This is a genomic window from Caballeronia sp. INML1, from assembly GCF_023631085.1.
Taxonomy (GTDB): domain Bacteria; phylum Pseudomonadota; class Gammaproteobacteria; order Burkholderiales; family Burkholderiaceae; genus Caballeronia; species Caballeronia turbans.
Genome location: NZ_JALQDT010000022.1, coordinates 56587 through 113228, shown reverse-complemented (window position 1 = coordinate 113228; position 56642 = coordinate 56587). Strand labels below are relative to the sequence as shown.

General features: G+C 64.1%; 51 protein-coding genes (2 of these 51 only partly in view). 29 read left to right on the top strand and 22 right to left on the bottom strand.

Annotated elements, in window-relative coordinates; all coding sequences use genetic code 11:
* The 4 genes from NCR38_RS08925 to NCR38_RS08910 all read left to right on the top strand — a co-directional run.
* Nucleotides 1-608, top strand: the 3' portion of a protein-coding gene (locus NCR38_RS08925; protein WP_061119718.1) for a MurR/RpiR family transcriptional regulator. Its footprint begins 271 nt before the window's first position; the window shows 608 of its 879 coding nt (coding positions 272-879); its start codon lies beyond the left edge, outside the window; its stop codon occupies nucleotides 606-608.
* Nucleotides 598-1602, top strand: a complete 1005-nt coding sequence (iolG, locus tag NCR38_RS08920; RefSeq protein ID WP_250476841.1) for an inositol 2-dehydrogenase — start codon at nucleotides 598-600, stop codon at nucleotides 1600-1602. Before NCR38_RS08925 ends, iolG begins: the two co-directional genes overlap by 11 nt.
* Nucleotides 1599-2615 carry a Gfo/Idh/MocA family oxidoreductase gene (locus tag NCR38_RS08915; protein ID WP_250476840.1) on the top strand — a complete coding sequence of 339 codons (1017 nt, stop codon included), beginning with the start codon at nucleotides 1599-1601 and terminating at the stop codon, nucleotides 2613-2615. Before iolG ends, NCR38_RS08915 begins: the two co-directional genes overlap by 4 nt.
* A 64-nt stretch (nucleotides 2616-2679) precedes the next feature.
* The gene (locus NCR38_RS08910) at nucleotides 2680-2907 is read left to right on the top strand and encodes a sulfurtransferase TusA family protein (protein ID WP_035509205.1); all 228 of its coding nucleotides are present in this window, start codon (nucleotides 2680-2682) and stop codon (nucleotides 2905-2907) included.
* Nucleotides 2908-2988: 81 nt separating this feature from the next.
* Here NCR38_RS08910 and galU read toward each other — a convergent pair whose 3' ends face one another.
* Nucleotides 2989-3870, bottom strand: coding sequence for a UTP--glucose-1-phosphate uridylyltransferase GalU (galU, locus tag NCR38_RS08905; RefSeq protein WP_061119715.1), 882 nt, complete (start codon nucleotides 3868-3870; stop codon nucleotides 2989-2991).
* 78 nt (nucleotides 3871-3948) lie between these two features.
* Nucleotides 3949-6816: a valine--tRNA ligase gene (locus NCR38_RS08900; protein ID WP_250476839.1), complete on the bottom strand. Its 2868-nt coding sequence runs from the start codon at nucleotides 6814-6816 to the stop codon at nucleotides 3949-3951.
* A 196-nt stretch (nucleotides 6817-7012) separates the two neighbouring features.
* Here NCR38_RS08900 and NCR38_RS08895 point away from each other — a divergent pair, with 196 nt between their 5' ends.
* The 5 genes from NCR38_RS08895 to NCR38_RS08875 all read left to right on the top strand — a co-directional run bounded on the left by NCR38_RS08895 (nucleotide 7013) and on the right by NCR38_RS08875 (nucleotide 13047).
* Nucleotides 7013-9379: a UvrD-helicase domain-containing protein gene (locus NCR38_RS08895; protein ID WP_250476838.1), complete on the top strand. Its 2367-nt coding sequence runs from the start codon at nucleotides 7013-7015 to the stop codon at nucleotides 9377-9379.
* Nucleotides 9380-9381: 2 nt separating this feature from the next.
* The gene (locus NCR38_RS08890; protein WP_086961307.1) at nucleotides 9382-10134 is read left to right on the top strand and encodes a 5'-methylthioadenosine/adenosylhomocysteine nucleosidase; all 753 of its coding nucleotides are present in this window, start codon (nucleotides 9382-9384) and stop codon (nucleotides 10132-10134) included.
* A gap of 132 nt (nucleotides 10135-10266) precedes the next feature.
* Complete coding sequence (locus NCR38_RS08885) at nucleotides 10267-10533, top strand: hypothetical protein (protein ID WP_061119711.1); 267 nt, start codon at nucleotides 10267-10269, stop codon at nucleotides 10531-10533.
* On the top strand, nucleotides 10530-11009 hold the full coding sequence (locus NCR38_RS08880; protein ID WP_061119710.1) for a hypothetical protein: 480 nt from the start codon (nucleotides 10530-10532) through the stop codon (nucleotides 11007-11009). Before NCR38_RS08885 ends, NCR38_RS08880 begins: the two co-directional genes overlap by 4 nt.
* A gap of 145 nt (nucleotides 11010-11154) precedes the next feature.
* Entirely contained in the window at nucleotides 11155-13047 is a 1893-nt protein-coding gene (locus tag NCR38_RS08875) for a propionate--CoA ligase (RefSeq protein WP_061119709.1), read from the top strand.
* A gap of 76 nt (nucleotides 13048-13123) precedes the next feature.
* Here the strand turns inward: NCR38_RS08875 and NCR38_RS08870 are convergent, their stop codons facing one another.
* A complete protein-coding gene (locus tag NCR38_RS08870) occupies nucleotides 13124-14380 on the bottom strand; it encodes an MFS transporter (protein ID WP_061119708.1) in 1257 nt (418 codons plus the stop codon).
* A gap of 340 nt (nucleotides 14381-14720) precedes the next feature.
* On the opposite strand from NCR38_RS08870, the gene NCR38_RS08865 reads away from it, so the two are divergent.
* Together NCR38_RS08865 and NCR38_RS08860 are read left to right on the top strand one after the other, a co-directional pair.
* Nucleotides 14721-16385, top strand: coding sequence for a methyl-accepting chemotaxis protein (locus NCR38_RS08865; protein ID WP_061119707.1), 1665 nt, complete (start codon nucleotides 14721-14723; stop codon nucleotides 16383-16385).
* 156 nt (nucleotides 16386-16541) lie between these two features.
* Nucleotides 16542-16985: a hypothetical protein gene (locus NCR38_RS08860; protein ID WP_061119706.1), complete on the top strand. Its 444-nt coding sequence runs from the start codon at nucleotides 16542-16544 to the stop codon at nucleotides 16983-16985.
* Between the two features lie 35 nt (nucleotides 16986-17020).
* Here the strand turns inward: NCR38_RS08860 and NCR38_RS08855 are convergent, their stop codons facing one another.
* Both NCR38_RS08855 and NCR38_RS08850 read right to left on the bottom strand, forming a co-directional pair.
* On the bottom strand, nucleotides 17021-18493 hold the full coding sequence (locus tag NCR38_RS08855) for an HDOD domain-containing protein (protein WP_061119705.1): 1473 nt from the start codon (nucleotides 18491-18493) through the stop codon (nucleotides 17021-17023).
* A 141-nt stretch (nucleotides 18494-18634) separates the two neighbouring features.
* Complete coding sequence (locus NCR38_RS08850; RefSeq protein WP_250476837.1) at nucleotides 18635-20524, bottom strand: bifunctional diguanylate cyclase/phosphodiesterase; 1890 nt, start codon at nucleotides 20522-20524, stop codon at nucleotides 18635-18637.
* Nucleotides 20525-20985: 461 nt separating this feature from the next.
* On the opposite strand from NCR38_RS08850, the gene NCR38_RS08845 reads away from it, so the two are divergent.
* The 3 genes from NCR38_RS08845 to NCR38_RS08835 all read left to right on the top strand — a co-directional run bounded on the left by NCR38_RS08845 (nucleotide 20986) and on the right by NCR38_RS08835 (nucleotide 23412).
* Nucleotides 20986-22284, top strand: a complete 1299-nt coding sequence (locus NCR38_RS08845; RefSeq protein WP_061119703.1) for an EAL and HDOD domain-containing protein — start codon at nucleotides 20986-20988, stop codon at nucleotides 22282-22284.
* A gap of 66 nt (nucleotides 22285-22350) precedes the next feature.
* On the top strand, nucleotides 22351-22890 hold the full coding sequence (locus NCR38_RS08840) for a peroxiredoxin (protein WP_409219275.1): 540 nt from the start codon (nucleotides 22351-22353) through the stop codon (nucleotides 22888-22890).
* A 39-nt stretch (nucleotides 22891-22929) separates the two neighbouring features.
* Nucleotides 22930-23412 (top strand): hypothetical protein, encoded by a 483-nt coding sequence (locus NCR38_RS08835; protein WP_250476835.1) that lies wholly within the window; start codon nucleotides 22930-22932, stop codon nucleotides 23410-23412.
* 60 nt (nucleotides 23413-23472) lie between these two features.
* Here the strand turns inward: NCR38_RS08835 and cydB are convergent, their stop codons facing one another.
* The gene (gene cydB / locus NCR38_RS08830) at nucleotides 23473-24477 is read right to left on the bottom strand and encodes a cytochrome d ubiquinol oxidase subunit II (protein ID WP_250476834.1); all 1005 of its coding nucleotides are present in this window, start codon (nucleotides 24475-24477) and stop codon (nucleotides 23473-23475) included.
* Nucleotides 24478-24497: 20 nt separating this feature from the next.
* Nucleotides 24498-25955, bottom strand: coding sequence for a cytochrome ubiquinol oxidase subunit I (locus NCR38_RS08825; RefSeq protein ID WP_061119699.1), 1458 nt, complete (start codon nucleotides 25953-25955; stop codon nucleotides 24498-24500).
* Between the two features lie 242 nt (nucleotides 25956-26197).
* Here NCR38_RS08825 and sugE point away from each other — a divergent pair, with 242 nt between their 5' ends.
* The 6 genes from sugE (at nucleotide 26198) to NCR38_RS08795 (ending at nucleotide 31864) form a co-directional block, all read left to right on the top strand.
* A complete protein-coding gene (sugE, locus tag NCR38_RS08820; RefSeq protein ID WP_250476833.1) occupies nucleotides 26198-26518 on the top strand; it encodes a quaternary ammonium compound efflux SMR transporter SugE in 321 nt (106 codons plus the stop codon).
* A gap of 281 nt (nucleotides 26519-26799) precedes the next feature.
* On the top strand, nucleotides 26800-27426 hold the full coding sequence (locus NCR38_RS08815; RefSeq protein ID WP_061119697.1) for a DUF4126 domain-containing protein: 627 nt from the start codon (nucleotides 26800-26802) through the stop codon (nucleotides 27424-27426).
* A gap of 71 nt (nucleotides 27427-27497) precedes the next feature.
* Entirely contained in the window at nucleotides 27498-30014 is a 2517-nt protein-coding gene (locus NCR38_RS08810; RefSeq protein ID WP_409219274.1) for an ABC transporter permease, read from the top strand.
* 17 nt (nucleotides 30015-30031) lie between these two features.
* Entirely contained in the window at nucleotides 30032-30445 is a 414-nt protein-coding gene (locus tag NCR38_RS08805; RefSeq protein ID WP_061119695.1) for a group II truncated hemoglobin, read from the top strand.
* A 106-nt stretch (nucleotides 30446-30551) separates the two neighbouring features.
* Nucleotides 30552-31283, top strand: a complete 732-nt coding sequence (locus NCR38_RS08800; RefSeq protein ID WP_250476832.1) for an alanyl-tRNA editing protein — start codon at nucleotides 30552-30554, stop codon at nucleotides 31281-31283.
* 2 nt (nucleotides 31284-31285) lie between these two features.
* A complete protein-coding gene (locus NCR38_RS08795; protein WP_250476831.1) occupies nucleotides 31286-31864 on the top strand; it encodes a DUF924 family protein in 579 nt (192 codons plus the stop codon).
* A gap of 74 nt (nucleotides 31865-31938) precedes the next feature.
* Here the strand turns inward: NCR38_RS08795 and NCR38_RS08790 are convergent, their stop codons facing one another.
* The 10 genes from NCR38_RS08790 to NCR38_RS08745 form a co-directional block, all read right to left on the bottom strand.
* Entirely contained in the window at nucleotides 31939-32685 is a 747-nt protein-coding gene (locus tag NCR38_RS08790; protein WP_061119692.1) for an SDR family oxidoreductase, read from the bottom strand.
* Between the two features lie 10 nt (nucleotides 32686-32695).
* Nucleotides 32696-33280, bottom strand: a complete 585-nt coding sequence (locus NCR38_RS08785; RefSeq protein ID WP_061119691.1) for a TIGR00730 family Rossman fold protein — start codon at nucleotides 33278-33280, stop codon at nucleotides 32696-32698.
* Nucleotides 33281-34006, bottom strand: a complete 726-nt coding sequence (locus NCR38_RS08780) for a TetR/AcrR family transcriptional regulator (RefSeq protein ID WP_061119690.1) — start codon at nucleotides 34004-34006, stop codon at nucleotides 33281-33283. It lies immediately after the preceding gene.
* A 144-nt stretch (nucleotides 34007-34150) separates the two neighbouring features.
* Nucleotides 34151-34705, bottom strand: coding sequence for a diacylglycerol kinase (locus tag NCR38_RS08775; RefSeq protein ID WP_250476830.1), 555 nt, complete (start codon nucleotides 34703-34705; stop codon nucleotides 34151-34153).
* Entirely contained in the window at nucleotides 34702-35733 is a 1032-nt protein-coding gene (locus NCR38_RS08770; protein ID WP_250476847.1) for a glycosyltransferase family 1 protein, read from the bottom strand. Before NCR38_RS08770 ends, NCR38_RS08775 begins: the two co-directional genes overlap by 4 nt.
* Nucleotides 35734-35781: 48 nt before the next feature.
* Nucleotides 35782-36762 carry a UDP-2,3-diacylglucosamine diphosphatase gene (locus tag NCR38_RS08765; RefSeq protein WP_250476846.1) on the bottom strand — a complete coding sequence of 327 codons (981 nt, stop codon included), beginning with the start codon at nucleotides 36760-36762 and terminating at the stop codon, nucleotides 35782-35784.
* Nucleotides 36763-36841: 79 nt separating this feature from the next.
* Nucleotides 36842-37363, bottom strand: coding sequence for an RDD family protein (locus NCR38_RS08760; RefSeq protein ID WP_409219273.1), 522 nt, complete (start codon nucleotides 37361-37363; stop codon nucleotides 36842-36844).
* On the bottom strand, nucleotides 37360-38130 hold the full coding sequence (locus NCR38_RS08755; RefSeq protein WP_061119688.1) for a DUF3106 domain-containing protein: 771 nt from the start codon (nucleotides 38128-38130) through the stop codon (nucleotides 37360-37362). The genes NCR38_RS08760 and NCR38_RS08755 overlap by 4 nt, the downstream gene beginning before the upstream one ends.
* 28 nt (nucleotides 38131-38158) lie before the next feature.
* A complete protein-coding gene (locus NCR38_RS08750; protein ID WP_250476829.1) occupies nucleotides 38159-38611 on the bottom strand; it encodes a DUF3619 family protein in 453 nt (150 codons plus the stop codon).
* Nucleotides 38608-39171: an RNA polymerase sigma factor gene (locus tag NCR38_RS08745; RefSeq protein ID WP_061119686.1), complete on the bottom strand. Its 564-nt coding sequence runs from the start codon at nucleotides 39169-39171 to the stop codon at nucleotides 38608-38610. The genes NCR38_RS08750 and NCR38_RS08745 overlap by 4 nt, the downstream gene beginning before the upstream one ends.
* Before the next feature lie 409 nt (nucleotides 39172-39580).
* Between NCR38_RS08745 and NCR38_RS08740 the strand changes: the two genes are divergently transcribed.
* The 6 genes from NCR38_RS08740 (at nucleotide 39581) to pssA (ending at nucleotide 47470) form a co-directional block, all read left to right on the top strand.
* Nucleotides 39581-41344: an acetolactate synthase 3 catalytic subunit gene (locus NCR38_RS08740; RefSeq protein ID WP_061119685.1), complete on the top strand. Its 1764-nt coding sequence runs from the start codon at nucleotides 39581-39583 to the stop codon at nucleotides 41342-41344.
* Nucleotides 41345-41454: 110 nt separating this feature from the next.
* Entirely contained in the window at nucleotides 41455-41946 is a 492-nt protein-coding gene (gene ilvN / locus NCR38_RS08735) for an acetolactate synthase small subunit (protein WP_008341906.1), read from the top strand.
* 71 nt (nucleotides 41947-42017) lie between these two features.
* On the top strand, nucleotides 42018-43034 hold the full coding sequence (gene ilvC / locus NCR38_RS08730) for a ketol-acid reductoisomerase (protein ID WP_061119684.1): 1017 nt from the start codon (nucleotides 42018-42020) through the stop codon (nucleotides 43032-43034).
* 1093 nt (nucleotides 43035-44127) lie between these two features.
* The gene (gene ltrA, locus NCR38_RS08725) at nucleotides 44128-45828 is read left to right on the top strand and encodes a group II intron reverse transcriptase/maturase (RefSeq protein WP_061119683.1); all 1701 of its coding nucleotides are present in this window, start codon (nucleotides 44128-44130) and stop codon (nucleotides 45826-45828) included.
* A gap of 117 nt (nucleotides 45829-45945) precedes the next feature.
* Entirely contained in the window at nucleotides 45946-46590 is a 645-nt protein-coding gene (locus tag NCR38_RS08720) for a phosphatidylserine decarboxylase (RefSeq protein ID WP_250476828.1), read from the top strand.
* A gap of 13 nt (nucleotides 46591-46603) precedes the next feature.
* Complete coding sequence (gene pssA, locus NCR38_RS08715; protein ID WP_061119681.1) at nucleotides 46604-47470, top strand: CDP-diacylglycerol--serine O-phosphatidyltransferase; 867 nt, start codon at nucleotides 46604-46606, stop codon at nucleotides 47468-47470.
* 77 nt (nucleotides 47471-47547) lie between these two features.
* On the opposite strand, the gene NCR38_RS08710 is transcribed toward pssA, so the two are convergent.
* The 5 genes from NCR38_RS08710 to NCR38_RS08690 all read right to left on the bottom strand — a co-directional run bounded on the left by NCR38_RS08710 (nucleotide 47548) and on the right by NCR38_RS08690 (nucleotide 54194).
* Nucleotides 47548-48288, bottom strand: a complete 741-nt coding sequence (locus tag NCR38_RS08710) for a glycine zipper 2TM domain-containing protein (RefSeq protein ID WP_250476827.1) — start codon at nucleotides 48286-48288, stop codon at nucleotides 47548-47550.
* A gap of 296 nt (nucleotides 48289-48584) precedes the next feature.
* The gene (gene lysS, locus NCR38_RS08705) at nucleotides 48585-50111 is read right to left on the bottom strand and encodes a lysine--tRNA ligase (protein ID WP_061119679.1); all 1527 of its coding nucleotides are present in this window, start codon (nucleotides 50109-50111) and stop codon (nucleotides 48585-48587) included.
* Nucleotides 50112-50196: 85 nt separating this feature from the next.
* Nucleotides 50197-51301 (bottom strand): peptide chain release factor 2 gene (prfB, locus tag NCR38_RS08700; protein ID WP_250476826.1). Its coding sequence is split into 2 segments (ribosomal slippage): nucleotides 50197-51219 and nucleotides 51221-51301, totalling 1104 coding nucleotides; the frame shifts between segments, so codons are not numbered across the junction.
* Nucleotides 51302-51385: 84 nt separating this feature from the next.
* Nucleotides 51386-53086 carry a single-stranded-DNA-specific exonuclease RecJ gene (recJ, locus tag NCR38_RS08695; RefSeq protein ID WP_250476825.1) on the bottom strand — a complete coding sequence of 567 codons (1701 nt, stop codon included), beginning with the start codon at nucleotides 53084-53086 and terminating at the stop codon, nucleotides 51386-51388.
* Nucleotides 53087-53099: 13 nt separating this feature from the next.
* On the bottom strand, nucleotides 53100-54194 hold the full coding sequence (locus tag NCR38_RS08690; protein ID WP_250476824.1) for a regulator: 1095 nt from the start codon (nucleotides 54192-54194) through the stop codon (nucleotides 53100-53102).
* Nucleotides 54195-54459: 265 nt separating this feature from the next.
* Here NCR38_RS08690 and NCR38_RS08685 point away from each other — a divergent pair, with 265 nt between their 5' ends.
* The 3 genes in view from NCR38_RS08685 to NCR38_RS08675 are tightly spaced (at most 23 nt apart) and all read left to right on the top strand, a layout consistent with a single transcriptional unit that may run on beyond the window.
* Nucleotides 54460-55713, top strand: a complete 1254-nt coding sequence (locus NCR38_RS08685; RefSeq protein ID WP_061119673.1) for a lipoprotein-releasing ABC transporter permease subunit — start codon at nucleotides 54460-54462, stop codon at nucleotides 55711-55713.
* Nucleotides 55706-56419, top strand: coding sequence for a lipoprotein-releasing ABC transporter ATP-binding protein LolD (gene lolD / locus NCR38_RS08680; RefSeq protein WP_061119672.1), 714 nt, complete (start codon nucleotides 55706-55708; stop codon nucleotides 56417-56419). Before NCR38_RS08685 ends, lolD begins: the two co-directional genes overlap by 8 nt.
* A gap of 23 nt (nucleotides 56420-56442) precedes the next feature.
* A protein-coding gene (locus tag NCR38_RS08675) for a TatD family hydrolase (protein WP_061119671.1) crosses the window boundary here: on the top strand, nucleotides 56443-56642 show its 5' portion. The gene runs 589 nt beyond the window's last position; the window shows 200 of its 789 coding nt (coding positions 1-200); its start codon is at nucleotides 56443-56445; the stop codon falls past the right edge of the window.

The following is a 56642-nucleotide window of genomic DNA, read 5'->3' as shown; positions in this document are numbered from 1 at the left end:
CGCAGCAGAGCTATCAGCAGCGCATCCGCAAGCTTATCGACGAGAAGGCGGGCGAGGCGTCGGGCCTGTCGGTGGCGCGCGAGTTCATCGCGGCGAGCCGCACGGGTCTCGACGAGCTCGAAGCCGGCCTCGACGACGCGCAGTTCGAAGCCGCCGTCGACATGCTTTCGCAGGCCGAGAACATCTATGTGATCGGCGTGCGCCGGTCGTTCGCGGTGGCAAGCTACATCGTCTATGCATTGCAGCACACGAAGAAGCGCGTGCATCTGATTTCGGGCTTCGGCGGCATGTTCCGCGAGCAGGTCCGCAGCGTGAAGAAGGGGGATGTGGTGGTCGCGATCAGCTTCGCGCCCTACGGCAAGGAAACGCAGTACTGCGTGCGCGCCGCGCAGCATCACGGTGCGAAGACCCTCGTCATCACCGATAGCCAGCTTTCGCCGCTCGCGCGTCACGCGAGCGCGAGCCTGTTCGTGAAGGAAGGCAGCGCGTTCGCGTTCCGTTCGCTCACGAGCACCATTTGCCTGTGCCAGGCGTTGTTCATCGCGCTCGCGTACCGGCTGGAGTTGAACGTCGAGGAATCCAAGGAGACAGGTGGCTATGACGATTGATGTGGCGGTGTTCGGGGCAGGGCGCATCGGCAAGATCCACGCGGCCAATCTCGCGCGGCAGCCGGGCGTGCGTTTGAAATACGTCGTCGATGTGAATCGTGACGCGGCGTGCGCGTTGGCGGCTTTATATGGAGCGCAGGTCGCCGACGTCGACGGCGCGATGGGCGATGCCTCCGTCGCTGCGACCGTCGTATGTTCGAGCACGGACACGCATGCGGATCTGATTCTCGCCTCCGCGGCGCAGAAGAAGCATGTGTTCTGCGAGAAGCCCGTCGATCTCACGATCGAGCGCGCGCGTGCGTGCGCCGATGCTGTCGCGCAAGCGGGCGTCGTCTGCATGATCGGCTTTCAGCGCCGCTTCGATCCCACGTTCTCGGCGCTGAAGACGCGCATCGATGCGGGCGAGATCGGCGAGCCGGAGATGCTGATCGTCACGAGCCGCGATCCGGGCGCGCCGCCGGTCGAGTACATCAAGCATTCGGGCGGCATCTTCAAGGACATGCTGATCCACGACTTCGATATCTGCCGCTGGATTCTCGACGACGAAGCCGACACGCTGCACGCGACGGGCAGTTGCCTGAGCGATCCGGCCATCGCCGATGCGGGCGATATCGATTCGACGGCAGTGACGATTCGCACGAAGCGCGGGCGTCTGTGCCAGATCAACACGGCGCGGCGCGCGGCGTATGGCTACGATCAGCGCTTCGAGTTGCTCGGCAGCGCCGGCATGCTGCAAGCGGGCAACGTGCGGCCGACGGAAGTCACCGCCTATACGACAGCGGCGGTCTCGAGCGACAAGCCCGAAGCGTTCTTTCTGGAGCGCTATCGCGCGGCCTACGCGGCGGAAATCGCGCATTTCTTCGATGCGGTCGAGTCGGGCAAGCCGGTGCGTACGACGGTCGCGGACGGATTGAAGGCGCTGGAACTGGCCGAAGCCGCGACGTTGTCGTGGCGCGAGAAGCGCATCGTCACGCTTGGGGAGAACGTCGCATGAATCCGTTGCGCGTCGGTATCGTCGGACTGGGGCGGCTCGGGCGCCGGCATGCGGAAAATCTCGCGTGGCACGTGCCGGGCGCGAGACTCGTCGCGGCGTGCAGCCCGGTGAAGGAAGAGCGTGCGTGGGCGGCGGCGTCGTTGCCCGAGTTGTCGCTCCATGCGGACTACGACGAACTGCTCGCGGACGATTCCATCGACGCGGTGTGGCTCGTCACGCCCACGTCGCTGCATGCGCGGCAGATCATCGCCGCATTGCGCGCGGGCAAGCACGTGTTCTGCGAGAAGCCGCTGTCGCTCGATCTCGCCGAATGCGACGCCGTGCTGGAAGAACATGCGCGTCATGCGCATCTGCATGTGATGATCGGCTTCGTGCGGCGCTTCGATGCGAGCTATCGCGATGCGTTCGACGGCATCGCGAAAGGGGCGATCGGCCGGCCCTTCATGGTGCGCTCGCAGACCTGCGACAAGAACGATCCGGACGGCTTCTTCGTGCGATTCGCGCCGACATCGGGCGGGCTCTTTCTCGATTGCAGCGTGCATGACATCGATCTCGCGCGCTGGCTGCTCGGCAATCCGCGCGCCCGGCGCGTATATGCGAGCGGCACCATTGCGATTCACGACGGCTTGCGCGAGTGCGGCGACATCGACAACGGCGTGGGCACCATCGAGTTCGAGGACGGGCGGATTGCGGTGTTGTACGCATCGCGCACGATGGCGCATGGGCACGACACGCAGACGGAGGTGATCGGCACGGCGGGCGCGCTGTCGGTGGGGCGCAATCCGCGCGTGAACCGCGTCGAGATCGCCGATGCAAACGGTATGCGCAATGCCTGCACGCCGACGTTCTTCGAGCGCTTCGAGGATGCGTTTTTGCGCGAGGCACAGGCGTTCGTGGCGTTGCTCGCGGACGGGAGACCGACCGGGCTCACACTGGAAGATGCGCGGGAAGCGACGCGTATCGGCATCGCGATGCGGCAGGCTTATGAAAGCGGGCGGGCGGTGGAGTTGTGACTGCTGCGCTAGAATCGAACCTTCACCGAGCGCTCACCCACAGGCAAAGAAAGGTTCAATCGCGATGGAAGTTCACAAGGAAGTCGACGCGCGCGGGCTCAACTGTCCGTTGCCGATTCTGCGGGCCAAGAAGGCGCTCGCCGACATGACGAGCGGTCAGATTCTGAAAGTGCTCGCAACCGACCCGGGATCGCAGCGCGATTTCGCGGCGTTCGCCAAGCAGACCGGCAACGAGATCGTCGAGTCGACGTCGCAGGACAAGACGTTTATTTTTCTGATGCGTCGTCGCTGAAAGAGACAAACAGGCGTCCAAAGACAAAATGCCCGTCACGCAGGTGACGGGCATTTTTGTTCAACCGGATCGGCCAGTGCTTCAGCCTTCGAGAATCGGCGCGCGGTTGCGCAGGTATTCCTCGAAATCGGCCTTCACTTCCGGATGACGCAGGGCGAACTCCACCGTGGCCTTCAGATAGCCCAGCTTGCTGCCGCAATCGAAACGGGTGCCGTGGTACTTGTACGCGAGCACTTGCTCGTCCGACAGCAGCGATTGGATCGCGTCCGTCAGTTGCAGCTCGCCGCCCGCGCCCGGCTTCAGCGCGCGGATGTGATCGAAGATGCGCGGCTTGAGCACGTAACGGCCGACCACGCCCAGGTTCGACGGCGCCACGGCCGGTTCCGGCTTCTCGACGATGCCCGCGAGCTTGAAGATATTGTCTTCCCACTCCTTGCCGTCGATGACCCCGTAAGACTTCGATTCCTCAGGCGGGATTTCTTCGACGCCGATCACCGAGCTGTGATAGTGGTCGAACACTTCGATCATCTGCGTCATGACGGGCGGCTTGCCGTACAGCAAGTCGTCCGCGAGGATCACGGCGAACGGGTTGTCGCCGACGAGCTTCTCGGCGCACAGCACCGCGTGGCCGAGACCGAGTGCTTCGGCCTGACGAACATAAAAGCAGTCCACGTGGCTCGGCTTGATGCTGCGCACGAGCTCGAGCAGCTTGTCCTTGCCGCGCGCCTCGAGTTCCGCTTCGATCTCATAGGACTTGTCGAAATGGTCTTCGATGGCACGCTTGCTGCGACCCGTCACGAAGATCATTTCTGTAATGCCGGCCGCCATCGCTTCCTCGACCGCGTACTGAATCAGCGGCTTGTCCACGACAGGCAGCATTTCCTTCGGGCTTGCCTTGGTCGCCGGTAGGAACCGCGTGCCCAGACCCGCGACGGGAAAAACCGCTTTGGTAACTTTTAGCATGTGATGACCCTGATCCTCTTAATCATTGAAACGTCGAGACAACCGGAACGGATCGATAAATGATTCGAACCCCCAATTTCAGGCGGGCAGACGCAATAATTGGGCCTGAAGTTTCTCGATGGTGGTTCCGTATTCTGCCAGCCTTTTGCGCTCCTGTTCAACGACGGCCGCCGGTGCTTTTGCAACAAAGCTTTCATTCCCCAGCTTCGCGTTACATTTAGCGATCTCGGCATTCAGCCGGTCCACTTCCTTCGTCAGACGCTCACGCTCCGCGGCGACATCGATCTCGACTTTCAGCACGAGCTTGCTCGTGCCGACGATCGCGACCGGCGCGCCATGAGCCTCTTTGTCGAGGGCGGCTTCGTCGTCGATGATCTTCACTTCGGAAAGACGCGCGAGGGCGGCGATATACGGCGCGAACGTGGTGAGGCGCGCCGCGTCGCCGTGCGCGAGCAACGGCACCTTCACCGCGGGCGACAGATTCATTTCGCCACGCAGATTACGACATGCATCGATGACACTCTTCAGTTCGGCGGCCCACTGTTCCGCGGATTCGTCGATCTTTTTCTGCTCGGCGCGCGGGTAGGGCTGCGTCATGATCGAAACGTCGCCTTCCTTCGCGCCCGGCGGGAACGCGTCGGTCAGTGGAGCGACCTTCTGCCACAGCGCCTCGGTGATGAACGGAATGATCGGATGCGCGAGGCGCAGCACCGTTTCCAGCACGCGCAACAGCGTGCGGCGCGTCGCGGTCTGCTGTTCCGGCGTGCCGTTCTGGATTTGCACCTTCGCGAGTTCGAGATACCAGTCGCAGTATTCATCCCACACGAACTTGTAAATCGCGTTCGCTACGTTGTCGAATCGATAGTCCGCGAAGCCCTTCTCGACTTCCGCCTCCACGCGCTGAAGCAGCGACACGATCCAGAAGTCGGCCTGCGAGAAATCGGTGTAGCCGCCCGGACCGCAATCGCCCGGCTTGCACGCGCCCGGATTCGCGAAGCCGCAATCGTGGCCTTCGCAATTCATCAACACGAAACGCGTGGCGTTCCACAGCTTGTTGCAGAAGTTGCGATAGCCCTCGCAGCGCGCGAGGTCGAAGTTCACGTTGCGGCCGAGCGTGGCCATCGACGCCATCGTGAAGCGCAGCGCATCCGTGCCGAACGACGGAATGCCTTCGGGGAATTCCTTGCGCGTCTTCTTCTCGATCTGCGCGGCGGCCTTCGGGTTCATGAGGCCCGTCGTGCGCTTCGCGACGAGCGATTCGAGATCGATGCCGTCCACGATGTCGATCGGGTCGAGCGTGTTGCCCTTGCTCTTCGACATCTTCTGACCTTCGGCGTCACGCACGAGGCCGTGCACATAGACGGTGTCGAACGGCACCTTTCCGGTGAAATGCGTCGTCATCATCACCATTCTGGCGACCCAGAAGAAGATGATGTCGAAACCGGTCACGAGCACGGAAGAGGGCAGGAATGCCTCGAGCTCCTTCGTCTTGTTCGGCCAGCCGAGCGACGAGAACGGCACGAGCGCGGAGGAGAACCACGTGTCGAGCACGTCTTCATCGCGCTTGAGCGGGCCTTTGTAGCCTTGCGCGTCGGCATCGGCGCGGGCCTCTTCCTCGGTCTTCGCGACGAAGATCTCGCCGTTCTCGCCGTACCACGCGGGAATCTGATGGCCCCACCACAACTGACGCGAGATGCACCAGTCCTGAATGTTCTCGAGCCACTGATAGTACGTCGTGGTCCAGTTCTCCGGCACGAACTTGATCCTGCCGCTTCTCACGACATCGAGCGACGTCTCCGTGATCGACTTGCCAGGATTGAACGTGCCTTCGGGCGCGGGCTTGGTCATCGCGACGAACCATTGGTCCGTGAGCATCGGCTCGATCACGACCTGCGTGCGATCGCCGCGCGGCACCATCAGCTTGTGCGGCTTGACGGATTCGAGCAGGCCGAGCGCTTCGAGATCCTTCACGACCTCCTTGCGCGCATCGAAGCGGTCCATGCCGCGATACTTCTCGGGCGCGTTGTCGTTGATCTTCGCGTCGAGCGTGAGGATCTCGATCTGCGGCAGCTTGTGGCGCTGGCCGACGGCGTAGTCGTTGAAATCGTGGGCGGGCGTGACCTTCACGACGCCGGTGCCGAATTCGCGATCGACGTATTCATCGGCGATGACGGGGATTTCGCGATCGCAAAGCGGCAGCACGACCGTCTTGCCGATCAGATGCTGATAGCGCTCGTCATCCGGATGCACCATCACGGCGACGTCGCCGAGCATGGTTTCGGGGCGCGTCGTCGCAACCGTCAGATGGCCGGAGCCGTCCGGCAGCGGATAGCGGATATGCCACAGGCTGCCGTTCTCTTCCTCGCTCACCACTTCGAGATCCGACACGGCCGTGCCGAGCACCGGGTCCCAGTTCACGAGACGCTTGCCCCGGTAGATGAGGCCTTGCTTGTAGAGCGTGACGAATACGTCGCGCACGGCGGCCGACATCTTGTCGTCCATCGTGAAGTACTCGCGCGACCAGTCGATCGACGCGCCGAGGCGGCGCACCTGATTCGTGATCGTCGAGCCGGACTGCTGCTTCCATGCCCAGACGCGCTTCAGGAATTCCTCGCGGCCGAGGTCGTGGCGCGAGACGCCCTGCGCGTCGAGCTGGCGCTCGACGACGATCTGCGTCGCGATGCCCGCGTGGTCCGTGCCCGGCACCCACAGCGTGTTCTCGCCGAGCATGCGGTGATAGCGCGTGAGACCGTCCATGATGGTCTGGTTGAACGCATGCCCCATGTGCAGCGTCCCGGTGACGTTCGGAGGCGGCAACTGGATGGAGAAATTCTTCGCGCCTTCTTTGAACGTGGGCGCGCAAAGGCCGCGTTTTTCCCATTCCGGGCCCCATTGGGACTCGATCTTTTGAGGCTCGAAGCTCTTCGCAAGCGTGCTGTCGCTCATTTGTGGAATCTGCCGAAAAATGCGTGAAAAAATGCGGGGGAATCCCCAATTATAAGGTTCCGCGCGGTCCGTCGGACGAATTCGGGCCGTGGGCGGGCGCGCTGCGGCAGCCGGCGACTCCATCAGCGCGGTCTTATAATGACCGGCCCGTCGCCAGAATTATTTCTGGCCCGCTCTCCTGCCGCTGCACTTTCCCATGCCCGACCTGCTCGCGAATCTGAACCCCGAACAACTTGCCGCCGTGACGCTGCCGAACGAGCCCGCGCTCATTCTCGCGGGCGCCGGCAGCGGCAAGACGCGCGTGCTCATCACACGCATCGCATGGCTGATCCAGCAGGGCTATGCGTCGCCGCCGACGGTGCTGGCCGTCACCTTCACGAACAAGGCCGCGCGCGAAATGATGGCGCGTCTCTCCGCGCTTCTGCCGATCGACACGCGCGGGATGTGGATCGGCACCTTTCACGGCCTGTGCAACCGCATGCTGCGCGCGCATTACCGCGACGCCGGCCTGCCGCAGGCCTTCCAGATCCTCGATACGGCCGACCAGCTTTCGGCCATCAAGCGTCTGATGAAGGGCCTGAACGTCGACGACGAAAAGTATCCGGCGAAGAACCTCCAGTACTTCATCAACAACGCGAAGGAGCAGGGCTTGCGTCCGAAAGACGTCGATGCCACCGACGCGTTCAACCGCAAGTTCGTCGAGCTCTACGAAGCTTACGATCAGCAATGCCAGCGCGAGGGCGTCGTCGACTTTCCGGAGCTGCTGCTGCGCTGTCATGAGCTGCTCGCGCACAATCCGCCGCTGCGCGCGCACTATCAGGCGCGCTTTCGCAACATTCTCGTCGACGAGTTTCAGGACACGAACAAGCTGCAATATGCGTGGCTGAAACAGCTCGCGGGCGAGCACAACGCGATCTTCGCGGTCGGCGACGACGACCAGTCGATCTACGCATTCCGCGGCGCGAACGTCGGCAACATGCACGACTTCGAGCGCGAGTTTCGCGTGCGCAATCTCATCAAGCTGGAGCAGAACTACCGCTCGCACGGCCACATTCTCGATACGGCGAACTATCTCATCGCGAACAACGCGCGGCGGCTCGGCAAGAATCTGCGCACCGACGCGGGCCACGGCGAGCCGGTGCGCGTCTACGAGGCCGCCACGGATTCGCAGGAAGCGGGCTGGATCGTCGAGGAGATCAAGGCGCTCATCAATACGGGCGTGTCGCGCGGCGAGGTCGCGGTGCTTTATCGCAGCAACGCGCAGTCGCGGACCATCGAGCATACGCTCGTGAACGCGGGCATTCCGTATCGCGTGTATGGCGGCCTGCGCTTTTTCGAGCGTCAGGAAGTGAAGCATGCGCTCGCGTATCTGCGTCTGATCGACAACCCGAACGACGACACCGCGTTCGCGCGCGTCGTCAATTTCCCGACGCGCGGCATCGGTGCGCGTTCCATCGAGCAACTGGCCGACGCGGCGCGTCTCTACAACTGTTCGATGGCCGCCGCCGTGCCGTATGTCACCGGCAAGGCGGGCTCGAGCCTCGGCGCGTTCGCGACGCTCATCGCAAAGATGCGCGCCGAGACGCAGCAGATGAGCCTGCCGGAAACGGTCGAATACGTCGTGCGCGCGAGCGGTCTCGCCGCATTCTATGAAACCGAGCGTGAAGGGCAGGATCGTCTCGAGAACTTGCAGGAACTCGTGAACGCCGCGGCTGCGTTCGTCAGCGAGGAAGGGTACGGCCTCGACACGCCCGCGCGCTCGATTCCGCTGCGCCCGGGCGCGACATCGGCGCCGGAGATCGCGGCGGTGAGCGAGGACGGCGAGATCGAAGTGCTCGATGCGCCCGGCATCGCCGATCCCGCGCAGAATCCCGACACGATGACGCCGCTCGCCGGTTTTCTGTCGCACGCGTCGCTCGAAGCCGGCGACAACCAGGCGCAGGCCGGCCAAGACGCCGTGCAACTCATGACGGTGCACGCGGCGAAGGGCCTCGAGTTCACGGCGGTGTTCATCACCGGGCTGGAAGAAGGTTTGTTCCCGCACGAGAACAGCGCGCAGGAATCGGACGGGCTGGAGGAGGAGCGGCGTCTCATGTACGTGGCGATCACGCGGGCGAAGGAGCGGCTTTATCTGTCGTTCGCGCAGAGCCGCATGCTGCACGGTCAGACGCGCTACAACATCCGCTCGCGTTTCTTCGATGAACTGCCGGAAGGCTCGCTCAAGTGGCTCACGCCGAAGATCGAGGCGGGCGCGCGCTGGGGCGGACGCGCCGACAACGCCGGCTGGGGCCGCGACTGGTTCGCGCGTCCCGGCCAGGAACGCGGGGGTTCGACCTACGGCGGCAGCCAGGCGAGCGCCACGCTGCCCGCGTTCGCGAACGAGCAGCGAGCGGCCGAGTCCGGCTTCAAGGTCGGCCAGGCCGTGTTTCACACGAAGTTCGGCGAAGGCACCGTGACGGCGCTCGAAGGCTCCGGCGGCGACGCGCGCGCGCAAGTGCGCTTCAAGCGCCACGGCGAAAAATGGCTCGCGCTCTCGGTCGCGAAGCTCCAGGCCGTGGAATGAGCATGAAGCGGCTCGGGATCATGGCGGCGCTGCCGCAGGAACTAGGTGATCTGATCGCGCAGATGCAGGCGGCGGGCGAGGTTCGCACGGTCACGCTCGGGCGGCGCGAGTACTACGTCGGCGAGGCGCATGGCCGGGCCGTCGTGGTCACACTGGCGCGCATCGGCAAGGTCGCCGCGGCGGCGACCGCGAGCGCGCTGATCCACGTCTTCGAAGCCGATGCCATCGTCTTCACCGGCGTCGCGGGCGGCGTGCGGGCGGATGTGCAGGTAGGCGACGTCGTCGTCGCGGATGCGTTGATGCAGCACGATCTCGATGCATCGCCGCTCTTTGCGCGCTACGAAGTGCCGCTGCTCGACCGCGCCGGGTTCGACGCCGATCGCCCGCTTTCCGACGTACTCGCCGCGGCCGCCGGCGCGTTCATCGCCGAGGAGGGCGGCGCGCTGTCGGAACGCTTCGCCGTCGCCGCGCCGCGCGTGCATCGCGGGCTCGTTGTGAGCGGCGATCGCTTCATCGCGAGCCACGACGCGCTCTTCGCATTGCGCGCTGCCTTGCCGGACGCGCTCGCGGTCGAAATGGAAGGCGCGGCCATCGCGCAGGTCTGCTACGAGCACGACGTGCCGTGCGCGGTCGTGCGCACGATTTCCGATACGGCCGACGCTGCCGCGCCCGCATCCTTCGCCGAATTCCTGACGTCGATCGCCGCGACTTACTCGTCGGGCATCTTGTCGCGGTTCTTGCGCGCCGCCGCCTGATTCATCGCCAACGCTCGCATTCCGGTAGTCCTGGTTTTCATCGAAAATTCCCGCTTGTAGTTGAGAATGATTCTCAATACAATGAGTCGCTCGACGTGAGGCAGTCATCGAGCAAACGGGAGGTCCGACGACATGACCAACGATTTCACCGCCAGCGGCATCACGGGTAAAGAGCGTCCGCCGCGCGAGATGGACGAGCGTTGCGCGATTTCGACGAACGCCGCCAAGGTTCTCGAAACCACGCGCCGCGCATGGAGCGAAGCGGCCACTCAGGCGCCGAAGGAAGCGACGCGTCGTCCGCCGCGCGTCACGCAGCCCAGGAAACGCGTGACGCCGCGGCGTTCGCGCTGGCCGTCGCTCGTCGCCGCGCTGAACTACTGGAGCCCGAAACCGCTGTGAACGCCGCCGATTCCACTTCGACACCCGTCACGCTGCCCTCGCTCGCACTCGACGAGCGCCTTTTCGATGCGAGCCGATTCCCGCTCGTGCGCCTGCGCCCTCGCGCCGTGAAACCGGGTTACGCTTTCGCATGGAGTGCGCAGATGCGACGCCTCCTGGCGCTCGCGACGCCCTTCGTGCTGGTGGCCGAGCACGACGAGAACGAAACCGCCGACGACGCGCGTCTGCGCGCCGCCTGGATGCGCACGCATCGCGCGATGCTCGCCGCATATTGCCGCGGCCTGATCGTGATCGAGCCGCGCATCGCGGCGCGCGCAACGACGCGCGAAACGCTGCGCACGCTGACCGAGGGCAGCGGCGTGCGCATGGTCGTCGTGTCGAGCATCCGGGTCGCGGGCGAGCTTGCGCCGGTGCTGCTCAAGCATGCGGCCGCCGGGCCCGCGCCCGTTCCCGCCACGCGCAGCCGGGCGATCTGACGAGCGGACCGATCAGGGCGCGCCCTGTCTAGCAAGCGTTCGATGGCTGCTCTATCCTGTGTCGACCGGAGCCGGCGCTTCAGCGCCTGTTCCGGTCCCATGCACCGCATTCAAGCCAGCCAACGCCGCTTTGCAGAGGACGCGCATGCCGACTTACCAGGAAGCGTATCGACGGTCGATCGAGGAGCCCGAAGCGTTTTGGGCCGAACAGGCCCGACGCATTCATTGGCAGACGCCATTCGATCAGGTGCTCGACCGCAGCAAGCCGCCGTTCGCGCGCTGGTTCGTCGGCGGCAAGACGAATCTGTGCCATAACGCGGTGGACCGGCATCTGGCCTCGCGCGCGCAACAGGACGCGCTCGTCTATGTCTCGACGGAAACGGGCATCGAGCGCCGCTACACCTACGCCGAGCTGCATGCGGAAGTGAACCGGATGGCCGCCGTCATGCGTTCGCTGCATGTGGCGAAGGGCGACCGCGTGCTCATCTATCTGCCGATGATCCCCGAAGCGCTCTTCGCGATGCTCGCGTGCGCGCGTATCGGCGCAATTCATTCGGTCGTGTTCGGCGGCTTCGCGGCGCCGAATCTCGCGGCACGCATCGATGACGCCGAGCCTGCGCTCATCGTCACCGCCGATGCCGGCGCGCGCGCGGGCAAGGTGATCGACTACACGCCGCTCGTCGACGAAGCCCTGTCTCGCGCCGAATACAAGGTGCCGCAGGTGCTCCTGATCGACCGTCAGCTCGCGCCCGAGCGTCTGCAGGCGAGCTATCTCGTCTCGTACGAGCCGCTGCGCGAGCAATTCTTCGATGCCCACGTCCCCTGCGAATGGCTCGAATCCAACGAGCCTTCGTACGTGCTTTACACGTCCGGCACGACGGGCAGGCCGAAGGGCGTGCAGCGCGATGTCGGCGGTTACGCGGTGGCGCTCGCCGCATCGATGGAGCACATTTTTCAGGGCGCGCCGGGCGACACGATGTTCACCGCATCGGATGTCGGCTGGGTCGTCGGGCACAGCTACATCATCTATGCGCCGCTGATCGCCGGACTGACGACGGTGATGTACGAAGGCACGCCGATCCGTCCCGACGGCGGCGTCTGGTGGCGGCTCGTCGAGCAGTACAAAATCAACCTGATGTTCACCGCGCCGACTGCGATTCGCGTGCTCAAGAAGCAGGACCCGGCGCTGATGGAGAAATACGATCTGTCGAGTCTGCGCACGCTGTTTCTCGCGGGCGAGCCGCTCGACGAGCCGACCGCGCAGTGGATCCAGAGCGCGTTGAAGAAGCCCGTCATCGACAACTACTGGCAGACGGAAACCGGTTGGCCGATGATCGCGATTCCGCGCGGCATCGAGGAATTGCCGACGAAGCTCGGCTCGCCGGGCGTGCCGTCGATGGGCTTCGACCTCAAGCTGCGCAACGAAGCAACGGGCGATACATGCGCGCCGGGCGAGAAGGGCGTCGTCACGCTGTCGTATCCGTTGCCGCCGGGCTGCATGCAGACCGTGTGGCGCGATGACAAGCGTTTCGTCGATACGTACTGGAAGAGCGTGCCGGATCAGATGGTCTACTCGACCTTCGACTGGGGCGTGCAGGATGAAGACGGCTACGTGTCGATTCTCGGGCGCACCGACGACGTGATTAATGTCGCGGGGCATCGACTCGGGACGCGCGAGATCGAGGAGGCGCTGTCGGCGCATCCGGCCGTGGCCGAAGTCGCGGTCGTCGGAATTGCGGATTCGGTGAAGGGCCAGGCCGCGGCGGCGTTCGTCGTGCTGCGCGATGCGGATCGCATCAATGCGCCGGGCGCGCGCGAGGGCATGGAGGCGGAGCTCTGTCACGCGGTGGATTCGCAGCTCGGGGCGATCGCGCGTCCGGCCAGAGTCCATTTCGTGACGATGCTGCCCAAGACGCGCTCGGGGAAGCTGCTGCGAAGAGCGATCGCGGCGCTCGCCGAAGGGCGCGATCCGGGCGAGTTGCCGACCATCGAAGATCCGGGCGCGTTGATGCAGGTGAGAGAAGCGCTGGGAAACTGAGTGCCTGAAGCGCGAAGGGCGCGCGATCCGCTGAAGGACCGGCGCGCCCGCCGCGATGCATCACGCCATGTTGCGATCAGCCCTTCGCATGCGCCTCATGCGTCTTCGGCAGCAACACCGTCAGCACGCCGAGCAACGGCAGGAACGCGCAAACCTTGTACACGTAGTCGATGCTGGTGGTATCGGCGAGATGCCCGAGCACCGCCGCGCCGACACCGCCCATCCCGAAGGCGAAGCCGAAGAACAGGCCCGCGACCATTCCGACCTTGCCCGGAATCAACTCCTGCGCATACACGAGAATCGCCGAGAACGCCGAGGCCAGCACGAGCCCGATGATCACCGACAGCACGCCCGTCCAGAAGAGATTCGCATAAGGCATCAGCAGCGTGAACGGCGCGACGCCGAGAATCGATACCCAGATCACCGCCTTGCGCCCGACCTTGTCGCCGACCGGCCCGCCGATGATCGTGCCCGCCGCCACTGCGGCGAGGAACACGAACAGGTGAATCTGCGCGGCCTGCACCGACAGGCCGAACTTGCTGATCAGATAGAACGTGAAGTAACTGGTGATGCTCGCGAGATAGAAGTACTTCGAGAACACGAGCAGCACGAGCACGCTCATTGCCATGATGACCTTGTTGCGCGGCAGCGTGGCATGCGCGACCTGCGCGCGGCCCTTCTTCGTCGCCGGATGACGCTTGTACCAGCGGCCGATGTTGGCCAGCACGAACATCGCGACGAGCGCCGCCGCCGAAAACCACGCGATGCTCTTCTGCCCGTGCGGGATGACGATCAGTGCGGCGAGCAGCGGCCCGAGCGACGAGCCCGCGTTGCCGCCGACCTGAAAGAGCGACTGCGCGAGGCCGTGCCTGCCGCCCGACGCCATGCGCGCGACCCGCGACGACTCCGGATGAAACACCGACGATCCGCAACCGACCAGCGCCGCGGCGATCAGCAGCGTGCCGAAATTGCCCGCGACCGACATCAGCAAGAGACCCGACAGCGTGAAGCCCATGCCGACGGGCAGCGAGTAAGGCTTCGGGTGCTTGTCCGTATATAACCCGACGAGCGGTTGCAGGAGCGAAGCCGTGACCTGATACACCAGCGTGATGAGGCCGATCTGTCCGAACGAGAGCGCGAACTCGCTCTTGAACATCGGATAGATCGCCAGAATCAGCGACTGGATCATGTCGTTCAAAAGGTGCGAGAAGCTGATCGCGCCCAGAACGGAATACACGGTGCGTTGCGTGCCCGTGCTCGCGGAACCCGCGGCGGCGGCGCCGGCCGATGCGCCGGAAGGCGACAAAGCGCCCTTGTCGATGCTCGTTTGCATGATGAATGGCAGAAAAGAAGCGGAAAACGTCCCAGGTTTTTGATCTCTTTCAGTGCGACATTTATGCGCAAGCTGAATTTCTGACAAGTTTAGGCTGTCCCCGTTGCGTTGTCCTGCCAAGCTTTGTCGCGAATCGGACACGATAACCGGCGCGTGTCGCGGTTGTTTCGTCTTACGCAACGATTTTTGGCCGGTTATAAAAAGCGCGACGGGCGAACGCGTGTTCGCTTCGCAATAAAAAGGCTCAAGAAGCCGGCAAACTTGCCGTACTCCCGGTGGGGACCAGACCAGGGCTCGCCGCACGACGGCTACGCCCGCAGATCAATTCGGGGATCGATCGATGAAACTGTTTTCGCTACGCACCGCAAAAGACGCGGGCTTCGTGGCGCACGCCGACGCCGCGGCGGCTGAAGCACATACGCACGAGCACACGACGAGGCGCGCGCTGTCCGTCAAGGCATCGCTCAGGCTCGCGTTCGGGCTCGTGCTCGCCGGGACGCTTGCCATCGGCGCGATTTCGCTCACGCAGATCAGCCGTCTGAACGGCGCGACCGAATCCATTTACACGCAAGGCTACGTCGCGAGCCGCGCGGCCGAGGAAACGCGCGGTTATCTGCTGCGTGCGAGCCGCTCGCAGAAGATGCTGCTCACCGCGTCCACCGCGAAAGAGCGCGACGATCTCGGCGCGCAGATCGAGCAGTCGCTCGCGGACATCGTGAAGGAGCAGACGCAGCTCGCGCAATATATCGATCACGCCGACAAGGACGCGCTCGCGCAGCAAAAGAGTTTCTCCACGGCGCTCGCGAAGTGGAGCGACAACCTGCGCACCTTCGTCAAGCTCGTGAAAGAGCAGCCGCTCGATCTTTCGCAGATGAACTGGCAAGTCGGCACGCAGGACGTGTCGCTGCTCGTCGAAACGGGCAAGCTCGAAAAGATGGTCGACGATCTCGTCGCGCGCCGTGGCGCCGCGGCCAAGGCGACGATCGATTCCGCCGCGTTCATCTTCCATTCGTCGTTCGTGATGGTCTCGGTGCTGACGCTCGGCTTGCTCGTGCTCGCGATCGTCGTCTCCGAATGGGTCGTGCGCCGTCTCGCCGGACAGCTCGGCGGCGAGCCCGGCTACGCGAAGGACATCGCGCGGCGCATCGCGTCGGGCGATCTCGCGTATCCGGTCAAGCTCAAGCGCCGCGACGATGCCTCGATGCTGCACGCGCTCTCCGAAATGCAGGCGGGCCTTTCGTCGACCGTCGGCGATATCGCCGCGAGCGCGGAGGCCATCGCATCGGCGTCGAGCGAGATTTCCACGGGCAACGTCGACCTGTCGCGCCGCACCGAGGAGCAGGCCGTCGCGCTGGAGAAGACCGCGGCCAGCATGGAGCAGCTCACATCGACGGTGCGTCAGAACGCGGACAACGCGAAGCAGGCGAGCACGCTCGCCGCAAACGCATCGGCGATCGCGGAGAAGGGCGGTGCCGTCGTCGGCCGCGTCGTCGAGACGATGCAGCGCATCGATGCCAGCGCGAAGAGTATCGGCGACATCATCGGCGTGATCGAGGGCATCGCGTTTCAGACCAACATCCTCGCGCTGAATGCGGCGGTCGAGGCCGCGCGCGCGGGCGAGCAGGGGCGCGGCTTCGCGGTCGTCGCGGGCGAGGTGCGCAGTCTCGCGCAGCGCTCGTCGTCGGCGGCGAAGGAGATCAAAGGCCTGATCGATACGTCGGTGTCGCGCGTGTCGGACGGCTCGGCCTACGCGCAGGAAGCCGGCGCGACGATGGAGGAAGTCGTGAAGGCGGTGCGCCGCGTCACGGACATCATGGGCGAGATTTCGGCGGCATCGGCGGAGCAGAAGACGGGCATCGAGTCGATTGGCGAAGCCGTCACGAAGATGGACGCGAACACGCAGCAGAACGCCGCGCTCGTCGAAGAGGCGGCAGCGGCGGCGCAATCGCTCGACGATCAGGCGCGCGCGCTGAAGTCGCTGGTCGGCAAATTCCAGTTGGCCTGACGCAAAACGTCGATATAGAATCGCGGACGGGCGCGGCAGGGCGCCCGGTCTCGCGAAAGTCTTACGCACCTGCCACGCCTTGCATCAACTCCGGATCGAACCGCAACGTCGACCTTTACAGCCGCAGCGAGAACGGCGCAACAAAGGAACAACGTCATGTGGTCCACATCCTGTCCGATTTCTTCTTCCGTTTCCAACAGCGACTTTCTGCGCGAACACGCGCGGCGTCTGCTTCGCCATGCGCGCGACGGCGACACGAGCGCATCCATGCCCGTCTTGCGCCGCCTGCTCGCGGCAAAAGTCACGCGAGCGGAACGTCTCGCGGATCTGCACGCGATGCGCGGCGATCTGCAACTGAAGCATCTTCTTGCGATGCTCGCCGCCGAACTCGGCTACGCGAGCTGGGACGTCTGTAAGCCCGATATCGACGAACGAGCGGGCGCGATTATCGACCGCTATCGGCTCGACGCCGGCGCGTTCAACGACTACGAAAAGAACTGGTTTGCGAACGAGGCGGACGCGCGGGAATGGCAGCGTGCACACGGCGGCTATATCGTGCGATACGGCGAGCAGGCCGTGGCGATTCTCAAGCGGGAATGAGGCAGAAAGGCTGATGCGCGCAAGAAGGAAGCCGATCAGATCAGCTCGACTTCCTTCCAGTTCGCGCTAAGAAAAAAACGGCTCAGTTCCTTCGTAAGCTCGTTCAGCGCGCTCATCTCGGGTGCCGAGATCTTGCGCACGTGCTGCGGGGAAGTCCAGTCGCCGTAGATGAGCGCGACCGTCGAATCGTTCGATTTCACCGGCAGCAGCACGAAAGCCTGCGCCTCGCCGAGTGTGTCCTTGTACCAGCGCGGCAGGCGCGCGTCGATGCGCGCGTCGTGCGCATTCTCGATGAAGATGCCGACCGGATTCGTGATCGCGAGATGGAACACGTCCGGCCGGAAATCCGCGGAGAAGCGCAGTTGCGGCAGCATCGGCCCGACGCCCCCGCCGAGCGCGAGACGCGCGTGGAACTCGTTGTTGGCCTGGCGCACGAACACCACGGTGCGCGACAGGTGCAGGCTCCCGAGAATCGACTCCGAGGCCATCGAGAGCGCGGGCGCGAGGGCATTTTTCGATGGCAACGCGCGCAAGTCTTCGACGCTCGCACCGATGCGCGCTTGCGCCGATACATTCGCGCGAGCCATGGCATCGGCGTTCGCCTGCAGCTCGGAGATCTCGCGGATCACGCCGTCGCTCGCTTCCTCGTTCGCGAGCGCGAGGCTCATTGCCGTGAGCGTCTCGGCGTCCGTCTGGAGCGGGCCGCTGTAGCGGCTGGCGATATCGACGAGCGCCGATTCGCGGCCGTCCACGGCCACGTTCTGCGTGGTGAGCGCGTCGGCGACTTCGGTCGAATAGTTGGAGATGGCGCGCAGCCAGCGCACGTGCTTCGGCACGGTTTCGTCGACGGGCGCGTTGGGATCGGTCGCGCGCATGCCCTCGCGGATCGTCTCGGGCAGGCGCCAGCGATCCGCCGCTTCGAGGCCGATCTCGTCGAAGGTGACGCCCAGAAGCGCGGCGCACGCGTCGCTGTCCGGAATGTTCTCCGACGCCGCCTTGCGCCGCAACTGATCCCACTCGTGTTCGAGATAGAACGCGACGAGCAGCTTGCCGATCTGCCGCATCAGCGTGCAGACGACCGCTTCCTCGGCGGAGCGCAAATCCTTGTGCTCGGTGAGCTGCCGCGCGACCGCGCCCGAGAGCAGGGTGCGGTTCAGTTCGAGCTTCGCGTCGATACGGCGCGGCGCGCTCTGATGGAAGTGATCGACGAGCTTCAGTCCCACGACGAGATGGCCGACCGCGTCCATGCCGAGGACCATCAGCGCGCGCGTGACGGTGGTGATATTGCCGCCGAACGCGATGTACATCGCCGAATTGGCGAGGCGCAGCACCTTCTGCGTGAGCCCGACGTCCGACAGCACGACTTGCACGAGCGACGTGAAGTCGAGGTCGTCATCGCTCATCGCGGACACGGTCGAGCGCAGCGCCTGAGACAGCATGGGGAAGTCCCCGCGCTCGCTCATGCGTGCCCACAACTTGTCCAGTAATTCGGCCTTGGTGCGTGCCATTGCTAAAAGTAAGAAGCCTGTTCGTTACGCGACGGCTGACCCGAGGCGGCCCAACAAATTCAATCCACCCTGACAACGAAATGTACACGTTATTAGGGAGTTACGGCGCGTCCTTCGATTAGAACACGAACGATCGCCCGCTCATGATGACTCATGCAGCACGAGCGTATTCGACTGGAACGAGCGCGCCAACTCGTCCGACGGCATCGCGTGGCTGATGAGCCAGCCCTGAATATGGTCGCAGCCGAGGTCCGCCAGCAAATCGCGCTGCGCTTCGGTCTCCACCCCTTCGGCGACCAGTTCCAGCCCGAGCGACTGCGCGAGCCCGACGACCGCGCTCACGATCGCGCGGTTGTTGCGGGACGTAATCAGGTTCTCGACAAAGCTGCGGTCGATCTTGAGCTTCGAAAGCGGAAAACGTTGTAAATACGCGAGGCTCGAATACCCGGTGCCGAAATCGTCCACGGCGAAGCGAATGCCGATCGACCTCAGCGCTTCCAGAAGGCGCGTCGCTTCTTCCGGATCGTGCATCAGGAGGCTCTCGGTGATCTCGAAGACGAGCCGGCGCGCATCGATGCCGGTGAGCGCGAGCGCTTCCTTCACGGCCGCGGTGAAGCGCTTGTCGCGGAACTGCTGCGGCGACACGTTCACCGACACGTAATCGAGCCGGATGCCGATCGCATCCCACTGCGTGATCTGCATGCACGCGGCCTTCAGCACCCAGTTGCCCAGATAGTTGATGAGGCCGATCGATTCCGCGAGCGGGATGAACGTCGACGGCGGCACGAGCCCGTGCACCGGATGATTCCAGCGCATCAGCGCTTCCACGCCGACCACCGCGCCCGTGCGGATCTTCGTGATCGGCTGGAAGTACAGCGAGAACTCGCCGTTGCGCACGGCTTCGTACAGGTCCGCTTCGAGCTTCAGGCGCTCGGCGTCGGCGGGGTTGTCGTCGATCGTGTGGAAGACGAGCGCGTTGCCGCCCGATTCCTTCGCCTGCGCGAGCGCCTGATCGGCCATGCGCAGCAGACTCGTTTGCGCGCCGCTCTTCGCGTTCTTGCCGCTCTGATCCGGATACAGCGCGACCCCCACGCTCGCCGACAAATGCGTGTGCTGCCCGCGATGCCGAAACGGCTGCGCGATCGCGGTGAGCAGGCGCCGCCCGAGACCCTCGGCGAGTTCCGCCGTGGTGCCGGCGGGCAGGAGCACGGCGAATTCGTCGCCGGACACGCGGGCCACGCGCTCCCCGTGCCCGGCCGTGTGCTGGATGCGGCGCGCGGTCTCGCGCAGAAGCTCGTCGCCGGCGTCGTAGCCGAGCGCGCGGTTGATGCGCTGATAATCGTCGATGTCGAGCAGCACGAGTCCGGCGTGCGTGCGCATGAGCTCGGCTTCATCCTGCGCCGCGCTGATCGCCGTCTTGAGCGCAACGAGGTTGTCGAGGCCTGTCAGCGGATCGTGGTTGAGCGCGTGCGTGAGCGATGCCTCGCGCTCCCGCCAGTGCGCCACGTCGAACGCGGCGAGCGCGAAACCGGGCGCGCCGCGCGCGGCCGTCGATACGAGCCGCAGCTCGACGCAGACGGGATAGGTGAGCGACTTCACGACGGTCAGCGTCGCCGATTCGAGCCTGCCGCTCGCGCGCGCCCGGGCGACGAGCGCGTGCAGTTCGTCGGCCTCTTCGGACGCGACGAGATCGTGCAGCGTCAGCATGCTCAGATAGTCACGGTGATAGCCGATGAACTCGATGCTCGCATCCGATACATATTGAAAGCGCAGCGCGTCGTCGAGCTGCGCGAGGAAATCGACCGCGCCGAGCGTCGCTTCGGTTGCGCCGGCCAGGGCGGGTGCGGCGGTTACGGCAGTCGCCGCGCTCGTCACGGCGTCGCCGGACGGCTCCGGCGGGCTTGCTTCGGGATGCGCGTCGGGCGCGCGGTCGTGCTCCTTGCGCGCGGTGCTTCCCCATGCGCGCGCGAGCACATCGAGCGCGATGCGCCACGGTGCACGGCGGGAGACATTGATCCGGTTCGCTTGCATGGTCTCGTAGGGTTCTGGCGGCTGCGCTCCCCTTCGTCGGACGAACGGCGGCGCGCGAAACGCCGCGTCTCGCGGGTTCCGGCCGGGACGTGCCGCAATGCGCGCGGCACGCTCTATCAGGCGAGTTATCGGCGTGGTGAGCGATTTCTTTAACCCGTCACGAAGGTGCAACAATTCCGAGAGAGATCAAGTTTGTCCAGGAATTGTCGATATGAAGTTTCATATTATCTGGTCAGGCGAATTCGGTTACAGTGGCGCGTTTTCAGTGAGAACGGTTTCCCCGCGCGTGCGATCGTTGCCGGGCCTTCGTCGCGCTGTTGACCACCAGCATTCCGTTCGCCCCGTTTCCGCCCCATGATCGAATTCACCATGCAGCCGGCCTGCGCCATCGCCAGAATTCCGGAGCCGGCCTTCACGCAAGGCTTTACAGCGCCGCGGCGCGCCTCCGAGCGGTCCGTGCCATGCCCGATTCGTCCGTAAAGCGCGCGGCGCCGGCGAGGCGCGGACAGCGCGTATATGTCGGGCGCCAGCCGATCCTCGACGGCGACGGCGTGCTCGTCGCTTACGAACTGCTCTTTCGCGACAGTCCCGACAATCGCGCGCGCGTTCACGACGACATGCAGGCGACCGCGCATGTCGTCGCGCGCACGATCGGCGAGATCGGCGTGCCGGCGGTCCTCGGGCCGCATCCGGGCTACGTGAACATGAGCCGCGAGCTGCTGTTCGACGACATCGTCCACATCATGCAGCCCGAGCGCTTCGTGCTGGAATTGCTGGAGAACATCGCCTTCGACGAGACGCTCTTCAAGCGCTGCGCGCAATTGCGCAACGCGGGCTTTCGCTTCGCGCTCGACGATGTCGTGCGGCTCGACGATGCGCTGCTCGGCGCACTGCCATCGGTGGATATCGTCAAGGTCGATTTTCTGGCGGCGGATCATGACCATCTGCCCGAACTCGCGGCGGCGGTGAAACGGCGCGGCAAGCTGCTCGTGGCCGAGAAGGTCGAGACGCCCGACGATTTCACGCAAGCGCGCAAGCTCGGCTTCGACTTCTTCCAGGGCTATTTCTTCGCGCGGCCGCAGGTGCTGTCGGCGCGTCGCGCCAGTCCCGCGCGCGGCTCGCTGCTGCGCCTGATGGCCGTGCTCGCGGGGGAGCCCGGCATGCGCGAGCTGGAGGCGGAGCTGAAGCGCAACCCGGACATCGTCGTGCAGTTGATGCGCCTCGCCAATTCGAGTGCGCAGACGCGCGGGCGGCGCGTGTCGTCGCTGCGCGAGGCGATCGCGGCGACCGGCACGCGCCAGTTGATGCGTTGGACACAGTTGCTGCTCTACGCCGACGGCAGCGGCCTGCCGTGGCGCTCGGACCCGCTCCTGCAGCTCGTCGGCACGCGCGCGCGCTTTCTGGAGCTCGCGGCCGAAATGCTGCGTCCCGCCGACGAAGCCTTCTCCGATGCCGCGTTCATGACCGGCATCTTCTCGCTCGTGCATGTGGTGCTCGACATGCAGCCGGTGGAAATTCTCGATAAGCTCCATCTGGCGGCGGAAATCCGCGGCGCCATCCTGGCGGGCGAGGGGCCGCTCGGCGCGCTGCTCGGCATCGCGCGGGCGGCGGAGCGGGGCGATGCGTCCGCGATCGACGCGAGCCGGCACGCCCGGCCATCGTTCGAGGCGCTCACGCCCGCCGTGCTCGCGAAACTGCAGTTCGATGCGGCGGCCTGGTTCGCCGGACATCGCATGGATCAGGGCGCGGACGACGCGTAGCACGCCGTCTTCGCATGAACGAGGTCATCGAAAGGAGCGCGCATGAAGAGCAGGATTTCCAGCTTTATGGTGGGTGGTGCCTTTGCGATCGCGGCGGCGGTGCATCCGCTCACGGCAGGCGCGACGCTCAAGCCCGGCGATCCCGCGCCCGACTTCACCGCGCAGGCATCGCTCGGCGGCAACGTGTACGACTATTCGCTCGCCGACGCGCTCAGGAAAGGCCCGGTAGTCCTGTACTTCTATCCGGCTGCGTTCACCAAGGGCTGTACGATCGAGGCGCACGAATTCGCCGAAGCGGTCGATCAGTACAAGGCCGAGGGCGCGACGGTCATCGGCGTGTCGCATGACAACATCGACACATTGAAGAAGTTCTCCGTGAGCGAGTGCCGCAGCAAATTCCCGGTCGCGGCGGACGCGGACTCGAAGATCATCCGTTCCTACGACGCCTCCATGCCGATGAAAAGCACGATGGCCAATCGCGTGTCCTACGTGATCGCGCCTGACGGCAAGGTCATCTACGAATACACGAGCCTGTCGCCGGACCAGCATGTCGCGAACACGCTTCAGGCGCTGCGTGACTGGAACGCGAAGCACAAGGCGCAGTGATACGTTTCTGTTTCACCGGTTGAGCGCGCGGGAGACGCCATGCCCATCGTCGTCGGATTGATCGCCCTCGGATTGCTGATTTACGGCGCGATCTGGTCGTTCAACGCGCTTCATGCGCATTTCGGGCTGGGAGTGGCCGTCGCCGTGGCGGTCGTCGTATTGCTCGCGATCGCCGCCGGCGTGATGCGCTGGCTCGCGAGCCGCCGCGAGATCGCGCCGAACCTGCGCAAGGGGGAGAGCGGCGACTGGACGCATGAGCTCAAACGCGACTGGGGCGGCGTGCGACTCGCGGCGGGCAAGCGTCTGTGCGATGTGCGCGTCGGCGACGAGCGCGGCAGCTATATCTTCGCGGACCTGCGCGGCGCGCGCATGCAGGAGCCGGGCGGCGCAAGCGGCGTGTGGCAGGTGGTGCTCGACGTGCAGGATGCGAAGCATGGCGCATGGAATCTGCCGATGCGCGATCGCGGCGAGGCGCGCAAGTGGGCGCGGATACTGTCCCTCGCGACGCAGCAGAAGCTCTGATGCGGCTCGGAGTGCGTTGGGATGTTGCCTGGGCTTCGCCGGGCGAAAGCCTAAAAGCTCTCACGCGTGATACCCGATATCCCCGCGCACCTTCCCGCGAAACACCCAATACGACCAGATCACATAAATCATCAGCACGGGCAGCAGGAACATCGTCCCGATCAGCAGAAACTGATGCGATAGCGGCGCGGCGGACGCATCCCAGAGCGTAACGGAAGGCGGCGCAATGAACGGCCACAGGCTGATCACGAGCCCCGTGAAGGCAAGAAAGAAGAGGCCGATCGAGCACAGGAACGGCATCACTTCCCGGCCTTTTGCAAGGCTCGACCACAGCGTCCACGCGAGCAGCGCGGTGAGCACCGGCACCGGCGCGAACACGAAGCTCTGCGGAAAGCCGAACCAGCGCGCCGCGATGCGCGCATCCTTGAGGGGCGTCCACAGGCTGATGAGCAGAATGAACACGATCACGCCGAAGAGCGCGTAGCGCGCCATGCGGCGGCTCCATTGCTGCAGTTCGCCTTCGGTCTTGAGCACGAGCCAGGTCGTGCCTTGCAGCGCATAACCGAAGATCAGCCCTACGCCGACCAGCAGCGGAAACGGCGCGACCCAGTTCCAGCTCGTGCCCACATAGACGCGGCCTTCGATCGGGAAGCCCTGAATGAACATGCCGAGCACGATGCCCTGCGAAAACGTCGCGACGAGCGAGCCGCAGCCGAACGCGCCGTCCCAGAGCCACTTGCGCGCGCCGATCACCTCGCGGAACTCGAACGCGACGCCGCGAAATATCAGCCCGAGCAGCATGAAGAGAATCGGGAAGTACACGGCCGGCACGATGATCGCGAACGCAAGCGGGAACACCGCGAAGAGCCCGCCGCCGCCGAGGATCAGCCACGTTTCGTTGAAGTCCCAGACCGGCGCGACGGAGTTGATCATGAGGTCGCGCGATTCGGGGTCGCGACGCAGCAGGAACATCATGCCGACGCCGAGATCGAAGCCGTCGAGCAGCACATACATGAACACCGCCAGCGCGAGAATGGCGGCCCACAGCGGCACGAGATCGAGCATCGCGTTCTCCGTTTTCGACGTTAATGGCGCCCGCGGCCAGGCGGCACGATATCGTCGTCGCTGACGGGCCGCGTCGCGCCGCCCGCACTGGCCGATACCGCCGAGAGCGGACGCGCCGCGCGTGTCTTCGCGTCCAGTTCGTCCTTCTCGTGCGCATGCGCGACTTCCGCTGGCCCCACGCGCACGAGGCGCCGCAGCAGGAAGAAACCCGCGCCGAAGATGACGACATAAGCCAGCATGTAGAGCAGCCACGAGAGGCCGACATCGGCCGCGGTGAGCGATGGCGTCACCGAATCCTTCGTGCGCAGGATGCCGTACACGGTCCACGGCTGGCGGCCGGCTTCGGTCGTCGTCCAGCCTGCGACCACCGCGATGAAGCCGAGCGGCATCGCCCAGGTGGCCGCGCGCAGCCAGCGCGGGCTCGTCTCGATTCTGCCGCGTGCGAACTGCACGATGCCCCACAGCACGAGCGCGAACATGAGAAGCGCGATGCCGACCATGATGTGAAACGCGAAGAACACGACGGCCACGGGCGGACGGTCCTCGCGCGGGAAGTCCTTCAGCCCGCGCACGAAGCCGTTCGGATCGTGCGTCAGATACAGGCTGCCGAGCACCGGAATCGAGATCTCGAAGTGATTGCGCTCTTCCTCCTGATCGGGAATCGAGAAGAGATTGGCGGGGATGCGCGTGCCTGATTCCCAGAGGCCTTCCATCGCCGCGAGCTTGGCGGGCTGATGTTGCAGCGTGTTGAGGCCGTGCGCGTCGCCGATCACCATCTGGACCGGCACCATGATGATGAGAAAGATCAGCGACATCTTCACCATCACGCGGCTCTCCTCGAGTGCGCGGCGCTGTCGCAGGTACATCGCGCCGACGCCGAGAATGACGAAGCCCGCCGTCACGAGAAACGCGCTCACCGTATGCCCGAGCCGGTACGGAAACGACGGCGTGAAGATCACGTCAAAAAAGCTCACCACTTCGAAGCGGCCGTCGGGCAGCATGCGATGGCCCTGCGGCGTCTGCATCCAGCTATTGACGGCGAGTATCCAGAACGACGAGATCACCGTGCCGGCGGCGACGAAAATCGCGGACATCACGTGCGCCCATTGCGGCACGAGCTTGCGCCCGAAAAGCAGCACGCCGAGAAACGCTGATTCGAGGAAGAACGCCGTCAGCACTTCATAGCCCATCAGCGGGCCGACGACGTTGGCGGTCGCGTCGGAAAAGCGGCTCCAGTTGGTGCCGAACTGGAAGGGCATCACGATGCCCGATACCACGCCCATCCCGAAAGACACCGCGAAGATCTTCAGCCAGAACGCCGAGAGCCGCCGGTAGACGTCGCGCTTCGTGATCCACCAGTTGAATTCGAGCGTCGCGATATAGCACGACAGGCCGACCGTGAACGCCGGAAGCAGAATGTGGAACGCGACGACCCACGCGAACTGGAAGCGGGAGAGCAGGACGGAATCGACATCCATGAACGCTCCTTTGTTCAGGCTTTTTGCAGCGGCTAGTCGAACGGCGCGCCCCGCGTGGGCGCTTTTTACTTAATACACGGTTTTCATGAACGCGGCCACGCGCCGCGCGACGCGGCCCTGCATGCACCGGGCCGCGCATGCACCAGTTTGATACAATCGCAGGTCTGCTCTTAAGGCCATGTGGACGACCGCATGCGCCTCGTTTCATCGGGGACGGCCCCATTTTTCAAGGGAGTCGCCCGATGTCCTGGATTCTTCTTTTCATCGCCGGTCTGCTCGAAGTTGCGTGGGCCGCAGGTCTCAAATCCTCCGAGGGCTTCACTCGGCTCGGACCGTCCATCTTCACGATCATCACGGCTATCGGCAGTTTCGTTTTGCTCGCCATCGCCATGAAACAGTTGCCGCTCGGCACGGCCTATGCCGTATGGACGGGCATCGGCGCGCTCGGCGCATTCGTGTTCGGCATCGTCTTCCTGGGCGAGGCCTTGTCGGCGGCGCGCATCGTGAGCGCGGTGCTGATCGTCGCGGGGCTCGTCGGGCTCAAGATTTCGTCGGGGCACTAAGGCTTCATCGAGGTCTCGCCCGTTGCGTCGGCGCCACCCCGACGTGCGCCGGCGCACCGGGAAGGGCATTCGCTCGAACCGTTGCTGCACCGCGCGTATTTGGGTGGATATAATGGTCTGAGGTCATCCGTTTTCGTCTGATTCCTATATTCCGTTTTTTTGGACTATCTTCGTGGATGTAGGCACCTTCTTTCGAGATTTTCGGTCAGGCCGCTTTTTTCAGCCGGCAAATCGTCCGCCAGCGACGAACGCCGGCAGCAGGCAGCACAAGGGAGGCGGCAATGCTTGAGTCACTTTCGCTCGCAGCGGGCCTGTCATGGGCGAGCGGGCTGCGCCTGTATCTCACCGTCTTCATCGCCGGCATGTTTCAGCGCATGGGACTTGTCCATCTGCCGGATACGCTTGCGGTGCTCGGCTCGCCGTGGGTGATCGGCGCGGCGGCGGTGCTCGCGCTCGTCGAATTTCTCGCCGATAAAATTCCCGCCGTCGATTCCTTGTGGGACGCGGTCCACACCTTCATCCGCATTCCGGCGGGCGCCGTGCTCGCGGCCGGCTCGCTCGGCCACGCCGATCCGGCCCTGCTCACCGTCGCGGCGCTCGCGGGCGGCACGCTCGCCGGGGCATCGCATTTTGCGAAGGCGGGCACGCGCGCGCTCATCAATCTGTCGCCGGAGCCCGTGTCGAACTGGGCGGCATCGGCGACCGAGGACGTCGGCGCCCTCGCGGGCATCACGCTCGCGCTTTTCGTGCCGTTCCTGTTTCTCGTGCTCTTGCTCGCGTTTCTGGTGCTCGCCGGCTGGGCGCTGCCGCGTCTCGCGCGCGGCGTGCATGGTGGCGTGTCGCGCATGGCGAAGCACATGCTGCCGAGTTCCGATCGCATGAACCGGCTGCGGAGCAAGCACGATTGAGCACCGCATTCCGCAACGATCAGGCTGCACTCAAGGCTGGACATTCTCACCCGGCCATCAAACTCGGTTTTATGCAGACGGTGCGTCAGGCATGGCGCATGACCGCGCGTGACTGGCGCGCGGGCGAACTCACGATGCTCCTGCTCGCGCTGGTGCTCGCAGTCGCGGCGCTCTCGAGCGTGGGGTTCCTCGCGGATCGCATGCGTCAGGGGCTCGCGCGCGACGGCCGTCAGATGATCGCCGCCGATTTCGTCGTGCGCGCGGATCATCCCGTCGATCCGATGTTCGCGAAAGAGGCGAAATCGCTCGGACTGGAGACGGCGGGCACCACGATTTTTCCGAGCATGATCAGCTCGACGGCCGCGGAGCCGCTTTCGAGGCTCGCGGCGATCAAGGGCGTGACGCAAGGTTATCCGTTGCGCGGCGCGCTGCGCATCGCGCCCGGCACGGATGCCGCCGATGCGCCTGCGCATGGCATTCCCGCGCCCGGCACCGTCTGGGTCGATCCTGCCTTGCTCGATGCGCTCAAGACCCGCGTCGGCGGCGCGGTCAAGGTCGGCACGCGCACGTTCACGGTCGCGGGCGTCATCACGCGCGAACTGGATCGCGGCTTCTCGTTCGTCAACTTTTCGCCGCGCCTCATGATGCGCGCCGACGAGATCGCGGGCACGGGACTGATCGGGTATGGCAGCCGTGTGACGTACCGATTGCTCGTCGCCGGTTCCGACAGCAACGTCGAGCGGTTCGCGAAATTCGCGCGCGAGCAGGTCGACGGCGGCAAGCTGCGCGGCGTCGGCCTGGAATCGCTCTCCGACGGGCAGCCGCAGGTGCGCCAGACGATCGATCGCGCGAGCCACTTTCTCACGCTCGTCTCGCTGCTGACGGCGCTGCTCGCGGCGGTCGCAATCGCGATGGCGGCGCATCGTTTCGCGCGCCGGCATCTCGACGGCTGCGCGGCAATGCGCTGTCTCGGCGTCAGCCAGCGCACGCTGCGCGCGCTCTTTCTGAACGAATTCCTCGCGATCGGCGTGATCGGCAGCGCGGTCGGCATCGTGCTGGGTTTCGGCGGTCATCTCGTCTTGCTGAACTGGCTCGGTTCGCTCGTCGATGTCGAGTTGCCGCAGCCGAGCGTGTGGCCGGCGTTGCAGGGCATCGCGATGGGCCTCGTGCTTTTGCTCGGTTTCGCGCTGCCGCCGCTTCTGCCGATCACGCGAGTGCCGCCGGTCCACGTGATCCGCCGCGAACTCGGCGATGCGCAGCGCGTCGCGCATGCGGCGTATGGCGTCGGCGTGTTGCTGTTCGCGGCGCTGCTGATCGTCGCGGCGGGAGAAGTGAAGCTGGGCGGCATCGTCGCGGGCGGCTTCGCGGCCGGACTACTCGTGTTCGGCGTGATCGCGCGGGCGGCGCTTTGGGCCGCAGCGCGCTTCGTGCGCCGCGAACGCAGCCGCGCGGGCGTCGGCTGGCGTTATGCGCTCGCGTCGCTGGAGCGGCGCAGTGGATCGAGCGCGCTGCAGATCACCGCGCTCGGCATAGGCCTGATGTGCCTGTTGCTCATCGGCATGACGCGCAACGATCTCATCAAGGGCTGGCGCGACGCGACGCCGCCTGATGCGCCGAATCAGTTCCTCATCGACATTCAGCCCGACCAGCGTCAGGGCGTGCTCGACTATCTGCACACGCACGGCCAGCCCGACGCCGGGCTCTCGCCGATGGTCCGCGCGCGTCTCGTCGCGATCAACGGCAAGCCGGTGAATCCGGACAACTATGACAAGGCCGATGCGAAGCGCCTCGTCGACCGCGAATTCAATCTGTCGTACACGACCGAGTTGCCCGGCGACAACCGCGTGACGCAAGGCGCGTGGTTCGGCAAGGACGGCAAGCCGCAGGTGTCGATCGAGGAGGGCATCGCGAAGACCATCCGCGTGAAGATGGGCGACACGCTGCGTTTCGACGTCGCCGGCCTGCCCGTCGAAGCGAGCGTGACGAGCGTGCGCAAGGTCGACTGGAACTCGTTCAAGGTCAACTTCTTCGTGCTGATGCCGCCCGAGGCGCTCGCCGATCTTCCGGCGACCTTCATCACGAGCTTCCATCTGCCGGCGGAAGAACAGCGCGTGATCGACGGTCTGGTCGCGCGTTATCCGAACGTGACGGCCATCGATATCGCGCCGATTCTCGCGCAGATCCATCGCACGCTCGCGCAGGTGATCGGCGCCGTGCAGTTCCTGTTCCTCTTCACGCTCGCGGCGGGTGTGCTCGTGCTGTACGCGGCGCTCGCCGGCACGCGCGACGAACGCGTGCGCGAGTCGGCGCTTCTGCGCGCGCTCGGCGCATCGCACAAACAGGTGCGCTCGGTGCAGGTCGCGGAGTTCGTGGCCGTCGGCGCGCTTTCGGGCCTGATGGCGGCGATCGGTGCGCAGGCCATCGGCTATGTGCTCGCAGCGCGCGTGTTCGAGTTTCATATCGATTTCAATCCGTGGCTCGTGCCGACGGGCATCGTCGCGGGCGTCGCATGCGCCGCGCTCGGCGGCTGGCTGAGCCTGCGGCGCGTGCTGGCGCGGCCCGCGCTGCAATCCCTGCGCGACGCCTAGTTTTCCGAATCTGAGCAATGACCGACGTAACTCCTGAAGACGAAGGGCAAAAGCCGACCGCTTTCGAGCTGATCGGCGGCGAGGAGCGCGTGCGCGCGCTCGTCGACCGTTTCTACGACCTGATGGATCTCGAGCCCGAATTCGCGGGCATTCGCGCGCTGCATCCGCCCACGCTCGACAATTCCCGCAACAAGACCTTCTGGTTCCTGTGCGGCTGGATGGGCGGGCCGGATCACTACATCGACCGCTTCGGGCATCCGCGATTGCGGGCGCGGCATCTGCCGTTCGCGATTGCATCGGGCGAGCGCGATCAGTGGCTGCGCTGCATGGCGTGGGCGATGGAGGACATCGGCCTCGACGAATCCTTGCGCGAGCGCCTTCTGACGTCCTTCTTCGACACCGCCGACTGGATGCGCAACCGTCCCGGTTGATTCGCGCCGTTTTGTATCGGTTCGACGGGGCCGTATCTGCTGCATCATGTTCGGTCGGCGGCGTGCTGGAGGCGCCCATCCCCGAATACAGCAAGGAATAAGAGACATGAGCACACGCGCACTCTTTCGCGAGGATGCCTATCTGACGCGTTGCGACGCGACCGTCACCGCCATCGACGAGCAGGGCATCCACCTCGATCGGACCGTGTTCTATCCGCTCGGCGGGGGCCAGGCCGGCGACGCCGGCACGCTGACGCTCGCGGACGGCACGGTCATCGCCATTGCCGATACGCGCAAGGCGAAGTTCGAAGGCGCGACGCCGGATGACGCCGTGCATGTGCCCGCGCCGGGTCAGGACGACGCGCTGGCGAAGTTCGCGGTCGGCGACACGGTGAGCGCGGAGATCGACTGGGCGCGGCGTTATCGGCATATGCGCCTGCATACCGCGAGCCATCTGATCTGCGCGGTGCTGCCGTTTCCGGTCGACGGCTGCAGCATCACGACCGATTACGCGCGCCTCGATCTGGCGACGGTCGAGCCAATCGAACGCGAAGCCGTGGAAGCGAAGCTGAACGCACTGGTCGGCGGCGCGCACGACGTGCAGACCGAATGGATCACCGACGACGAGATGGCCGCGCGCCCCGAACTCGTGCGCACGATGAGCGTGAAGCCGCCGATGGGCCTCGGCCGCGTGCGCCTGTTGCGCATCGAGAATGTGGATTTGCAGCCGTGCGGCGGCACGCATGTGCGCAATACCGGGGAGATCGGCGCGCTGCGCATCGCGAAACTGGAGAAGAAGAGCGCGCGCACGCGGCGTCTCGTGCTCGAACTGGTTTGAGCATGGATCCGCGCGCTCAGGCGGTGCTCGATCTCTGGTTTGGTGAGCCGGGTTCTGCGGAGTTCGGAGCGGATCGCAAACTGTGGTGGCGGAAAAAGCGCGCTTTCGATTCGCTGCTTGCCGAGCGGTTCGGCGCGTTGCTGGAAGCGGCGCAGGCGGGCGGCTTGCAGGATTGGGAGCGCACGCCGCTCGGCACGCTCGCGTTGATCGTGCTGCTCGATCAACTGTCGCGCAATTGCTATCGGAACACGCCGCGCGCGTTTGCGGGCGACAGCCGCGCGCTTGCGCTGGCGCGGACGCTGGTCGAGCGCGGCGACGATCTGCGCCTGCCGAGCGCGTATCACCGCGCGTTCGCCTACATGCCGTTCGAGCATGACGAAGCGCCCGAAAGCCAACGCGAATCGTTGCGACTCTTCAGAAAACTAAAAGACGAGACGGGCGTTTCGAGTTTTTACGAATCGGCGCTGGAGCACGCGGAGGTGATCGAACGATTCGGACGCTTTCCGCATCGCAACCGGATTCTCGGGCGGCAGATGTCGGTTGAGGAAGAAGCGTGGCTGGCGAAGCACGGCGGGTTCTGAGCGTCGCGCGTTCTAGAACTCCGTCGAGAGTCTTTCGTCGCGCATCCGCTTAGTCTGAGTCGGCTTTGATTCGATCAGCGCCCGCCCGCGACGTCGAGCAGCGCCCCCGTCACATACGACGACGCATCCGAAAGCAGCCACACGATCGACTCGCCGACTTCATCCGCCGTGCCCGGACGGCCGATGGGCGTCGTCACACCGAGCACCTGGGCGCGGTCGGGCTTGCCGCCGCTCGCGTGAATGTCCGTTTCGATCAGGCCCGGACGGATGGCGTTGACGCGCACGCCTTCACGTCCCAATTCCTTCGCGAGCCCGATGGTCAGCGTATCGATCGCGCCTTTCGATCCCGCGTAGTCCACGTATTCACCGGCACCGCCCAGCCGCGCCGCTGCCGACGAAACGTTCACGAGCGATCCGCCCCTGCCGCCGCGCGAACTCGACATGCGGCGCGCCGCCTCGCGCGCGCACAGGTACGCGCCGAGCACGTTGATGTCGAAGATGCGCTTCATGCGCGCGATGTCCATGTCCGCGAGCGCCGATCCGGGCGCGACGATGCCCGCGTTGTTCACGACGCCATCGATCTTGCCGAACGCCTTTTCGGTCGCATCGAACATCGCGATGATCGCGGCTTCGTCGCTCACGTCGCCGTGGATGGCGATCGCCTTGCCGCCCGCCGCCTGCACGGCTGCGACGGTTTCATCGGCGGCGGCCGCGTTCGACGCATAGTTCACGCCGACGGACCAGCCGCGCGCGCCCGCGAGCACCGCGGCCGAGCGGCCGATGCCACGGCTTGCGCCGGTAATCAGGATGACTTTGGACATTCGCTGTTCCTTAGACGGCGTTGCGCTTTTCGGACCACTTGTCGTTCGCGGGCGGAATGTAGCGCGCGAGTTTGCCGATCATCTCGGCGGGTTCGGCGGCGACCTGGATCATGTCGAGATACGGCGCCCGCATGAAACCTTCTTCGACGGTATGGCGCAGCATCGCCAAAAGGGGATCGAAGTAGCCGTTCACGTCCAGCAGGCCGACCGGCTTCTGGTGATATCCGAGCTGCGCCCACGTGTAGACCTCGAAAAACTCCTCGAACGTGCCGACGCCGCCCGGCATCGCGACGAACGCATCGGAGAGGTCGGCCATTTTCTTCTTGCGCTCGTGCATATCGGGCACGACGTGCAGTTCGGTAAGATCGGTATGGCCGACTTCCTTCGCGAGCAGCAGCTCGGGAATCACGCCCACTGCGCGGCCGCCCGCGGCGAGCACTTCATCGGCGATGAGACCCATCAGTCCAACGCGGCCGCCGCCATACACGAGCGAAAGATCGTTCTCGACGAGCGCGCGGCCGAACGCCTTGGCCGCTTGCGCATAGACGGGGCGGGCTCCGTTCGAGGAGCCGCAATAGACACATACTGCCTTCATTTATCTGGAATCCTTTGTTTCGGTCTTCGATACCTCGTCGCGCGGCGGCAGGAAGTCCGCATACTCGCGCTTCGGAAGCTTACCGGAAACGAGGTCATCGAATAACTGGCGCGAGCGTCCGCGCAGATACGGCGCCATGATCGAGATGATATGCAGGCTCGCCTGATGCAGCTCGGCGCGGATCGCTTCCTGATCGTTGTACTTGCGCGGATTCATCACGTACTGGTACGAAAGCCAGTACGTGGCGATCACGCCGATATTGGTCGCGATCACCTTGATCTCTTCGGGCGTCGCGACCATTTCCTGATCGGCGACGAGCGCCTCGCACAACTGGCTCGCGAAGTGCACCTTGTGCGTGATGATCTGCTTAAAGTGCGTTTCCAGCGTGCGGTTGCGCGCGAGCAGGTCGTTCAGGTCGCGATACAGGAAGCGGTAAGTCCAGAGGAAATCCGCCATGTATTGCAGATACGACCACATCTCGTCGATCGTCGGGCGATGATCGTCAGGAAAGCGCAGGCGCTTCTGAATCTGCTGCTCGAACTGCGCGAAGATGCTGTTGATGATGTCGTCTTTGTTGCGGAAATGGTAGTACAGGTTACCCGGACTGATTTCCATCTCTTCGGCGATCGTCGTCGTGGTGACGTTCGGCTCGCCGATATCGTTGAACAACTTCAGCGACAGCTCGAGTATCCGTTCGCGGGTGCGGCGGGGTGGTTTGGCTTCCATGTCGTCCGACCTTGGGATCGGGCCGCGTCGGCTCGGGATGAGCGTTCGCGCGGCCGCTTCCGTTGCTATTTTTGAGAATGTCGGACGATTATAAACCGGTCGTTCGGCTGCACGGACGCGGGCTTTGCGCGCGGCTCCTCTCTTTTATAAGATACGCGCGAGCCACGCGGATGCAAGCGGCCACACAATCAGGCCCCACGTGATGACGCAGACGCCGAGCGCGACCATCACCGCCGCGCTGCCGAAATCCTTGGCCCGCTTCGACAGTTCGTGACGTTCGAGCGAAATGCGGTCGATCGCCGCCTCGACGCTCGAGTTGAGCAATTCGACGATGAGCACCAGCAGCACCGACGCGATCAGCGCCGCGCGCTCGACCGGCGCGACCGGTACGAAGAGGCTGCATGGCAGCAGGATCGCGGCCAGCGTCAGCTCCTGCCGGAACGCGCTTTCCTCGCGGATCGCGACGCGAAAGCCGTAGAGCGAATTCTTCATCGCGTGCCACGCGCGCGTGAAGCCGCGGTTGCCCTTGTACGGATTGAAGGGCAGGTCGTCGGGGCCGAGCGGCTCGGTCGGCTGAGACGGCGTATCGTCAATCTCTTCAATGTCGTCGTCGAACGGATCGCGCGCGCGGGCCGCCGCGTACGACCCGGCGCGCGCGTTCGCTTCGGCTTTCTCCTGCGCCACGGCGCGTCGCGTCATGCGGCCGCCCGGTCCGAACTGGCGGCGCGCGGCTCGAACTGCCGAAGATGCGAGGCGAACTGCTCCGACGCCGCGCGCCACGAGAAGCGCTCGGCCCACGCACGCGCATCGGCGCGCTCGATCTTCAGCGCTTGCAGGCAGGCTTCGCGCAGATCCTCGTGAAGCGCGCCCGGGCCGTGTTCGCCGAGCACGTCGATCGGGCCCGTCACCGGATACGCCGCGACCGGCGTGCCGCAGGCCATCGCTTCGAGCAGCACCAGGCCGAAGGTATCGGTGCGGCTCGGAAAGACGAATACGTCCGCCGCCGCGTAGACTTTCGCCAGCTCCGGCTGCGACAGCACGCCGAGATAGTTGACGTTCGTGTAGCGCGACTTCAGCTCCGCGAGCGCCGGGCCTTCGCCCGCGACCCACTTCGAACCGGGCAGATCGAGCTTCAGAAACGCCTCGACGTTCTTCTCGACCGCGACGCGCCCGACATACAAAAAGATCGGCCGCGCGGTGTCGAGCACCTTCGAGTCCATTGGACGAAAGATGTCGAGATCGACGCCGCGCGTCCACAGCACGACGTTATCGAAGCCGAAGCGTTCGAGGTCGCTCTTGACGACGGGCGTCGGCGCCATCACCGCCTGCGAGTCGCGATGGAACCAGTGCAGAAAGCGATACGTCATCGCGAGCGGAATGCCGAAGCGCGCTTTCACATACTCCGGAAAACGCGTGTGATATGCGGTCGTGAACGGCGGCTTGTGACGCAGCGCATACGAGCGCGCAGCGAGCCCGAGCGGGCCTTCCGTCGCGATATGCAGCGCGTCCGGCGCGAATGCGTCGATACGCTCGGCGACGCGCCGGCCCGGCAGCAGCGACAGGCGAATCTCGGGATAGGTCGGGCAAGGAATCGTTCTGAATTCGAGCGGCGTGAGCAACTCCACGCGATGACCGAGCGCGGTGAGTTCCTTCGTCGTTTGCGTGAGAGTGCGCACGACGCCATTGACCTGCGGCTCCCATGCGTCGGTAACGATCATGATTTTCATCGGATGCGGCCCAGAGTTGGTGTTGCCTGTCATGGCGTGGCGCGATGGCTAGACGGTCGCGCGTGCGCGCGTCAGGCGCGCTTCCGGCGAGCGCATCACGGTCCAGTAGACGACCTTCAGTTCGCCGTCATAGGTTTCGACGAGCGCCGAGAGACTCTCGACCCAGTCGCCGTCGTTGCAGTAGAGAATGCCGTCGATGTCGCGGATCTCGGCCTTGTGGATGTGCCCGCATACGACGCCGTCGCAGCCGCGGCGGCGTGCTTCGTCGGTCATCACGCGTTCGAACTGGGAAATGAAGTTCACCGCGTTCTTCACCTGATGCTTCAGGTACTGCGACAGCGACCAGTAATTGAAGCCGAGCCTCGTGCGTACGCGATTGAACCAGCGGTTGAGCAGCAGGATCGCCGTGTAGGCGGTGTCGCCGAGATAGGCGAGCCATTTTGCGTGCTGGATCACGCCGTCGAAGAGATCGCCGTGCACGATCCACAGGCGCTTGCCCGCAAGGGTCGTGTGGAAGGCCTCGCCGCGCACGTGGATGTCGCCGAACGCGAGATCGCAGAACTGCCGCGCGGCTTCATCGTGGTTGCCGGGGATGTAGACGACCTGCGTGCCCTTGCGCGCCTTGCGCAGGATCTTCTGCACGACGTCGTTGTGCGCCTGCGGCCAGAACCAGCCTTTGCGCAATTGCCATCCGTCGATGATGTCGCCGACAAGGTACAGATATTCCGATTCGTGGTGCCGAAGGAAATCGAGGAGATAGTGCGCCTGGCAGCCGCCGGAACCGAGATGGATGTCCGAGAGCCAGATCGTGCGATACCGGTGCGGCTTATCGGCCGAATCAGCGAGATCGTCGTGATGGACGGACGCCGTGGCGCGCGAGTCGGACAAGCCCGGCGCGCCAGCGGAAGCAGACTCGGATGATTCGGTGGACTCGGATCGCAGTGCGAAGGGACCGGTGCGCTCGCTATTGTCGAAGCTGAAGGGGGAGGGCGGGTCGATTGCCGGGTGAACTGACGAGTTGAAGGCCATTGGCTCGCGCATCGGGTTTCGGTATGCGCATTGCGCCATGCGGCTGTGACCGAGCCGTGACAGTCACGAGAAGTTCTTATTACTTGGCAGGACGTTGTACTGCGACGATGCGCGTGCCGGCGAGGCGATCATGGAGGAACTGGCGCGCCGGATCGAGCCACACGGCGGCGGCCCACAGCGCGACCCACGCCGCGAAGACGGCGAGCGTCTGCGGTACGGCGAGGGAGAAGAGCGGATGCAGCGCGAGCGGCGGCAGGAACCACAGCCACGCGAGCACGTAGCGCGCGAACGCGCGCGCGGGTCCGACGGGCTGGCCCTGCGCATCGACGACCTTGACGCGCCAGGTTTTCATCGGCAGGGTCTGGCCGCCGTGCGTCCAGAAATACACGAAGTAGGCCGCGAGCACGATGCCGATCCACGACATCAGCCAGTTGTGATGCGTGAGGCCGTTGCGTTGCTGCGTGAGCGTGCTGAAAAGATAGCCGGCGAGGAACACCACGCCGAAGAGGATCACGCTTTCGTAGAGCATCGTTGCGAGGCGGCGGCGCAGCGTGGGCGCGCGCATCGGGTCGACGGTGACGACTGCGGGCTGAGCGCTCACGAGCCGTTGTACATCGAAGGCGCCTGTTGCGGCGATACCGGAATCGGTGTGGCCGGGACGATGCTCGCGGCGTTCGGAATGGCGGGCTGAGTCGGCACGCCGGAGATGGGCGCCGACGGCGCGGCTGCCGCGCCCGATCCGCCTTCCGCATGTCCGGGAGCGTGCCCTTGCTCGCGCGCCGTGACGAGGCGATTGATGTCCTTCACTTCGGTCTTGCCCGTAGGCGGCGCGGAGACGATCGTCGGCCGGCGCACGTGCTCGCTCGCGGCCAGTTTCTTCTTCTGCTCTTCGGAGAGCTTCTGATAGGCGTCCCACGCCTTTTCGCGCTTGTCCGGCGGCACCGATTTGGAAACCTGATAGTTCTCGCGCGCGACCTTGCGCTGGTCGGGCGTGAGGCGCACCCATTCCTCCATGCGCTGATGCAGATGCTTCTGAGCCTCGGGCGACATCCGATGAAATCGTGACGCGATCTTCAGCCACTTCTGCTTGCGCTCGTCGGAGAACGAATCCCATTGCGACGCGAAGGGTGCGAGCGCCGCATGCTGCGCTTCGGTGAGGCGGCTCCAGGAGAGCGGGCCGGTGGACGCCAGCGCGGACAGCGTCGAGGCGTTCGAATCGGCCGTCGTGCCGGAGCCGCCGCTCGGCGCCGCGGCGGATGAAGGCGGGACGGCGGCGGGGGAATAAAAGCGCGGATAGGTCGCGGCGAAGGCAACCAGGCCCGCAATCGCGCAACCGAAGACAATCGCGAGACCGCGCTTGTAACTCACCCGAAAATTCCCCCGCTGTACTCAGTGCTTAATGATTGCGCGTCAGATACGCGTTGAACCCGTGATCCAGATAGGCGTCGATCGGCAGGCTGTCGCTCATCATGGCCGCGTCGATATCGGCGAGTTCCGCCTTGCGCTGCTGATCTTCCCAATACGCGATGCCCGCCAGCCCGATGACGAGCGCCGCGAGCGGCCAGGCGAGGCCCAGCCCGCCAAGGCGCGCGAGCAGTCCCTTCGGACGATGATCGTCGTCGGTGCCGCCCGTCGTGAGCGTGGCGCCCGCGCCTGCTAGAGCCGGCGCGAACGCGGGCGCGGCCATCGCCACGGCCACTTTCTCCGGCTTCTTGCGCGCGATCGCGGCACGGCGCGCCTCGCGCAGCCGGTCGACGGCGGCAGCCGGAATATTCGACGTGTTCTCGTCCAGCGCGCGCACGACCTTCAGCGCGAACTCGTTTTCCTTCGTTTCAAGAGCGGAACTCATAGCGTGATCCCTTTGGCTTTCAGGGCTTGTGCGAGAGCGTGCGTAGCGCGTGAGCAATGTGTCTTCACGCTGCCCTCGGAGCACCCCATCGCGGCGGCCGTCTCAGCGACATCCATGTCTTCCCAGTAACGCATGAGAAACGCTTCCCGTTGACGCGCCGGCAGTTTCTGGATTTCGGCGTCGATCAGATTCAATACCTGCTCGCGCTCCAGACGGCTCTCGCTGCTTTCGCTGCCGACCGCGCTGTCCTCGGATTCGAAGGTTTCGAGTGGGTCGAATTCGTCGTCGTCGGCGTTGCCGAAGGACGAGAAGAGGCTGACCCAGGTGTTGCGCACCTTCTGGCGACGGAAATAATCGTGCGTCGCGTTCTGAAGGATACGCTGGAATAAAAGCGGAAGCTCGCTCGATGGGCGGTCGCCGTACTTCTCCGCCAGCTTGATCATCGCGTCTTGCACGATGTCGAGCGCCGCGTCGTCGTCGCGAACGGTGTACACGGTCTGCTTGAACGCGCGTCTTTCGACGCTCGCCAGGAAGTCGGCGAGTTCCTTGTCTGATGCCATCCGTTGGGGACCCGGCGCAACGAACTTGCGTCGAAAGGGATCGTGGAGTTCTGGGAAAACCTGCGAATCCTAGCAAAGTTTCGCCGCATCCGGAGCGATTGAGAGGTTTTGTTGCCACTTCCGACCTTCGCACGACCGATTGACCGTTCATTCGACAGGTTGTGCTTGCAAGCCGCTTTCACCCTTGGGGGCGCGCCGTCGGTGCGATCGGCGAATTCGGTAACTTTTTGCTTGACCCGCCGCGCGCCGCGCTGTTACATTTTCTGACTCGCATCATCAGTGAAATGTCTGCTTTGAGGCGAGCCCATGAAGTTCGCCTGTCAAACCTAGACGCGCCGCTTGAACCCGAGCCACAAGCCCGGCAGAGAGCACCCGATCAATTTTTTGCCGAAAATTCGAAAGGTGATGAATGAACATGCCTAGCGCGGAATTCTCCACGTCGGATACCACACCCCCTCACGAAGCTGACTCCATCGGCGGCACCGTGCTCATGCGCGCGCTCGCTGACGAGAACGTCGAATTCATCTGGGGCTATCCCGGCGGCTCGGTACTCTACATCTACGACGAGCTGTACAAGCAGGACCAGATTCAGCACATCCTCGTGCGTCACGAACAGGCCGCCGTGCATGCCGCCGACGCCTACGCGCGCTCGACGGGCAATGTGGGCGTGTGCCTCGTGACATCGGGCCCGGGCGTCACCAATGCCGTCACCGGCATCGCCACGGCCTACATGGATTCGATTCCGCTCGTCGTCATCAGCGGCCAGGTGCCCACCGCGGCCATCGGCCTCGACGCATTCCAGGAGTGCGATACCGTCGGCATCACGCGCCCGTGCGTGAAGCACAACTTCCTCGTGAAGGACGTGCGCGACCTCGCCGCGACGGTCAAGAAGGCGTTCTACATCGCGCGTACCGGCCGTCCGGGCCCGGTGCTGATCGACATTCCGAAGGACGTGTCGAAGGCGCCGTGCAAGTACGAGCCGATCAAGAGTGTGTCGCTGCGTTCGTACAACCCGGTCACGAAGGGTCATTCGGGCCAGATCCGCAAGGCGGTGCAACTGCTTTTGTCGGCGAAGCGTCCGTACATCTATACGGGCGGCGGCATCATTCTCGCGGATGCCTCGCGCGAGCTGAACCAGTTCGCCGATCTGCTCGGCTATCCGGTCACCAATACGCTGATGGGCCTCGGCGGCTATCGCGCGTCCGACAAGAAATTCCTTGGCATGCTCGGCATGCACGGCACGTACGAAGCCAACATGGCGATGCAGAACTGCGACGTGCTGATCGCGATCGGCGCGCGCTTCGACGACCGCGTGATCGGCGATCCGAAGCACTTCGCGTCGTCGCCGCGCAAGATCATCCATATCGATATCGATCCGTCGTCCATTTCCAAGCGCGTGAAGGTCGATATTCCGATCGTCGGCGACGTGAAGGAAGTGCTGAAGGAGCTGATCGAGCAGCTTCAGCACGCCGAGCACGGCCCGGACGCGCAGGCGCTCAAGCAATGGTGGGACGAGATCGAAGGCTGGCGCGCGAAGGACTGTCTGTCCTACGACCGCAAGAGCGAGATTATCAAGCCGCAGTACGTCGTCGAGAAGCTCTGGGAGCTCACCGACGGCAACGCGTTCGTGTGCTCGGACGTCGGCCAGCATCAGATGTGGGCGGCGCAGTTCTATCCGTTCAACAAGCCGCGCCGCTGGATCAACTCGGGCGGCCTCGGCACGATGGGCTTCGGCCTGCCGGCGGCGATGGGCGTGAAGATGGCCTTTCCGGACGACGAAGTCGTCTGCATCACCGGCGAAGGCTCCATCCAGATGTGCATTCAGGAGCTCTCGACGTGCAAGCAGTACAACACGCCCGTCAAGATCATCTCGCTGAACAACCGCTATCTCGGCATGGTGCGCCAGTGGCAGCAGATCGAGTACAAGAAGCGCTATTCCAGTTCGTACATGGACGCGCTGCCCGACTTCGTGAAGCTGGCTGAAGCGTATGGCCATGTCGGCATTCGTGTCGAAAAAACCGCGGACGTCGAACCGGCGCTGAAAGAAGCGCTGCGTTTGAAGGATCGCACCGTATTTCTCGACTTCCAGACCGATCCGACCGAAAACGTATTCCCGATGGTGCAGGCAGGCAAAGGCATCACGGAAATGCTGCTCGGCTCTGAGGATCTATAACGCGGCTTTGTCTCGCGAGGCTCGCGCGCGCCTGTCTTCACAAAGGACATGCGTTGCGCGCGGGTTTTTCGAACACACGCCACTTCTGGACACATTCGGGAATCACGACCATGAAACACATCATCTCCGTTTTGCTGGAAAACGAGCCGGGCGCGTTATCGCGTGTCGTCGGGCTCTTTTCGGCGCGCGGCTATAACATCGAAACGCTGACGGTGGCGCCGACCGAAGACAGTTCGCTGTCGCGGCTGACCATCGTTTCCATTGGCTCGGACGACGTGATCGAACAGATCACGAAGCACCTGAACCGCCTGATCGAGGTGGTGAAAGTGGTCGACCTGACAGAGGGCGCCCACATCGAGCGCGAGCTGATGCTCATCAAGGTAAGGGCGGTCGGAAAGGAACGTGAAGAGATGAAGCGCATGGCGGATATCTTCCGCGGCCGCATCATCGACGTGACCGAGAAGACCTACACGATGGAACTGACCGGCGCGTCCGACAAGCTCGACGCGTTCATTCAGGCGCTCGACGCCACTGCGATCCTCGAAACGGTTCGCACGGGCAGCTCCGGCATCGGCCGGGGCGAGCGGATTCTCAAGGTGTAACGGCGCCTCATCCATTCATTTGCAGCACACGTAGCGCAACCATTCAACGCATCAGGACTCAAGGAACCACCATGAAAGTTTTCTACGACAAGGACGCCGACCTCTCCCTCATCAAGGGCAAGCAAGTCACCATCATCGGTTATGGCTCGCAAGGCCATGCACACGCGCTGAACCTGAAGGACAGCGGCGTGAACGTGACGGTGGGTCTGCGTAAGGGCGGCGCATCGTGGAGCAAGGCCGAGAACGCGGGCCTCAAGGTGAAGGAAGTGGCCGAAGCCGTGAAGGGCGCCGATGTCGTCATGATGCTTCTGCCCGACGAGCAGATCGCCGAGGTCTACAAGAAGGAAGTGCACGACAATGCCAAGCAGGGCGCGGCGCTCGCGTTCGCCCACGGCTTCAACGTGCACTACGGTCAGGTGATTCCGCGCGCGGATCTGGACGTCATCATGATCGCGCCGAAGGCGCCGGGTCACACCGTTCGCAACACGTACAGCCAGGGTGGCGGCGTGCCGCACCTGATCGCGGTGGCGCAAGACAAGTCGGGCGCGGCGCGTGACGTGGCGCTGTCGTACGCGGCGGCCAACGGCGGCGGCCGTGCGGGCATCATCGAGACGAACTTCCGTGAAGAAACCGAAACCGACCTGTTCGGCGAGCAAGCGGTTCTGTGCGGCGGCACCGTCGACCTGATCAAGGCCGGCTTCGAAACGCTGGTGGAAGCGGGCTACGCACCGGAAATGGCGTATTTCGAGTGCCTGCACGAACTGAAGCTGATCGTCGACCTGATCTATGAAGGCGGCATCGCCAACATGAACTACTCGATCTCGAACAACGCCGAATACGGCGAATACGTGACGGGTCCGCGCATCGTCACGGAAGAGACGAAGAAGGCGATGAAGGCCGTGCTGAAGGACATCCAGACCGGCGAATACGCGAAGAGCTTCATCATCGAGAACCGTGCCGGTGCGCCGACGCTGCAATCGCGCCGCCGCCTGACGTCCGAGCATCAGATCGAGCAAGTCGGCGAGAAGCTGCGCGCGATGATGCCGTGGATCGCGAAGAACAAGCTCGTCGACCAGTCGAAGAACTAAGCGTCACGATTTTTGCTGAATCGAAAGCCGTCCGGCAGCCCTGTGCGCCGGGCGGCTTTTGCTATCCTACGGTTTTTAGTGCGACGTGAGTCGCATCGACTGGACGGCGCAAGCCGTCCCATTGGTGGCACCTTGGGCCACCCCTTGTGTAGCAAACGAAACCGAGCGCCGTTTGGCTTGGAATCGTAGCTGTAGATGCGCAGGAGTCTTCGGACCCTTGCGCGTAATTGCATTGACCTGATTACCGTCAGGTTCCGCCCAGTTAGCGGCTTCAACTCCACTAACAAAGCGGATTGGCGTATGTGATTTCAGGGAAGGTCGAGCGCAAGCTCGGTTTGTCATTGTTCAACCTCACGGGATTAGTCCCTATGAGGTAGAGAACCTGCTGTACGACCAGCAGTAGCCTAAGAGGACATGCGTCACTGGCAACGGTGGGGTGTGAAGCTTCTCTGACAATGTAGCCCCCGAAGTTTGGGTGACTGCCTGTTGTGAAACAGGTATTCGGAGACTCCTAGCAGCAAGGGGGTTGAGGCGCTAGGCTGGCTGATACGGTTAACGGAAGTGAACTGCTGATAAACCTCGTAAGTAGGACGATGCCAAAGCTGCTGATAGGCATTAACCAAAACGGTGTGCGGTCGGATAACTCGCTTGAAATTCGGGTTACGTCGTCTGAGGACCGCCGGGGGAAAGGCAGAACCTACGTCAGTCATGTGGCAGGCCGGGAACACGGTAAGCCCGTATCGTTGCCAGTGCAGTTGGGCTGGCAGGCGGCCCGCAAGGAACGCTGTTGACGATGCGGGTAGAGGATGACGGAGAAAGCGAATGACGGGCTGTAATGGTCCGGATAGGGATTGAGACATCATCCCACGCGAAAGCGGGCAGACTTCCGTCTGGTCTACCGTCGCAAGATGGCTGACAGACCTTGTGACTTGGTGAGACACGAGCGCTCGCGTTCGTGCGTAGTACCAGGATGACATATGGGCGCATGCGTCCATATTTGTTCAACTGTTGTTTCCCAGCGGGGTGTGTCTACCCCGCTGGGGAAGATGCGCCTTCTGCTGCGGGAATGATCAACCCAAGGTAGGAGAGCAGCATGAGAGTATCTGTCCGAAAGGATGGATCTGCGCTTTCCCACGTGCCTGACAACTGGCACGCCGTAGATTGGCGTCGCGTCGGACGGAACGTGAGAGGGATGCAGATACGAATTGCGAAGGCGACGCGGGAAGGCGACTGGCGCAGGGTGAAAGCCTTGCAACGGATGCTTACCCGCACGTTGTCCGCAAAGCTGTACGCGGTACGACGTGTTACGCAGAACCAAGGTGCGCGAACGGCCGGAGTCGATCGCGAACTGTGGGATTCGCCTGAGAGCCGGTGGGAAGCCATCGGCAGGTTGAAGCGGCGTGGATATAAGCCTTTGCCATTACGGAGAGTCTTTATCCCCAAGGCCAATGGAAACGAGCGCCCTCTGGGCATTCCGACCATGCGGGACAGGGCGATGCAAGCCCTGTATCTGCTGGCCTTGGAGCCGGTGTCGGAATCGACGAGTGATCCGAACTCTTATGGATTCAGACTCAATCGCTCGACAGCCGATGCCATGTCGCAGATATTCGTCGCAATGTCCCAGAAGGGCTCGGCCCGATGGGTGCTGGAAGCGGATATCAAAGGCTGCTTTGACTGGATCAACCACGACTGGTTGGAAAGCCATGTCCCGATGGACAAGGAGATCCTCCGGAAGTGGTTGAAGGCTGGCCTGATTCACAAGGGGCAGCTACAGGCGACTGAGGCCGGTACGCCGCAGGGAGGCATCATCTCCCCGACGCTGGCAAACGTGACGCTGAACGGGCTGGAGCGTGAACTGATCGCGCACCTCGGTGCGACGTTGGGAATCGCGAAAGCCAAGAAGCTGAAAGTGAATGTGGTGCGATACGCGGATGACTTTGTGATCACCGGCGACTCGAAAGAGATTCTGGAAAACGAGGTCAGGCCTTGGGTGGAAGCATTCCTTGCTGTTCGGGGCTTGCAACTGTCCGAGACAAAAACGCGGATCACCCACATTGACGAAGGCTTCGATTTCCTTGGGTGGAATTTCCGGAAGTATTCGGAAAAGCTGCTCATCAAGCCGAGCAAGAAGAACGTGCAGACGTTCTATCGAAAGGTGTCGGAAACGATCAGTGGCAACAAGACGGTAACGCACGAGGATTTGATCCGATTGCTGAACCAGATGCTACGGGGTTGGGCGCAGTATCACAGCCCCGTCGTAGCCAAGCAGGCGTATAGCCGCATGGAGTCTCTGATCTTCCGGAGACTTTGGTGGTGGTCAAAACGGCGACATCCAAACAAGGGTGCTGAATGGGTGAGGAAGAAATACTTTCATTCAGATGGCGCCCGACACTGGATTTTTGCTGTTCCTGTAGTTCGAGACGATGGCAGTAACGGCTTGACAGAGTTGTACCAGCTTCGCGGTACATCGATCAGGCGGCATCGCAAGATCAAAGGCGACTTCAATCCTTTTGATCCTGATTGGGAGCAGTATGGCGAACAACTGCGACAAGCGCGCATGGAAGCATCAATGCGACATCGCAAGCAATGGGTTTCGCTATACCTATTGCAAGGCGGGCTGTGTGCGCACTGCGGCTGTGCTCTGACACGAGAGACCGGTTGGCACGATCATCATCTGGAGTACCGGATGCATGGTGGTTCCGACGCCCTCTTCAATCGAGTGCTATTGCATCCCGACTGCCACCGACAAGTGCATGTAGGTAAAATTGCGCTAACTAAGCCGGCCCGGTCATAAAGCTGGGCTTTGTACGTAGATTGGAGCCGTATGCGGGGAAACTCGCACGTACGGTTCTTAGGGGGCTCTCCTTCTGCGAAGAAGGGGGGCTACCCTCCTAAAACACAGAACCCGTTCATGAACTATCCTCATCCGATCATTGCCCGCGAAGGCTGGCCGTTCATTGCCATCGCGGCTGTCGTCGCCATCCTCGTGCAAGCGACGGGCGGCTTCGGCTTCGCCTGGTTCTTCTGGCTGATCGTGATTTTCGTCGTCCAGTTCTTCCGCGATCCGGCCCGCCCGATTCCGACCCAGCCCAACGCGGTGCTGTGTCCGGCCGATGGGCGCATCGTCGCGGTCGAAACCGCGCACGATCCGTACGTGGGACGCGAGGCGCTCAAGATCAGCGTGTTCATGAACGTGTTCAACGTGCACTCGCAGCGCTCGCCGGTGGACGGCGCCATCACAAAGGTTCAGTACTTTCCGGGCGCGTATCTGAATGCGGCCGTCGACAAGGCGTCCACCGAAAACGAGCGCAATGCGGTCGTGCTGCAGACGGCGAGCGGGCATACCGTGACGTCGGTGCAGATCGCGGGCCTCATCGCGCGACGCATTCTGTGCTACGTGCACGTCGGTGAGCCGCTCACGCGCGGACAGCGCTACGGCTTCATCCGCTTCGGGTCGCGCGTCGACGTCTATCTGCCGGTGGGCAGCCGCCCGCGTGTGTCGATCGGCGAGAAAGTTTCGGCTTCGTCGACGATCCTCGCCGAGTTCGCGCAATAACGCGGAGGACGCGATGGCGGCATTCAAACCGCGCCGTAACCGCGCGCCCGCGACGCCTCCGCGCGCGTTCCGCCGCAACAAGGCGGCTCAGGACGTCGGCGCCGTGGAGACGCGTCGCGCGAAGCGGCAGCAGTTTCTGCGCAAGCGCGGCATTTATTTGCTGCCCAATGCGTTCACCACGGCGGCCTTGTTCTGTGGCTTCTTCGCCGTGGTCCAGGCGATGAACGTCCGTTTCGAGATTGCGGCCATCGCCATTTTCGTCGCGATGGTGCTCGACGGCATGGACGGGCGCGTCGCGCGCATGACGCACACGCAGAGCGCGTTCGGCGAGCAGTTCGACAGTCTGTCGGACATGGTGTCGTTCGGCGTCGCGCCGGCGCTCGTGATGTACGAGTGGGTATTGAAGGACCTCGGGCGCTGGGGCTGGCTCGCGGCGTTCGTGTATTGCTCGGGTGCGGCGTTGCGGCTCGCGCGCTTCAATACGAACGTCGGCGTGGTCGACAAGCGCTACTTCCAGGGGTTGCCGTCGCCGGCCGCGGCGGCGCTCATCGCCGGATTCGTGTGGCTCGCGACGGATAACCGCGTGCCGCTCAAGCTCGTGTGGCTGCCGTGGGTTGCGTTCGCGCTGACCGTTTATGCGGGCGTGACGATGGTGTCGAACGCGCCGTTTTACAGCGGCAAGGCGCTCGACGTGCGCTATCGTGTGCCGTTCGCGGGCGTGCTGCTGATCGTGGTGGCGTTCGTCCTCGTATCGTCCGATCCGCCGGTCATGCTGTTCTGCCTGTTCGTGCTGTACGGCTTTTCGGGCTACATCTGGTGGGGATATCTCGCGGTGCGCGGCAGGCCGAATCCGGCGCGCAGTTCGCAGCGGGAGCATTAGAGCGGAATCCGTTCAAGCAAAGAAAAGGCGGCAACCCTCCCGGATTGCCGCCTTTTTTGTTTCTCCATGCGCGTCGATCAACCCGCGACCAGCGTCCCGTTCTGAATGTGCACGCGCTGACCCTGCGCGAACGGCGGCGGGTTCTTGTACGTGAACGTGCGTGTCTTGCCGTTTTCCATCCGGACGCGCACCGAATAATCGGTTTCGCTGCGCAGATGCTTTTCGACCGAGTTACCCGCCAGGCCGCCGCCGAGCGCGCCGAGCAGCGTCATCGCGGTGCGGCCGCCGCCGCGCCCGAACTGATTGCCGACAACACCGCCCGCCACCGCGCCACCGACCGCGCCGATCCCCGTTCCGTGGCCTTCCTGCTTGACGGCGGAGATCGCCTCGACGGTTCCGCAGGTGGAGCAATACGCGGGGTGCTGCTGCGGCTGCTGCGCGTACGATGGCTGCACGGGCTGCGGCTGTGCGGGCACCTGTTGCGCCTGCTGCTGGGCTGCTTGTTGTTCAACCGCTCGTTGTTGAGCCGCTTGTTGCTGAGCCGCCTGTTGTTGCGCGGCGGTGCGCTGCTGCGCCGCACTGGGCGCCGCGGATTCGACCACCGGCTGCTGCGCAACCGCCGCCGTCTGCGTCTGCGGATTCTGTGCCGAATTGCTCGATGCCTTCGGGAACAGTCCCGTCATCGCGGCAGTGGCCGCAAGGCTCGCGACGATCACAGCGCCCGCTGCCGTCGCGACGAGCGGATGCAGGCGTCGCTGCGGCGGCTGAGCGCCGCCGGAAGAGGGCGACGTGCTGAGTTTGTTGGTTCCGTTATCCATTGTTGAACCTCCGTTTCGAGGCGAAATGCTGCTACCAATGTCCGCTGTTACAACATGTCCGCAACACAATTCTGGGCGAGCCCGGGATTTTTCGCTTTTCCGCTTGTAACAAATTGCGGGCGCATCGTGCTTTGATAAAAGCACGACCGGTGCCAACCATTGCAGCGCGCACCCATGGGCCCCCGCCGCCAGTCCGGACTTGAAACTTTTACCAGCGGTTACAACAAAATCTGCGGGCCGAAAAAAAAGCGCGCCGCGGGGGCGCGCTTTTTTCGCTTTTCGATCGAGCCAGAAACTCAGTCTTCGCGACGCAGATGCGGGAACAGAATCACATCGCGGATGCTCGGGCTATCGGTCAGCAACATGACCAGACGATCCACGCCGATGCCGCAGCCGCCCGTCGGCGGCATGCCGTGCTCGAGCGCGCGAATGTAGTCTGCGTCGAAGTACATCGCTTCCTCGTCGCCGGCGTCTTTCTGATCGACCTGCTTCTGAAAGCGTGCGGCCTGATCTTCCGGATCGTTCAGCTCCGAGAAGCCATTGGCGATTTCGCGCCCCGTGATGAACAATTCGAAGCGCTCGGTGATGCCCGGCACGGAATCCGACGCGCGCGCGAGCGGCGACACTTCGATCGGGTAATCGACGATATATGTCGGTTCCCACAATTGCGATTCCGCCGTCTCTTCGAACAGCGCGAGTTGCAGCGAACCGAGACCCGCGTTCAGGAAAGCCGGCTGCGTCGTATCAACGCCGAACTTCTTCAGTTCCGTGCGCAGGAACGCGGCGTCGGAGAGCTGCCCGTCGGTGTACTGCGGTGCGAATTTCTGAATCGCCTGATTGATCGTCAGGCGATGGAACGGCTTGCTCAGATCGAGCTCGCGGCCTTGATACGTGATGGTCGCTGTGCCGAGTGCATCGATGGCGGCCTGGCGGATCAGTTGCTCGGTGAAGTCCATTAGCCAGCGGTAATCGGTGTACGCGGCGTAGAACTCCATCATCGTGAATTCCGGATTGTGACGCGGCGACACGCCTTCGTTCCGGAAATTACGGTTGATCTCGAACACGCGCTCGAAGCCGCCGACGATCAGCCGCTTCAGATACAGCTCGGGCGCGATGCGCAGGAACATCTGCATGTCGAGCGCGTTGTGATGCGTGACGAAAGGCTTCGCCGCCGCGCCGCCCGGAATCGGGTGCAGCATCGGCGTTTCGACTTCCATGAAGTTCGCCTGCGACATGAAATTGCGGATCGACGTGACGGCCTTCGTGCGCGCCATGAACGTCTTGCGTGACTCCGGCGTGACGATCAGATCGACATAGCGCTGGCGATAGCGCATTTCCTGATCGGCCAGGCCGTGAAACTTGTCCGGCAGCGGACGCAGCGCCTTCGACAAAAGACGCAATTCCGTGCAGCGCACCGACAACTCGCCCTTGTTCGTGCGGAACAGCACGCCTTTCGCGGCGATGATGTCGCCCAGATCCCACTTCTTGAAGGCGTCGTACGTTTCGACGCCGACATCGGCGGGCGTCACGAAAAACTGGATCTGGCCGCTGCCGTCCTGAACCGTCGCGAAGCTGGCCTTGCCCATTACGCGCTTGAGCATCATCCGGCCGGCGATCGCGACGGGCAGAGGATTCGCTTCGAGCGCGTCCTTGTCCGTTTCGGCGTATTCGCTCTGAAGTGCCGCGGCCTGATGCGTCGGGCGGAAATCGTTCGGATAGGCGACGCCTTGCTCGCGCAGCGCGCGCAGCTTTTCGCGTCGCTCGGCGATGATCTGGTTCTCTTCCAGTTCGGGAGCGGCGCCCGGTTGAGTCGGTTCGGTCATGATGATTCTTGGCTTTTAATGCGCGGATGCGCGGCGAAACGAAGCGAAGCGCGGATATCGCCGATGGATATCCGCGCCGAAAGACTTAAACGCCTTGTTTCAGGCTCGCGCCGATGAAGTCGTCGAGGTCGCCGTCGAGCACGGCGCGCGTGTTGCTCATTTCCACGTTGGTGCGCAGGTCCTTCACGCGGCTCTGGTCGAGCACGTAGGAGCGGATCTGATGGCCCCAGCCCACGTCGGTCTTGCTGGATTCGAGCTTGTCCTGTTCGGCCTGGCGCTTGCGCATCTCGAACTCGTAGAGACGCGCCTTCAGCATCTGCATGGCTTCCGCGCGGTTGCGGTGCTGCGAGCGGTCGTTCTGGCACTGCACGACGATGCCCGTGGGCGCGTGCGTCAGACGAACCGCGGAATCGGTCTTGTTGATGTGCTGGCCGCCCGCGCCCGATGCGCGATACGTGTCCGTGCGGATGTCGGCGGGATTGATTTCGATCTCGATCGAATCGTCGATCTCCGGATACACGAACACCGACGAAAACGACGTATGCCGGCCGCCCGACGAATCGAACGGCGACTTGCGCACGAGGCGGTGAATGCCCGTTTCGGTGCGCAGATAGCCGTACGCGTATTCACCTTCGACCTTGATCGTCGCGCTCTTGATGCCGGCGACATCGCCTTCGGATTCTTCTAGAACTTCGGTCTTGAAGCCCTTGCGCTCGCAGTAACGCAGGTACTGGCGCAGCAGCATGGACGCCCAGTCGCACGCTTCGGTGCCGCCCGCGCCCGCCTGAATGTCGATGAAGCAGTTGTTCGGATCGGCCGGGTTCGAGAACATCCGGCGGAATTCCATGTCCTCGACGCGAACGCGCAGCGCATCGGCGTCGGATTCGCACGCGACGAGCGTGTCTTCGTCCTGTTCGTCGCGCGCCATGTCGAAGAGATCGCTGGCGTCGCGCAGGTCGTTGTCGAGCGCGGTGATGGTCGAGACCACGCCGTCGAGCAGCTTCTTTTCACGACCGAGCGCCTGGGCGTTCTTCGAGTCGTTCCAGACGTTCGGGTCTTCGAGTTCCTTGTTGACTTCGGCTAGACGCGCGGACTTGGCGTCGTAGTCAAAGATACCCCCGTAGCTCGGCCGCGCGGCGGCGCAGGTCGGCCAGAAGGCTTTCGATCGCGTTGAGACGTTCCGCTTCCATTGTCGATCTTCGGCTTCGTAAAAAGATGAAATTATAGCCGATCGACAGGGTTTCCCCGGCTTTCCGGGCGCCCGGCGCGCCTTCTCAGCCCGCGTGCTCGACGATCAGCTGTACGCGCGCGACGCCGTTCCACGAATCGCTGACGAGCCGGTACGCGACAGTCGCACGCGGCGGCAGCGGATCGACGTGGTTGAACCAGATCGCGTTGAAGCGCTGACGCCCGCGCAACAGCGACAGCTTCAAATGCTTCTCTTTCACGAGTGCCTGCGACGCGACTTCGAACTCGCCAGAAAACGTGGGCGCGGGAAAGCCTTGTCCCCAGACGGCGGCGTCGAGCAGGTCGACGAACTGCGGCGTGAAATACGCGTCTTCCAGCTCGCCATCGGTTTCGAGCGTGCGCGAAAGCGCTTCGGGCGTCAGCCATTCGCGTCCGACTGCTTCGAACGCTTCGGTGAAGCGCGGAATGTCGGCGGTGGAAATCGTCAGGCCCGCGGCCATCGCGTGGCCGCCGAACTTGTGGATGAGGCCGGGCTCGCGCTTGCTGATGAGATCGACGGCATCGCGCAGATGAAAGCCGGGAATCGAACGGCCGGAGCCCTTGCAGAGCGTGCCGCTGTCGTCGGCGTGCGCGAACGTGAAGGACGGCCGATGGAACCGCTCCTTGAGCCGTCCCGCGACGATGCCGATCACGCCCTGGTGCCAGCTCGCATCGTAGAGCGTGAGCGTCGCGCGCTCGCCGGGATCGATCGTCTGCAGCTCGGCGAGCGCCTGCTGCTGCATGCCCGCTTCGATTTCGCGACGCTCGCGGTTCATCGAATCGAGTTGCTGCGCGAGTTCCCACGCGCGGCCGATGTCGTCGGTCGTCAGGCATTCGATGCCGAGCGACATGTCGGACAGCCGTCCCGCCGCGTTCAGGCGCGGGCCGAGCGCGAAGCCGAGATCGAAGCCCGACGCCGCGCGCGCATCGCGGCCGGCGGCGCGGAAGAGCGCCGCGACGCCCGGCTGCATGCGGCCCGAGCGAATCCGCTTCAAGCCTTGTGCGACGAGAATCCGGTTGTTGCAGTCGAGCTTGACGACATCGGCGACGGTGCCGAGCGCGACGAGATCGAGCAGGCCGTCGAGACGCGGCTCGGGCGCGTCCGTGTAAGCGCCGCGCTTGCGCAACTCCGCGCGCAACGCGAGCAGCACATAGAACATCACGCCCACGCCCGCGATGCACTTGCTCGGAAACTCGCAGCCCGGCTGGTTCGGATTGACGATCGCGCGCGCGGCGGGCAGTTCGTCGCCGGGCAGGTGGTGATCGGTGACGAGCACGTCGATGCCGAGGGCATTCGCCGCGGCGACGCCGTCCACGCTCGCGATACCGTTATCGACGGTAATCAGCAGATCCGGCAGGCCGGCTTTGGAGCGCGCCGCCAGCCCGACGATTTCCGGCGTGAGCCCGTAGCCGTATTCGAAGCGATTCGGCACCAGATAGTCGATGGTCGCGCCGAACATGCGCAGGCCGCGCACGGCGACCGCGCAGGCGGTGGCGCCGTCGCAGTCGTAATCGGCGACGACGAGCATGCGCTTGCCCGCGGCGAGCGCATCGGCGAGCACGACGGCGGCATCGTCGCAGCCTTTCAGGCCGGCGGGCGCGTGCAGGCGCTTGAACTCGGTTTCGACTTCGTCGGGCGAGCTCACGCCGCGCGATGCATAGAGGCGCGCAATGACGGGATGCAGGCCGTGGCGCATCAGCGCTTCGGCGTCGGCGGGAGAGGAGGCGCGCGTAACGATTCGCGTCATTGCAGGGTATGCCTTATTCGATGAAGAGCGCCGCGATCGGACGGCGCCGCCAGAACTTGCGCAGATCGGCGCGCGTGACGGAAAGCGTGACCGAGCCGGTGTCGCCGCAGAGCGTAAGGCTCAGGCGGCCGAGCGAGCCATCGCCGAGCGCCTGCAGCGCGGGGGCGAACCACGCGGCTTCGAGTGCCTTGAGCGACGCGTTCCAGCGCGCCCAGTCCTGCTCGATGAACGGCGCGGAGAACGGATTCAGCTCGACGAGCGTCGTGCCTTGCGAGCCGTCTTTCGACACCGATGCAAACGACTCGGGCGGCGTCGACGGCTTGACGCCCGACGCGAGCGCGAGACCGCGCGTCGCCGCGGCGTCTGACATCACGCGTGCGAACGGTCTCGCCACGGGCCGCATCGTGCCTTGTCCGTGGAGCCAGATCGAGTTGATCGCGGGCAGGCCGCGCGATTCGCGTTCGAGATTCAGCGGGTGCTCGAACCACGCCATCTGCACTTCGTTCTGCAGCTTCATCCACGCGCGCGAGCGCTCGCCGGTGCGGGCTTCGTGGGGCAGCCAGATTTCGATGTTGCGGCCCGTCGCCCGCAGCGGCGATGCGCCCGCGAGCGAGCCGAGCGCCTCGCCCGAGACATACCAGCGCAACGGCGTCGGCGCTTGCAGCGTCACGCCGAGGTCTTCGATCACCGGCCGCGCCGTCTGAAGCAGTGCGCGCGCTTCTTCCGTATGCACGCCGAGCGTCTCGGGATCGATCAGCACCAGATGATCGTGCGCGATGCGCACGTGAACCGGCTCGATGCAGGCCCAGGGCGCATTGCCGGGCGTGCCGCCGTCGGCGAGCAGCATGAAGGGGGCGAGCGGGGCATCGTCGGCGTAGCGTTGATCGGCGGGCGTGACGGCGTTGAAGCGCCGCGCGATCCAGCGTTCGTGCGGCAGCGTGCGCTGGAAGTCCTCGCCGATGACGCGTTCCTCGAGCGTCGCGCGGGCGAGCAGCTTGTCGAGCGCCGCGCTCTCCAGGCCGTGCAGGGCGATGGCGGCGTCCGCGGCCGACGGCAGGGCGAACGGCAGCAGGAGATGGAGGTCGTGAACGGGCATGATGCTCGGCATTGTAGGGCAAAGCGGGTGGGGCGATGACGCCCGCCATGCCGGTTTTGCCCCGCGATCGACGCGTGCTCGTGCGTCGCTTTCTCCATATATGGCAAACTTTCGCAGATTTCACGCTTGGTCGTGGCAAGCCGGCGCGCTTCGCCGCCGTCGCCATGCATCCGCGAAGATCGCCGCGTCATTCAGACGATGCCGGCGATGCCGCGCAAAGAGCGACCACCGCGCCACCGGGGCATAACAACGCTGGACAGCAGCAGAAAGGAATCGCTTGAAACTTCCGTACGAATGGCAGATCGGCTGGCGCTACACGCGCGCCAGCAAACGCACCACAGGCAACGGCTTCATCTCCTTCATCGCGCTCGTGTCGATGGCAGGCATCGCGCTCGGCGTCGCTGCGCTGATCGTCGTGCTGTCGGTCATGAACGGCTTCCAGAAGGAAGTGCGAGACAGGATGCTGTCGGTGCTCGCGCACGTCGAAATCTTCTCGCCGACCGGCTCCATGCCCAACTGGCAACTGACCGCCCAGGAAGCGCGCCGCAATCCGGAAGTGATGGGCGCCGCGCCCTATGTCGAAGCGCAGGCGCTGCTGACGCGCCAGGGCGCGGTGAGCGGCGTCGCGCTGCGCGGCGTGGAGCCGTCGCTGGAGCCGGAAGTGTCGGATATCGGCAAGGACATGCGCGCAGGCAAGCTGACGGATCTCAAGCCGGGCGAGTTCGGCATCGTGCTGGGCAAGGATCTCGCCGCCAATCTCGGCGTGATAAACGGCGACAAGATCACGCTCGTCGCGCCCGAAGGCACCATCACGCCGGCAGGGATGATGCCGCGACTCAAGCAGTTCACCGTCGTCGGCGTCTTCGAGTCCGGTCACTATGAATACGATTCGACGCTCGCGCTCATCGAAATCCACGACGCCGAGGCGCTCTTCCGTCTGCCCGCGCCGACCGGCGTGCGCTTGCGCCTGAAGGACATGCAGCGCGCGCCCGAAGTCGCGCGTCAGCTCGCGCGCACGCTGTCGGGCGATTTGTATATCCGCGACTGGACGCAGCAGAACAAGACGTGGTTCTCCGCCGTGCAGATCGAAAAGCGCATGATGTTCATCATCCTCACGCTGATCATCGCGGTGGCGGCGTTCAATCTCGTGTCCTCGCTCGTGATGACCGTCACCGACAAGCAGGCCGATATCGCCATCCTGCGCACGCTCGGCGCGCAGCCCGGCTCGATCATGAAGATCTTCGTCGTGCAGGGCGTGACGATCGGCTTCATCGGCACGGCGCTCGGCGTGACCTTCGGCTGTCTCGTCGCGTGGAGCATTCCGTGGCTCGTGCCGATGATCGAGCATCTCTTCAACGTCCAGTTCCTGCCGTCTTCGGTGTATTTCATCAGCGAACTGCCGTCGGAACTCGTGCCGGGCGACGTCGCCAAGATCGGCGTCATCGCGTTCCTGTTGTCGTCGCTCGCGACGCTCTATCCGAGCTGGCGCGGTGCGAAGGTTCGTCCGGCGGAGGCGCTGCGCTATGAGTGATCTGATTCCGCCCAGCAATCTCGTTCTGCAGGCATCGGCCATTTCGAAGACGTTCGTGCAGGGCGGCTTCAATGTGCAGGTGCTCAACAACGCGCAGCTCGACGTGATGCGCGGCGAGAAGCTCGCGATCGTCGGCGCATCGGGCTCGGGCAAAAGCACGCTCCTGCATGTGCTCGGCGGGCTGGACGAGCCGAGCGCGGGCAAGGTTTCGCTGCTCGGCAAGCCGTTCACCGAGCTGAAGGAGAAGGAGCGCAACGAGCTGCGCAACCGTGCGCTCGGCTTCGTGTATCAGTTCCATCATCTGCTGCCGGAATTCACGGCGCTCGATAACGTCGCGATGCCGTTGCGCATCCGCCGCATGTCCGAAGAGGATGCGCGCCGCCAGGCGCAGGAGATGCTGGAACGCGTGGGCATCGGTCATCGCGCGAAGCATCGGCCGGGCGAGTTGTCGGGCGGGGAGCGACAGCGTGTGGCCATCGCGCGCGCGCTCGTCACGCGTCCCGCGTGCGTGCTCGCCGACGAACCCACAGGCAATCTCGACGGCGGCACGGCCGACACCGTCTTCAACCTGATGCTGGAGCTGTCGCAGACGCTCGAAACGAGTTTCGTGATCGTCACGCACGATCCCGATCTCGCCGCGCGCTGCGACCGCATCATGCGCCTGCGCGACGGCGTGCTGCACGAAGAGCCGCCGGTGCCGGTATAACGCGTTGCTGTGCGGGAGGCGTCATGTGGATCGATACGCATTGTCATCTCGATGCCGGAGAGTTCGACGCCGACCGCGATGCCGTCGCGAGCGCGGCGCTCGATGCGGGCGTGACGCGCATCGTGATACCGGGCGTGGATCGCGGCAACATCGCGGCGGTGCGCGCGCTCGCGCATCGCATCGCGGGCGGCGCATACGCGCTCGGCATTCATCCGCTTTTCAC

What these genes read in the sequence shown, in the direction of transcription:
- iolG (WP_250476841.1), top strand. Translation starts at nt 598, where the DNA reads ATGACGATTGATGTGGCGGTGTTCGGGGCAGGGCGCATCGGCAAGATC.
- NCR38_RS08915 (WP_250476840.1), top strand. Translation starts at nt 1,599, where the DNA reads ATGAATCCGTTGCGCGTCGGTATCGTCGGACTGGGGCGGCTCGGGCGC.
- NCR38_RS08910 (WP_035509205.1), top strand. Translation starts at nt 2,680, where the DNA reads ATGGAAGTTCACAAGGAAGTCGACGCGCGCGGGCTCAACTGTCCGTTG.
- galU (WP_061119715.1), bottom strand. Translation starts at nt 3,870, where the DNA reads ATGCTAAAAGTTACCAAAGCGGTTTTTCCCGTCGCGGGTCTGGGCACG.
- NCR38_RS08900 (WP_250476839.1), bottom strand. Translation starts at nt 6,816, where the DNA reads ATGAGCGACAGCACGCTTGCGAAGAGCTTCGAGCCTCAAAAGATCGAG.
- NCR38_RS08895 (WP_250476838.1), top strand. Translation starts at nt 7,013, where the DNA reads ATGCCCGACCTGCTCGCGAATCTGAACCCCGAACAACTTGCCGCCGTG.
- NCR38_RS08890 (WP_086961307.1), top strand. Translation starts at nt 9,382, where the DNA reads ATGAAGCGGCTCGGGATCATGGCGGCGCTGCCGCAGGAACTAGGTGAT.
- NCR38_RS08885 (WP_061119711.1), top strand. Translation starts at nt 10,267, where the DNA reads ATGACCAACGATTTCACCGCCAGCGGCATCACGGGTAAAGAGCGTCCG.
- NCR38_RS08875 (WP_061119709.1), top strand. Translation starts at nt 11,155, where the DNA reads ATGCCGACTTACCAGGAAGCGTATCGACGGTCGATCGAGGAGCCCGAA.
- NCR38_RS08870 (WP_061119708.1), bottom strand. Translation starts at nt 14,380, where the DNA reads ATGCAAACGAGCATCGACAAGGGCGCTTTGTCGCCTTCCGGCGCATCG.
- NCR38_RS08865 (WP_061119707.1), top strand. Translation starts at nt 14,721, where the DNA reads ATGAAACTGTTTTCGCTACGCACCGCAAAAGACGCGGGCTTCGTGGCG.
- NCR38_RS08860 (WP_061119706.1), top strand. Translation starts at nt 16,542, where the DNA reads ATGTGGTCCACATCCTGTCCGATTTCTTCTTCCGTTTCCAACAGCGAC.
- NCR38_RS08855 (WP_061119705.1), bottom strand. Translation starts at nt 18,493, where the DNA reads ATGGCACGCACCAAGGCCGAATTACTGGACAAGTTGTGGGCACGCATG.
- NCR38_RS08850 (WP_250476837.1), bottom strand. Translation starts at nt 20,524, where the DNA reads ATGCAAGCGAACCGGATCAATGTCTCCCGCCGTGCACCGTGGCGCATC.
- NCR38_RS08845 (WP_061119703.1), top strand. Translation starts at nt 20,986, where the DNA reads ATGCCCGATTCGTCCGTAAAGCGCGCGGCGCCGGCGAGGCGCGGACAG.
- NCR38_RS08840 (WP_409219275.1), top strand. Translation starts at nt 22,351, where the DNA reads ATGGTGGGTGGTGCCTTTGCGATCGCGGCGGCGGTGCATCCGCTCACG.
- NCR38_RS08835 (WP_250476835.1), top strand. Translation starts at nt 22,930, where the DNA reads ATGCCCATCGTCGTCGGATTGATCGCCCTCGGATTGCTGATTTACGGC.
- cydB (WP_250476834.1), bottom strand. Translation starts at nt 24,477, where the DNA reads ATGCTCGATCTCGTGCCGCTGTGGGCCGCCATTCTCGCGCTGGCGGTG.
- NCR38_RS08825 (WP_061119699.1), bottom strand. Translation starts at nt 25,955, where the DNA reads ATGGATGTCGATTCCGTCCTGCTCTCCCGCTTCCAGTTCGCGTGGGTC.
- sugE (WP_250476833.1), top strand. Translation starts at nt 26,198, where the DNA reads ATGTCCTGGATTCTTCTTTTCATCGCCGGTCTGCTCGAAGTTGCGTGG.
- NCR38_RS08815 (WP_061119697.1), top strand. Translation starts at nt 26,800, where the DNA reads ATGCTTGAGTCACTTTCGCTCGCAGCGGGCCTGTCATGGGCGAGCGGG.
- NCR38_RS08810 (WP_409219274.1), top strand. Translation starts at nt 27,498, where the DNA reads ATGCAGACGGTGCGTCAGGCATGGCGCATGACCGCGCGTGACTGGCGC.
- NCR38_RS08805 (WP_061119695.1), top strand. Translation starts at nt 30,032, where the DNA reads ATGACCGACGTAACTCCTGAAGACGAAGGGCAAAAGCCGACCGCTTTC.
- NCR38_RS08800 (WP_250476832.1), top strand. Translation starts at nt 30,552, where the DNA reads ATGAGCACACGCGCACTCTTTCGCGAGGATGCCTATCTGACGCGTTGC.
- NCR38_RS08795 (WP_250476831.1), top strand. Translation starts at nt 31,286, where the DNA reads ATGGATCCGCGCGCTCAGGCGGTGCTCGATCTCTGGTTTGGTGAGCCG.
- NCR38_RS08790 (WP_061119692.1), bottom strand. Translation starts at nt 32,685, where the DNA reads ATGTCCAAAGTCATCCTGATTACCGGCGCAAGCCGTGGCATCGGCCGC.
- NCR38_RS08785 (WP_061119691.1), bottom strand. Translation starts at nt 33,280, where the DNA reads ATGAAGGCAGTATGTGTCTATTGCGGCTCCTCGAACGGAGCCCGCCCC.
- NCR38_RS08780 (WP_061119690.1), bottom strand. Translation starts at nt 34,006, where the DNA reads ATGGAAGCCAAACCACCCCGCCGCACCCGCGAACGGATACTCGAGCTG.
- NCR38_RS08775 (WP_250476830.1), bottom strand. Translation starts at nt 34,705, where the DNA reads ATGACGCGACGCGCCGTGGCGCAGGAGAAAGCCGAAGCGAACGCGCGC.
- NCR38_RS08770 (WP_250476847.1), bottom strand. Translation starts at nt 35,733, where the DNA reads ATGAAAATCATGATCGTTACCGACGCATGGGAGCCGCAGGTCAATGGC.
- NCR38_RS08765 (WP_250476846.1), bottom strand. Translation starts at nt 36,762, where the DNA reads ATGGCCTTCAACTCGTCAGTTCACCCGGCAATCGACCCGCCCTCCCCC.
- NCR38_RS08750 (WP_250476829.1), bottom strand. Translation starts at nt 38,611, where the DNA reads ATGAGTTCCGCTCTTGAAACGAAGGAAAACGAGTTCGCGCTGAAGGTC.
- NCR38_RS08745 (WP_061119686.1), bottom strand. Translation starts at nt 39,171, where the DNA reads ATGGCATCAGACAAGGAACTCGCCGACTTCCTGGCGAGCGTCGAAAGA.
- NCR38_RS08740 (WP_061119685.1), top strand. Translation starts at nt 39,581, where the DNA reads ATGAACATGCCTAGCGCGGAATTCTCCACGTCGGATACCACACCCCCT.
- ilvN (WP_008341906.1), top strand. Translation starts at nt 41,455, where the DNA reads ATGAAACACATCATCTCCGTTTTGCTGGAAAACGAGCCGGGCGCGTTA.
- ilvC (WP_061119684.1), top strand. Translation starts at nt 42,018, where the DNA reads ATGAAAGTTTTCTACGACAAGGACGCCGACCTCTCCCTCATCAAGGGC.
- ltrA (WP_061119683.1), top strand. Translation starts at nt 44,128, where the DNA reads ATGAGAGTATCTGTCCGAAAGGATGGATCTGCGCTTTCCCACGTGCCT.
- NCR38_RS08720 (WP_250476828.1), top strand. Translation starts at nt 45,946, where the DNA reads ATGAACTATCCTCATCCGATCATTGCCCGCGAAGGCTGGCCGTTCATT.
- pssA (WP_061119681.1), top strand. Translation starts at nt 46,604, where the DNA reads ATGGCGGCATTCAAACCGCGCCGTAACCGCGCGCCCGCGACGCCTCCG.
- NCR38_RS08710 (WP_250476827.1), bottom strand. Translation starts at nt 48,288, where the DNA reads ATGGATAACGGAACCAACAAACTCAGCACGTCGCCCTCTTCCGGCGGC.
- lysS (WP_061119679.1), bottom strand. Translation starts at nt 50,111, where the DNA reads ATGACCGAACCGACTCAACCGGGCGCCGCTCCCGAACTGGAAGAGAAC.
- recJ (WP_250476825.1), bottom strand. Translation starts at nt 53,086, where the DNA reads ATGACGCGAATCGTTACGCGCGCCTCCTCTCCCGCCGACGCCGAAGCG.
- NCR38_RS08690 (WP_250476824.1), bottom strand. Translation starts at nt 54,194, where the DNA reads ATGCCGAGCATCATGCCCGTTCACGACCTCCATCTCCTGCTGCCGTTC.
- lolD (WP_061119672.1), top strand. Translation starts at nt 55,706, where the DNA reads ATGAGTGATCTGATTCCGCCCAGCAATCTCGTTCTGCAGGCATCGGCC.